The sequence below is a fragment of the Bacteroidia bacterium genome (assembly GCA_026932145.1).
Classification (GTDB): Bacteria; Bacteroidota; Bacteroidia; order J057; family JAIXKT01; genus JAIXKT01.
In genome coordinates, this window is record JAIXKT010000044.1 from 57,672 (window position 1) to 111,769 (window position 54,098).

47 protein-coding genes and 3 tRNA genes (1 of these 50 only partly in view) are annotated in these 54,098 nt (G+C 39.5%); 26 read left to right on the forward strand and 24 right to left on the reverse strand.

The window, feature by feature from the left end; all coding sequences use genetic code 11:
• The 12 genes from LC115_10130 to LC115_10185 form a co-directional block, all read left to right on the forward strand.
• Positions 1–494 carry the end of an ethylbenzene dehydrogenase-related protein gene (locus LC115_10130; protein ID MCZ2357022.1) on the forward strand. Its footprint begins 769 nt before the window's first position, so 494 of the gene's 1,263 nt are visible here — the last part of the coding sequence; its start codon lies beyond the left edge, outside the window; it ends in the stop codon at positions 492–494.
• Positions 495–505: 11 nt separating this feature from the next.
• Positions 506–1,120, forward strand: coding sequence for a molecular chaperone TorD family protein (locus LC115_10135; protein MCZ2357023.1), 615 nt, complete (start codon positions 506–508; stop codon positions 1,118–1,120).
• On the forward strand, positions 1,117–1,308 hold the full coding sequence (locus LC115_10140; protein ID MCZ2357024.1) for a twin-arginine translocase TatA/TatE family subunit: 192 nt from the start codon (positions 1,117–1,119) through the stop codon (positions 1,306–1,308). The genes LC115_10135 and LC115_10140 overlap by 4 nt, the downstream gene beginning before the upstream one ends.
• Positions 1,309–1,311: 3 nt before the next feature.
• Positions 1,312–2,292 carry a GTP 3',8-cyclase MoaA gene (moaA, locus tag LC115_10145; protein MCZ2357025.1) on the forward strand — a complete coding sequence of 327 codons (981 nt, stop codon included), beginning with the start codon at positions 1,312–1,314 and terminating at the stop codon, positions 2,290–2,292.
• 14 nt (positions 2,293–2,306) lie between these two features.
• A complete protein-coding gene (locus tag LC115_10150) occupies positions 2,307–3,482 on the forward strand; it encodes a molybdopterin molybdotransferase MoeA (protein ID MCZ2357026.1) in 1,176 nt (391 codons plus the stop codon).
• Between the two features lies 1 nt (position 3,483).
• Complete coding sequence (locus LC115_10155) at positions 3,484–4,218, forward strand: sulfite exporter TauE/SafE family protein (protein MCZ2357027.1); 735 nt, start codon at positions 3,484–3,486, stop codon at positions 4,216–4,218.
• Positions 4,215–4,802, forward strand: coding sequence for a molybdenum cofactor guanylyltransferase (locus LC115_10160; GenBank protein ID MCZ2357028.1), 588 nt, complete (start codon positions 4,215–4,217; stop codon positions 4,800–4,802). Before LC115_10155 ends, LC115_10160 begins: the two co-directional genes overlap by 4 nt.
• On the forward strand, positions 4,799–5,029 hold the full coding sequence (locus tag LC115_10165; protein ID MCZ2357029.1) for a MoaD/ThiS family protein: 231 nt from the start codon (positions 4,799–4,801) through the stop codon (positions 5,027–5,029). Before LC115_10160 ends, LC115_10165 begins: the two co-directional genes overlap by 4 nt.
• Position 5,030: 1 nt before the next feature.
• Positions 5,031–6,131 (forward strand): HesA/MoeB/ThiF family protein, encoded by a 1,101-nt coding sequence (locus tag LC115_10170; protein MCZ2357030.1) that lies wholly within the window; start codon positions 5,031–5,033, stop codon positions 6,129–6,131.
• A 7-nt stretch (positions 6,132–6,138) separates the two neighbouring features.
• Entirely contained in the window at positions 6,139–6,582 is a 444-nt protein-coding gene (locus tag LC115_10175; GenBank protein ID MCZ2357031.1) for a molybdenum cofactor biosynthesis protein MoaE, read from the forward strand.
• A gap of 112 nt (positions 6,583–6,694) precedes the next feature.
• Entirely contained in the window at positions 6,695–6,880 is a 186-nt protein-coding gene (locus tag LC115_10180) for a bacteriocin (GenBank protein MCZ2357032.1), read from the forward strand.
• Positions 6,881–7,108: 228 nt separating this feature from the next.
• Complete coding sequence (locus tag LC115_10185) at positions 7,109–7,462, forward strand: iron-sulfur cluster assembly accessory protein (protein ID MCZ2357033.1); 354 nt, start codon at positions 7,109–7,111, stop codon at positions 7,460–7,462.
• Between the two features lie 18 nt (positions 7,463–7,480).
• On the opposite strand, the gene LC115_10190 is transcribed toward LC115_10185, so the two are convergent.
• On the reverse strand, positions 7,481–7,807 hold the full coding sequence (locus tag LC115_10190) for a septum formation initiator family protein (protein MCZ2357034.1): 327 nt from the start codon (positions 7,805–7,807) through the stop codon (positions 7,481–7,483).
• Positions 7,808–7,961: 154 nt separating this feature from the next.
• Between LC115_10190 and LC115_10195 the strand changes: the two genes are divergently transcribed.
• The 10 genes from LC115_10195 (at position 7,962) to LC115_10240 (ending at position 22,450) form a co-directional block, all read left to right on the forward strand.
• Positions 7,962–10,736 carry a D-alanine--D-alanine ligase gene (locus tag LC115_10195; protein MCZ2357035.1) on the forward strand — a complete coding sequence of 925 codons (2,775 nt, stop codon included), beginning with the start codon at positions 7,962–7,964 and terminating at the stop codon, positions 10,734–10,736.
• 145 nt (positions 10,737–10,881) lie between these two features.
• A complete protein-coding gene (locus LC115_10200) occupies positions 10,882–15,147 on the forward strand; it encodes a CHAT domain-containing protein (protein ID MCZ2357036.1) in 4,266 nt (1,421 codons plus the stop codon).
• Positions 15,144–16,502, forward strand: a complete 1,359-nt coding sequence (locus LC115_10205; GenBank protein MCZ2357037.1) for a UDP-N-acetylmuramoyl-tripeptide--D-alanyl-D-alanine ligase — start codon at positions 15,144–15,146, stop codon at positions 16,500–16,502. Before LC115_10200 ends, LC115_10205 begins: the two co-directional genes overlap by 4 nt.
• Before the next feature lie 56 nt (positions 16,503–16,558).
• Complete coding sequence (gene rpsF, locus LC115_10210; GenBank protein MCZ2357038.1) at positions 16,559–16,939, forward strand: 30S ribosomal protein S6; 381 nt, start codon at positions 16,559–16,561, stop codon at positions 16,937–16,939.
• A 2-nt stretch (positions 16,940–16,941) separates the two neighbouring features.
• Entirely contained in the window at positions 16,942–17,226 is a 285-nt protein-coding gene (rpsR, locus tag LC115_10215; protein ID MCZ2357039.1) for a 30S ribosomal protein S18, read from the forward strand.
• A 7-nt stretch (positions 17,227–17,233) separates the two neighbouring features.
• On the forward strand, positions 17,234–17,683 hold the full coding sequence (gene rplI / locus LC115_10220; GenBank protein MCZ2357040.1) for a 50S ribosomal protein L9: 450 nt from the start codon (positions 17,234–17,236) through the stop codon (positions 17,681–17,683).
• A 164-nt stretch (positions 17,684–17,847) separates the two neighbouring features.
• A tRNA-Phe gene (locus LC115_10225) sits at positions 17,848–17,920 on the forward strand.
• Positions 17,921–18,009: 89 nt separating this feature from the next.
• Positions 18,010–19,170 carry a 1-deoxy-D-xylulose-5-phosphate reductoisomerase gene (locus LC115_10230; protein MCZ2357041.1) on the forward strand — a complete coding sequence of 387 codons (1,161 nt, stop codon included), beginning with the start codon at positions 18,010–18,012 and terminating at the stop codon, positions 19,168–19,170.
• Complete coding sequence (gene rseP / locus LC115_10235) at positions 19,170–20,513, forward strand: RIP metalloprotease RseP (GenBank protein MCZ2357042.1); 1,344 nt, start codon at positions 19,170–19,172, stop codon at positions 20,511–20,513. The genes LC115_10230 and rseP overlap by 1 nt, the downstream gene beginning before the upstream one ends.
• 44 nt (positions 20,514–20,557) lie before the next feature.
• A complete protein-coding gene (locus LC115_10240) occupies positions 20,558–22,450 on the forward strand; it encodes an amidophosphoribosyltransferase (GenBank protein MCZ2357043.1) in 1,893 nt (630 codons plus the stop codon).
• A gap of 76 nt (positions 22,451–22,526) precedes the next feature.
• Here LC115_10240 and LC115_10245 read toward each other — a convergent pair whose 3' ends face one another.
• A complete protein-coding gene (locus tag LC115_10245; protein ID MCZ2357044.1) occupies positions 22,527–23,381 on the reverse strand; it encodes a DUF3822 family protein in 855 nt (284 codons plus the stop codon).
• Positions 23,382–23,417: 36 nt separating this feature from the next.
• Positions 23,418–24,560, reverse strand: a complete 1,143-nt coding sequence (gene hflX / locus LC115_10250; GenBank protein MCZ2357045.1) for a GTPase HflX — start codon at positions 24,558–24,560, stop codon at positions 23,418–23,420.
• Positions 24,561–24,826: 266 nt separating this feature from the next.
• Between hflX and LC115_10255 the strand changes: the two genes are divergently transcribed.
• A complete protein-coding gene (locus LC115_10255; protein ID MCZ2357046.1) occupies positions 24,827–27,634 on the forward strand; it encodes an NHLP bacteriocin export ABC transporter permease/ATPase subunit in 2,808 nt (935 codons plus the stop codon).
• A gap of 12 nt (positions 27,635–27,646) precedes the next feature.
• Here LC115_10255 and LC115_10260 read toward each other — a convergent pair whose 3' ends face one another.
• The 3 genes from LC115_10260 to LC115_10270 form a co-directional block, all read right to left on the reverse strand.
• Positions 27,647–28,939 carry an insulinase family protein gene (locus LC115_10260; protein MCZ2357047.1) on the reverse strand — a complete coding sequence of 431 codons (1,293 nt, stop codon included), beginning with the start codon at positions 28,937–28,939 and terminating at the stop codon, positions 27,647–27,649.
• A gap of 99 nt (positions 28,940–29,038) precedes the next feature.
• Positions 29,039–29,989, reverse strand: a complete 951-nt coding sequence (locus LC115_10265) for a DUF5777 family beta-barrel protein (protein ID MCZ2357048.1) — start codon at positions 29,987–29,989, stop codon at positions 29,039–29,041.
• A 3-nt stretch (positions 29,990–29,992) separates the two neighbouring features.
• On the reverse strand, positions 29,993–30,520 hold the full coding sequence (locus LC115_10270) for a YceI family protein (GenBank protein ID MCZ2357049.1): 528 nt from the start codon (positions 30,518–30,520) through the stop codon (positions 29,993–29,995).
• 316 nt (positions 30,521–30,836) lie between these two features.
• Here LC115_10270 and LC115_10275 point away from each other — a divergent pair.
• Both LC115_10275 and LC115_10280 read left to right on the forward strand, forming a co-directional pair.
• Positions 30,837–30,910 (forward strand) — tRNA-His (locus tag LC115_10275).
• A gap of 12 nt (positions 30,911–30,922) precedes the next feature.
• On the forward strand, positions 30,923–31,600 hold the full coding sequence (locus LC115_10280) for a ComF family protein (protein ID MCZ2357050.1): 678 nt from the start codon (positions 30,923–30,925) through the stop codon (positions 31,598–31,600).
• 16 nt (positions 31,601–31,616) lie between these two features.
• On the opposite strand, the gene LC115_10285 is transcribed toward LC115_10280, so the two are convergent.
• The 15 genes from LC115_10285 to lat all read right to left on the reverse strand — a co-directional run bounded on the left by LC115_10285 (position 31,617) and on the right by lat (position 50,894).
• Positions 31,617–32,507 (reverse strand): geranylgeranylglycerol-phosphate geranylgeranyltransferase, encoded by an 891-nt coding sequence (locus tag LC115_10285; protein MCZ2357051.1) that lies wholly within the window; start codon positions 32,505–32,507, stop codon positions 31,617–31,619.
• Positions 32,507–33,055 carry a cob(I)yrinic acid a,c-diamide adenosyltransferase gene (locus tag LC115_10290; GenBank protein ID MCZ2357052.1) on the reverse strand — a complete coding sequence of 183 codons (549 nt, stop codon included), beginning with the start codon at positions 33,053–33,055 and terminating at the stop codon, positions 32,507–32,509. The genes LC115_10285 and LC115_10290 overlap by 1 nt, the downstream gene beginning before the upstream one ends.
• A gap of 147 nt (positions 33,056–33,202) precedes the next feature.
• Entirely contained in the window at positions 33,203–33,574 is a 372-nt protein-coding gene (locus LC115_10295; protein ID MCZ2357053.1) for a four helix bundle protein, read from the reverse strand.
• 95 nt (positions 33,575–33,669) lie between these two features.
• Positions 33,670–34,488: an NAD(P)-dependent oxidoreductase gene (locus LC115_10300; GenBank protein MCZ2357054.1), complete on the reverse strand. Its 819-nt coding sequence runs from the start codon at positions 34,486–34,488 to the stop codon at positions 33,670–33,672.
• A 64-nt stretch (positions 34,489–34,552) separates the two neighbouring features.
• The gene (locus LC115_10305; protein MCZ2357055.1) at positions 34,553–34,882 is read right to left on the reverse strand and encodes a DUF4296 domain-containing protein; all 330 of its coding nucleotides are present in this window, start codon (positions 34,880–34,882) and stop codon (positions 34,553–34,555) included.
• Positions 34,883–34,892: 10 nt separating this feature from the next.
• Complete coding sequence (locus LC115_10310) at positions 34,893–35,369, reverse strand: cytidine deaminase (GenBank protein ID MCZ2357056.1); 477 nt, start codon at positions 35,367–35,369, stop codon at positions 34,893–34,895.
• A gap of 2 nt (positions 35,370–35,371) precedes the next feature.
• Positions 35,372–36,304 carry a type IX secretion system membrane protein PorP/SprF gene (locus LC115_10315; protein MCZ2357057.1) on the reverse strand — a complete coding sequence of 311 codons (933 nt, stop codon included), beginning with the start codon at positions 36,302–36,304 and terminating at the stop codon, positions 35,372–35,374.
• Complete coding sequence (locus LC115_10320) at positions 36,301–38,658, reverse strand: gliding motility-associated C-terminal domain-containing protein (protein ID MCZ2357058.1); 2,358 nt, start codon at positions 38,656–38,658, stop codon at positions 36,301–36,303. Before LC115_10320 ends, LC115_10315 begins: the two co-directional genes overlap by 4 nt.
• A 39-nt stretch (positions 38,659–38,697) precedes the next feature.
• Complete coding sequence (locus LC115_10325; GenBank protein MCZ2357059.1) at positions 38,698–41,688, reverse strand: S8 family serine peptidase; 2,991 nt, start codon at positions 41,686–41,688, stop codon at positions 38,698–38,700.
• Between the two features lie 197 nt (positions 41,689–41,885).
• Complete coding sequence (locus tag LC115_10330; GenBank protein ID MCZ2357060.1) at positions 41,886–47,942, reverse strand: gliding motility-associated C-terminal domain-containing protein; 6,057 nt, start codon at positions 47,940–47,942, stop codon at positions 41,886–41,888.
• On the reverse strand, positions 47,917–48,072 hold the full coding sequence (locus LC115_10335; GenBank protein MCZ2357061.1) for a hypothetical protein: 156 nt from the start codon (positions 48,070–48,072) through the stop codon (positions 47,917–47,919). Before LC115_10335 ends, LC115_10330 begins: the two co-directional genes overlap by 26 nt.
• 132 nt (positions 48,073–48,204) lie before the next feature.
• Positions 48,205–48,567, reverse strand: a complete 363-nt coding sequence (locus LC115_10340; GenBank protein MCZ2357062.1) for a DUF488 family protein — start codon at positions 48,565–48,567, stop codon at positions 48,205–48,207.
• A 115-nt stretch (positions 48,568–48,682) separates the two neighbouring features.
• Positions 48,683–49,024, reverse strand: coding sequence for a nucleotidyltransferase domain-containing protein (locus LC115_10345; GenBank protein ID MCZ2357063.1), 342 nt, complete (start codon positions 49,022–49,024; stop codon positions 48,683–48,685).
• Positions 49,008–49,448 carry a nucleotidyltransferase substrate binding protein gene (locus LC115_10350; GenBank protein MCZ2357064.1) on the reverse strand — a complete coding sequence of 147 codons (441 nt, stop codon included), beginning with the start codon at positions 49,446–49,448 and terminating at the stop codon, positions 49,008–49,010. Before LC115_10350 ends, LC115_10345 begins: the two co-directional genes overlap by 17 nt.
• Positions 49,449–49,553: 105 nt before the next feature.
• Complete coding sequence (gene lat / locus LC115_10355; GenBank protein MCZ2357065.1) at positions 49,554–50,894, reverse strand: L-lysine 6-transaminase; 1,341 nt, start codon at positions 50,892–50,894, stop codon at positions 49,554–49,556.
• A gap of 223 nt (positions 50,895–51,117) precedes the next feature.
• On the opposite strand from lat, the gene LC115_10360 reads away from it, so the two are divergent.
• Positions 51,118–52,281 carry a phosphoribosylformylglycinamidine cyclo-ligase gene (locus tag LC115_10360; GenBank protein MCZ2357066.1) on the forward strand — a complete coding sequence of 388 codons (1,164 nt, stop codon included), beginning with the start codon at positions 51,118–51,120 and terminating at the stop codon, positions 52,279–52,281.
• 45 nt (positions 52,282–52,326) lie between these two features.
• Here LC115_10360 and rsgA read toward each other — a convergent pair whose 3' ends face one another.
• From rsgA to LC115_10375, 3 genes are all read right to left on the reverse strand, one after another.
• Positions 52,327–53,253: a ribosome small subunit-dependent GTPase A gene (rsgA, locus tag LC115_10365; GenBank protein MCZ2357067.1), complete on the reverse strand. Its 927-nt coding sequence runs from the start codon at positions 53,251–53,253 to the stop codon at positions 52,327–52,329.
• Between the two features lie 85 nt (positions 53,254–53,338).
• Positions 53,339–53,411: transfer RNA gene (locus LC115_10370), tRNA-Lys, on the reverse strand.
• A gap of 117 nt (positions 53,412–53,528) precedes the next feature.
• Positions 53,529–54,098 (reverse strand): PDZ domain-containing protein (locus tag LC115_10375; GenBank protein ID MCZ2357068.1); only part of this gene is annotated, 570 nt, incomplete at its 5' end.

Consider the following 54,098-nt stretch of genomic DNA (forward strand, 5'->3'; position numbering starts at 1 on the left):
ACATAGTTCATTGGAAATCCGTTTGGCAAAATGACGTAGAAAAAGGTTTTCAAGACGTTACCCAAAAATACCCAAATATGTGGGTTGATGTTTATCCCGGTATGGAATACTATCCTGACAAAAACCAAATGAACTATGCTAAAAATATCACCGCAGAGCAAATGGTTGATGCCGGAAAAACAAACACAATGCCCGGTACATATTCCAAAAACCCAATGTCCCAAATCAAACGGACATCTACCGTAGAAGAAGCATCCGCAGAAGGATTCGGTACAATGGCTACCCAGCAAAACCAGCAAGCAAAAGGCTGGGCAGTTTGGCAAGATGGAAAATGGACAGCCTGCATCGCAGTGCCCGTTAATACAGACGATAAAAACAAAGCCAAAGTAAAAACAAAAACCAAAGTAGCATTCGCTATTTGGGACGGAGGAAACGAAAATATCGGAGGACGCAAGCACTTTATGCCTTGGGTGGACTTAACCTTAGAACCTTAACCTCAATAATAATGAAATCAACCCCAGCCTTGAATATTGATTTGCTGAATGCCGACATATATCGGCTTATCGCAAATTGCTTTGACTTTCCAAATCAAGATAGGTTGTTCGCAATTAAGGAAATGGCCGGAGGACTTTGTAAATCTGGCCATCCTAACCCAGAAATTGCTAATATACTCACTACTTTGTGCCAATCTATTAATGACGAGGAAATCCTGTATGACTATTCCCTAATCTTTATCAAAGGGGGCGTTCCGTTGAGCGAAACCCATACTTTACAAAGATACAACAGCGTAACAGATGTAAATGCGTTTTATTATGCTTTTGGTTTTCAGCCCAAAACCGGCGAGAACCCGGATTCTATCATGTATGAATTGGAGTTCTTGGCAATGCTACTCCTAAAAGCAGTTATTGCACCCAACGAAGAAGCCCAAAACATTACCCAAAAGGCATATCAAGACTTTTTGATTGAGCATACCGCAGAGTTTGCCATATCTTTAGCCCAAAAAATTCGCGAAGGGAACGCAGGTACTTTCTTCTTCACAGTTTCATTCTTATTGGAAACATTTATCCGCTATGAACTTGAACGCAATCATCTAACCATAAATCATTGCGATACCCCATGACATCGTTAATCATATTCTTGTTTGCTACCTTAGGCACGACGGAACTAATCCTAATTGCTTTTGTGTTGTTGATATTTTTCGGCGGAAAAAGAATCCCAGAGCTAATGCGTGGTTTAGGAAAAAGTGCTGCCGAATTCAAAAAAGCTAAGGACAACGTTGAAGACGAAGTCCGCAACCTAAAGGAATAAAAAATGCTGTACGATAATTTCAACAGAATTCATAACTACTTACGTATTTCAATTACAGATAAATGTAATTTTAGATGTAGTTATTGTATGCCGGAGGAGTGTTATACTTTCACCCCGTCCGAAAGACTTATGAATGCTGCTGAAATAGAATCAATTGCCCGTGAGTTCGTTTCATTGGGAATCAATAAATTACGTTTAACAGGCGGTGAACCGCTGCTCCGAAAGGATTTTGCAGACATTCTAACCCGCCTATCAAAACTGAATATTGAACTACTGATAACAACTAACGGGCTGCTTTTAAACCAATACATAGACACAATCAAAGCAGCAAAAGTTTCTACCATTAACGTAAGTTTAGATTCCCTAAATCCGGAAACCTTTTTTCAGATTACCAAAAGAAACGCTTTTAAGCAAGTTTGGGATAATATTATGCTTTTGCTGCAAGAGGGAATCCGAGTAAAAATCAATGTAGTAGCTATCAAAGAGTTCATAACCAAAGAAATCTTTGATTTTCTCGAATTAACAAAAAACTTACCGCTTCATATTCGTTTTATTGAGTTTATGCCTTTTGCCGGAAATAACTGGACAAGTGATGACGTAGTTACTGCCGCTCAACTATTAAAATTGGTTTCAGAAAAGCATAATATCGTTAAACTCATCGATGAACCTCACGCCACTGCCAGAAAATATAAAGTAGTGGGATACGAAGGAACGTTTGCTTTCATCACCACGATGACCAATCAATTTTGTGGAGACTGTAATCGTGTAAGATTAACGGCAGACGGTAAACTCAAAAACTGCTTATTTAGCAGAGAAGAAACTGACCTACTAACTCCATTTAGAAAGAACGAGCCAATTGTTCCACTGATTGTAGAAACAGTAAAACGGAAATATCCCGCTTTGGGCGGGCAATTCCAGCCAGATTACCAAACCATTCAGCCCCAAGTGCTAATCAATAGAAGTATGATTGGCATTGGTGGTTAATTACTTAAAAAATCATGGTTTCCGTTCATGAAGCAAAGCAAATCATTGATACACAAATCATTCTCAAACGAGCGGTTTACGAACTAAGTTCTGATTTAGTTGGAATGGTATTAGCCGGAGATATTACAGCACAATGTAATGTTCCGTCTTTTGATAATTCTGCAATGGACGGATACGCCTTTTGCTTCCAAAAAGACAAAGCAAGTTATCAAATAACGCAAAAAATCAAGGCTGGTGAAGTATCCGAAAATCCTATTGGTTTAGATGAGGCAGCAAGAATCTACACCGGTGCACCAATTCCTATGGGCACAGATACCGTTATTCAGCAGGAAATTGTATCTATTCAGGAAGGCAGAATTTCTTTTGACCCACAACGAATCCGTTATGGTGCAAACGTCCGTTTACAAGGTAGCCAATGCAGACAAGGGGATATTGTGGCCAAAGCCGGAAGTTTGATAACTCCGGGAATGATAGGCTTAATGGCATCCGTTGGAGCAACGCACATTCCGGCATATATCCCGCCCAAAATCAGCATTATCACCACTGGCGATGAATTGATAACCCTAAAAGATCCCTTAACTTACGGAAAAATTTACAATTCTAACAGCGTAGCCCTACAAGCATATTGTAAACAATTAAACATTCAGATACAATCAGTTAGGCACATTCCAGACGACCCTGATATTACGTTGGAACATATAACAGACTGTTTAGCATCCTGTGATATGTTAATTTTAACAGGTGGTATTTCGGTGGGGGATTATGACTATATTCGTTCAAGTTTGAATCTTGCCGGAGTTACCCAGCGATTTTATAAAGTTAAGCAGAAGCCCGGTAAACCGCTATTTTTTGGCCATAAAGATAATACGTTGGTTTTTGCTTTGCCCGGAAACCCGGCTGCGGTATTAGCTTGTTTTAACCAATACATAAAGCCATGTATTCGTAAAATGATGGGTTTTTCGGCTGTTTGGGAGCCAGACGCAGTTCTTCCACTTCAAAATACCTACCAAAAACATACCGGTTTAACCCACTTTGCAAAAGCATATACAAACCAATCTTTGGTTAGAATTTTAAGTGGCCAGCAGTCTTTTGATTTATTACCCTTTAACGAGTCCAATTGTTTCGCAGAAATTCCGGAAGATATTGCTGAGGCCGAGCCAAACTCGTTATTATCTATTTATTACTGGTAAAATGATTGATAATCAAACTCTCTTGATATTATTACTTGCGATTACTGCCTTTTTATATGCTTCGGTTGGGCATGGCGGCGCGAGTACATATATAGCATTATTAACTTTGTTTCATATTTCACCTATAGAAATCCGCCCAACTGCGTTGATTTTAAACATACTCATTTCATTTATATCTTTTTTGATGTATCGAAAGGTTTGTAAATTCCCAACACGGCTATTTTGGATTTTAATAATTGCTTCGGTTCCGGCTTCATTTTTAGGGGGAAAGTTACTGATAGACACATCTTTGTATCGTAAAATATTGGGCATCATTTTACTATTTCCGGTAGCCCGCTTTTTGGGGATAATACCGACATCAGACAAACAAATTATAGAGCCAAAAGTAGGCTTAGTATTGTTGATTGGTTTAGTAATAGGATTTGTTTCCGGATTAATTGGTATTGGCGGCGGAATTTTACTTTCCCCAATTGTGTTGTTATTGGGTTGGGTGAATATGAAAGAAGCTGCTGCATTAAGTGCATTGTTTATTTTTTTTAATTCAATAGCCGGTTTAGCCGGTTCAAGTTTAACATCTTCCATACCAAGTGAATACGTGCTGTGGTACTTACCATTTACATTGGCAGGAGGCTTAGCCGGCGCTTATGTGGGCGCACAACGATATAACCTAAGAACATTAAAATACGTTTTGACCACAGTGCTCCTGATTGCAGCGGTTAAACTGATTGGGATATGAAACAAGACTTCTTAGAAATCGTTATTTTAGCCGGAGGCAAAAGTAGCCGTATGGGGCAAGACAAGGGCTTAATGCTTTTTCATCAAAAACCTATGATAGAATGGATTTTAGAAGCCTCACTGAAAACCAATTACCCTGTCCGAATAATTGCCAATAACCCTGCTTACAGCCAGTTTGGAGTTCCTGTGATTTCGGATATTATTCCAGAAAAAGGCCCAATGGGGGGACTTTTCACGGCACTAACAACCACAAAATCTAAGTATGTTTTTTTACTAAGTTGTGATACACCCTTGATTAAAAACGAGATACTTCAATACATGATTTCTAAACTAACTACCCAAGAAGTATTGGTAGCTTCTTTGCAAGGCAAAATACTGCCATTATTAGCTATATATCATTCTGATTTAAAGAAAGTTGTTTTAGAAAATATTTCTTCAAATAAATTAAAGATGCAAGAGCTCATTAGGTCATTGGTTTATCAAGAGTTAGAAATACCAAACTTTTTGGCACCACAACCGGAGGTATTTGCAAACATCAACACAATAGACGAATTTGCCGAATTACAAAAAGGAGTAGTTTTATGATAAAAGTATTGGCATTTGGGATAGTTGCAGAAAAAATTCAGTCTAATGAGTTTTATTTAGAAAACATTGCTAACACACAGGAACTAAGGTCTGTTTTGTTAGAGAAATTTCCCAAACTGGGGGATATTCGGTTTACATTTTCTATCAATAGAAAGCTGGTGCATGAACTCACTGCAATAGAACCTAATAGCGAAATTGGGCTATTGCCGCCATTTTCAGGAGGCTAATATGAGCAGATTTGAACGCCAAGTTATTTTACCCGGCTTTGGAACAGCAGCACAAAATAGGCTGAAAAAATCAAAGATATTAGTAGTAGGAGCCGGCGGCTTAGGTGCTCCGCTTTTGTTATACTTAGCAGCAGCCGGTATTGGAGAAATAACCATAATAGACGGAGACACGGTTTCAGAATCCAACTTAAACCGCCAAATATTGTATGGATACCCGGAAATAGGAAAATCCAAAGCAACATCTACAGCAGCCTATCTTCAACAAAAATATCCAGACATCGGTATTAAAGCTATAGAAGCATTTATCACAACCCAAAATGCGGTTTCAATCCTCTCTGACCATGATTTGGTCATTGACGGAACAGACAATTTCTCAACACGTTATCTACTAAGCGACGGTTGTTATTTATTGCAGAAGCCGTTAGTTTCAGGTTCGATTTATAAATTTGAGGGACAAGTAATCGTTTTAGATGCTCAAAAATCCCAAACTCGCCCCTTAACATATCGAGATTTGTATCCCCGCCCGCCGGCTCCCGAAGAAGTTCCCAATTGCAGCGAAATAGGTGTCTTGGGAGTATTACCCGGAATTATCGGAACAATAATGGCCTCCGAAGCTATCAAGTTAATATCGAATTATGCTCCGGCAATAGCAAATAAAGTACTGTTTTACAACCTATTACAAAATAGTTTTTACGAAACAAGCATATTAGAGAACCCCGAAGCATTAGCGGATGCACCACAAACAATCAAAGATTTTGAGCAAATGAATTATGCAACCCTTTGCGGGCTATCCCGCACCATTTCTTGGCATGAAGTGCTGCAAACAATCACTCAAAAGACAAAAAATATTTTGATAGTAGATGTTAGAAATTCTGATGAACTCCCTAAACCCCACAAAATCAACTACCTAAATATTCCACTAACGGAATTAGAATGCCGAAAAGAAGAAGTTTCGGCAGCAGAAACGATCTATGTATTTTGTCAGGCCGGAGTTAGAAGCCAAAAAGCGGCTCAATTTCTTGAAAGAACTTATCCTAACAAAAAAGTTTTTTCTATTGAAGGCGGAATCAATCAATTACAATCAACTTTGCACGTTTTTTAATTAATTTATGGAAAAAAAACCTAAGAATATATTTGTTGCAGGGGCAATTTCTTCGGAGAAAATAGCCACCTCAATCCAAAACCATTCAACCAAGCTAAGTATTGGTGGACATAGCATTTTTTTAGGTCAAGTTCGAGCAGATACTATTGATAATCAGGAAGTTCAATCCATTCATTATTCTGCCTATGAGCCAATGGCATTAGAAGTAGCATTTCGTATTCGGGAAGATATTTTTCAGAAATATCCATTGGTTTGTATGCACATTTACCACAGCTTAGGGGAGGTTAAAGCCGGAGAGATTAGTTTATTTGTGTTTACCTCTGCGATACACCGCCAGCCGGCAATCGAAGCCTGCACAGAAGTAGTAGAAAGAATCAAAAAAGAACTTCCCGTTTGGGGAAAAGAAATATTAACGACAGGAAACGTTATTTGGAAAGAAAATAAAATTTAATCTCTTTAATATCAGATAGTTATTAAAAATATAAATAAAAAAGGATTTTTTAGTAGTTTTTTGAAACATCATATCTTAAACTGACGTATAAAACCGTAAATTCATACAGATTATGAAAGAGCAAGAAAAAGAACAGCAAATCGATCAAGAGCAGCAGGAGCTTAACGATCAGGAGTTAGATCAAGTAACTGGTGGAGTTCGTACTGCCGCCGGAAATGTAAATACAACTGGCCATAACGCAGTTGGTAACGCTCAAAAAGGTCTTGAAAAAGACCCACGCACCAAAGGAAACGGCTAAGAAGTCTCTTAGCTCCCCAAAAGCGGTTCTTTATAGAACCGCTTTTGGCTTTATATAGCACATACAATATTTGTATTTTCTACACCAAAATTGCACTTGTTTTTACCCATTTTTATTTAGTTTCAGTTCTGTTCTTAATACAGAACCCAAAAGAAATTCTTGATTTTATGAGACTTAGAATGAAACAATTTAGTGTGTTTTTGGGTTATATTGCTGTAAAATAATATCATGGAAAACAACAATATCTCACTTGAAATTCCCTTTCGTTTAACCGAAGACGCTGTTACAGAGATAAAGCGACTTATTGCGGAACAACAATTGGAGGGCAGCACTGCTTTGCGTGTGGGCGTAAAAGGCGGAGGATGTTCCGGTTTTTCTTACATGATAGATTTTGATACATCGTCAGAAAATGACATCGTATTTGAGCAAGATGGTATCAAATTGTTGTTAGATAAAAGGCACGCTATCTACTTATTAGGTATGGAAGTTCATTTTCAATCTGGGTTAAACGCACGGGGTTTCGTCTTTCAAAATCCAAATGCTAAATCAACTTGTGGTTGCGGAACGTCTTTTTCTGCATAGAACTTCTATTTAAGGAAGTTATTCTCCAGCTATTTCCTTGAAAATATAAATATCTTCATTGGGTCGTTTCATCCAGTAGTTTTCTCGGGCATAACGTTCTATCCGCAAGGGGTCGTTCAGTAAAATATCATATTCTATTTTTACCTTAGAGATTTCCCGCTGGTAAAACTGTTTATCTACCTCTAATTGCTTTATATTACGCTGCATACGATACTGAGAAATCAAGTCATATCTATCCAAAAGAAGCATCCAAGATATTGTTGCTAAGATAGTTATGATGTAAGGATTTAAAGCATATCGGAAATATCGTTTTAAAAATTGAATTAGTGCAAGGGTTTTCTTCACTTTTCAAAGTTACAACGGAGTTATTTTTTTTAGGATTATTTTTTTCCACGAAAAAAATAACTTAGTAAGGTGCTCCATTTTTTTCGTGGAAAACATACTCTGTAGTTATGCTTAAAACGATATTTTTATAGAAACACATTATTTTGATACATTTGTGAACGAATCAATTATGACGCATATCCGTGTTGGGGTTTTCATGGGTGGGAAATCTCGTGAGCGTGAGGTTTCTTTTGCCGGTGGCAGAACTGTTTTTGATAATTTAGATCGTTCTATTTTTGTACCAATACCCATTTTTGTGGACAGCCGCAATAGTTTAATATTGCTGGATTGGCCAAATCTCTACAAAGGTACTATTCGGGATTTTTTCCCGCCTGCTTCTGCTTATAGCCATTTATCGGCTTCTTTTCAATACTATGTAGAGCATCTTGCTACCTTGCAAGGCGAGGAGTATGAGCGTGCGATAACCGAAGTTGGTAGCCGTATATCACTGGAATCATTACCGAATCTTATAGACTGTGCTTTTTTGGCATTGCATGGGCATTTTGGCGAAGACGGAACTATTCAAGGACTTTTAGATTGGTTAAAAATTCCTTATACAGGGTCGGGTATTTTGGGCTGCGCCATAGGAATAGACAAACGCATACAGCCTGTGCTTACCTATTCTCTGCGAATGCCAATAAATGAATCCCTCATCATCACTTGGAAAGAATATTCACAGAATCCGGTTAAGATATTAGAAGACATTAACTTATATGTGAGTTATCCTTGTGTAACCAAGCCTCCGACACAAGGCTCAAGTATTGGTACGCGGGTTGTTCAAAAGCCACTTCAAATAAGAGAAGCTATTTTGGCCTCTTTTTTTAAAGTTGAAGTAGATTTGGTTGTTTGGAATAGCTTAACCAACGAAGAGTGTTATGAACAAATAACCCAATGGGTTGATTTACGTACCGGTTTGGGGCTTCCCCTCAGAGATACTGTTACCCAAACATTGATTTACACTCCCGAAGAACTTTTTTATTATCTACACAGCCAAGCGAAGCAGCGAGAGAGCTTAATATTAGAAGCCTTAGATAGCAGTGATTCTATCATTGTAGAAAAGTTTTTGAATGGAGAGGAGTTTTCAGTTATTGTAATAGCAGGGAGCAATGGAGAACCCATTGCATTGCCACCTACGCAAATAATTAAAAGCGGAACTTTGTTTGATTATAGAGGGAAGTATTTACCGGGTCCAACACGCAAAAAAACGCCGGCTGACTTTCCTGATGAATCTTTATCTGAAATTATGCAAGGAGCAGAACGCCTCATGACGGGAATGAATTTTGACGTTTATGCACGTATAGACGGATTTTTACTGCCGGACGGGCGCATTTTGTTTAATGACCCCAATACTACCTCCGGAATGATGCCCAGTTCTTTTTTCTTTCACCAAGCTGCCGAGATAGGCTTAGACCCCGTTCACTTCTTAACGTTTGTTATTTGGGAATCTATGCGTGCCCGTGTACGTGAAGCCAAAAACTTACTACCGGCCACTACTGTCTTAACAAATCTACAACAAACGTTAAATAAGCAAAAAGAACTTAAAGTGCAACGAGCTACCGTTGGGGTCATTTTGGGGGGATATTCTACCGAAAGACATATTTCCGTAGAAAGCGGTAGAAATATTTATGAAAAGCTAAGCAGCTCAGGGAAATATACACCCGTTCCGGTTTTTTTACTCCATAATAAATATCTCTCTGCCGAGCTCCGTACCCAGTTAAACATTCCAAATGAGCCGGAGTTTTCTCTCTGGAGGATTCCTTTAGCATACTTACTCAAAGATAATGCAGATGATATTCGGGATAAGATTATCCATAGTCTAAAAAATCCCAATGAGAATCCCATAATTAAGCAAGTTCGCCAAAGACTTGCTTCTATTAGAGAAATGCTGAATGGAGAAGAAACCACATTACCGAGCTATATTCCGCTAAACCAGTTAGATAACCATATTTCTTTTGCTTTCATTGCATTACATGGCCGTCCGGGCGAAGATGGAACAGTACAAACTTTTTTAAGTAACCTTGCTATTCCTTACAACGGTAGCTGTGCTGCAACGGCTGCTTTAACCATAAATAAGTTTGAAACCATCGAACTATTGAGCAAAGCCGGCCTCAATAACCAGTTTAAACATACCCTATTTACGCGGTCAGAATGGAAACAAGACCCTGAAAAAGCCTACTTGCGGATAGAAAAGATATTTTCGTATCCCTTTATTGCAAAACCGGTTGATGACGGCTGTAGCAGTGCTGTCAGAAAAATAAATTCTCGAAATGATATAGAAAATTATACCAAAGTAGCTTTTAGAGATACAGAAGAGATTCATCCGGATTTGGCGGCAGCTTTAACCCTAAAACCCAATGAAGAATTTCCGGCCAAAGATACTTTTTTAATAGAAGAATTTATTGGGCGAAATGAACAGCTTAAACACTTTTTGGAAGTAACCGTTGGTTTATTAACCCACTTTGGCAGCAATGGCAAAAGAGTTTATGAAATCTTTGAACCCAGCGAGACTTTAGCAGGCAGTGGAATCCTTTCTTTAGAAGAAAAGTTTTTAGCCGGAGAAGGCCAAAACATAACCCCAGCAAGGTTTTCCCAAGAACCAGAACTGAACCGTAGATTATCCCAAAAGGTTCGAGAAAAAATAGAATATGTCGCTAAACTATTGGACATAGATGGATATGCCCGAATTGATGCCTTTGTGAAGATATATGAAAATAACAAAATAGAAGTCAGCATAATAGAGGTAAACTCCTTACCCGGAATGACTCCTGCAACGTGTATTTTTCATCAAGCTGCCTTAAAAGGATATACTCCTTTTCAGATGATTGACAAAATCATTACCTATGGCTTCAAAATAGCCTCAATAGGAGCAAATAATCAGGCTAAAGTATAACTGAAGTATTTTTTGCGTTCAAGAGCAGCCATTTAAGGCACTAACGCTGCCCATAGATAGATATAGGTAGTTTTTTATGATATAACTCAACCGAGTGATAAAAGATTCGTAAAAAAAGTAGAATTTTGTATCTTATATCAGGGATATGAAACCAATTAAAACTCTACTTATAGGAGTGCCGATTCTGCTGCTTAGTTTTAACTATCATTTAACACAAGCACAATCTACAGAAGGTATTCAAAAGAAAATTATAGAATATCAAATCAAAGACAATGTACGCTCTACCCTAAAAGCTAACCAACAGCTAATGAAGGCTATCAGCACCCAAAATGGAAAACTCGATAAAGACTACTTGTGTGCTGCCTACGACCATATAGAATTTTTGTTAGAAATGGATTCATTAGCGGCAGCTAAAACGTTAATCCAAGAATTAAATGCGACTGTAGCCTCTAAGCCGGATTATCCCCCTATCGTTAAAATTCATCAGCTAATGGCTCAGGCAGAAATCGAATCCTATAACGAACATTATCTTGAAGCCGAAAAATTGTATGAAAGTGCCTTAGAACAAAGCCGTAAGGTATCCGAAGACACATTGTTACTTCGCACCTCAATTAACTTAGAGATAGCAGCACTCAACAACACCATTGGTGATTATCCCCGTGCTCTTCAAGGGTCGTTAGCTGCATTACGGGTACTCTGGCCACAGGTACAAAAAGACAAATCCAACAGTCAAACAAAAGATCCACATTTCAAGATACAGCAATACCAGCATTTATATCTACGTGCAGCCGTTGAATTTGCCAAAGCAAATACTTTCTACGGAAACTATCGAACGGCAGATTCACTATTTACGGCAACGCTAACTACTGTAAATAAATGGGCTACAAAAAAACATCCTGACCACCTTGCGTTTTCCTTAGAATATGGAAAGTTTTTAGCCGAAAAGTTGGATTTTAAAGCAGCCGGCAAAGTCTTAAAATCAGTAGAAAGCGGTATGCAGATTTACTATAAAACAGGTCATTACAACCATATAGATGCCTTAATTGCTGTCGCTAAATTAGACGCAAGGCGCGAACGCAATACCACCGCTGCAAACGAATTTTCAAAAGCTATCTGGATTATGGAAAAAGGCTCATATCCAAAACCCGCATTTCGAATAAAAGCCTATGTGGATAGAGCGAACTTCCTATTAGACAAAATTCGCAACAGAGACATTGACGTAGAAAAAATGTTTACCCAAGCAAATAAAGTGTTAGGAGAAACAACTGTAGATTTACCCATAACACGTATATACCTGCGCAACGCACAAAGTAAATACCAACAAAAAATAGCCTCCGGCAAAACAAAGTTAGTTGATGAATATCTTCAAAGTTTAGCACAAGTCAGGCAAGCTGCTGGCGAAAGAACCGTTTTATATGCAGATTTAGAGGCAGAAATAGCCCGCTTGATGATGCTTGATAGGAGATTCCCTATTTCAGATAGTTTATACCGCCACGCCCTCGCCCAGTATGAAGTCCTGCGCCACCCCAATCAGCCAGATTATATCGAAATGCTCGGAAACTTTGCCCAACTCTTAGTCTTGGAAAGTAAATATGAAGAAGCTGATAAAATATTAGCCCGTGTTTATGCCGAAACTAAAAAATTCTGGGGTGATGAACATATCAACACCATCATGGCTATGGATAAAGCCGGAAAAGCCTACGTAGATATGGGAAAACTATCCAAAGCAGACTCAATGCTCACCAATGCCTTTAAACTCATTCAGCCAAAGATTTACGATTATTCCTTTGAATACAGTTTAGTGCTTGAACACATAGGAGAACTTTACCAAGCACAAGGTAAATACAAAGATGCAGAAGTCAAGTTCTTAGAAGTAGAACGACTTAAAACAAAATATTTTTCCCAAGAACAAGCTGCATACAGTTCCTCCGGCGAAAAACTGGCAGAACTCTATGCACAAATGGGGCAATACGAAAAAGCAATCGAATATTTACTACAAATAATTAAAAATCAGGAAAAATCAGGTATATTTAACGATTCTTATGCCAATGCTCAGTATATTCTTGCACGAATCTATTTAGACATCGGGAAATATAGCCAAGCCGAGCAAGCTATCTTAAAATCCCGAAACCTAAACGCAAAAATCTGGGGAGAAACCCACCTGAAATATGGCGTATCACTACTTACTTTAGCCGAAATAGAAATAGCCTTAGGCCGCTATGAAAATGCCGAAAAAGATTTATTAGCCGCCGTAGCTATCCACAACCAATATTTAGGGGCCAAAAATCTTGCTTCTGCAAACGTACTGGCTACCTTAGCTACCCTTTATCACCTGCAAGGTAAAGCCGAAAAAGCCATCGAAACCATGAATAATGCCGTTAATAATGCAAAAGCTGCCGTTGGCGAAAAACACATCGGCTATGCAAAACTATTAACCCAAATGGCTAACCTATTGATAGCAAATGGAAAACTTACCGAAGCTGCAGCAGCCCTCAATAATTCCCTACAAATTCAAGAAGAAGTAATTGGCGCAAAACATCCAGACTACATCCGAACCGTAGTAACCCTCGCTACCCTCTACAAAGAACAGAAAAACTATAAAGAGGCACAAAAACACTATAACTCAGCAGTTAGAAACTGGGAAAAAATCATGGGAAAATCCCACCCAGATTATCCTTATTTTCTCTTTGAACTCGCCGAACTCTATTGGTTAGAAGACAAAATCAGCGATGCAAAAGATAGCTACCTGCGCTCTATAAACCTGATACTGAAAAATATAGATACCTACTTTCCCGCAATGAGCGAGGAAGAAAAAACAAAATTTTGGAACAAAACCCGCCCAAAACTTGAAATCTTTAACTACTTCGCTGCCAAATATGCCCAGCAAGAACCCGACCTAATATCTTCAATGTATAACTACCAAATAAAAACCAAAGCACTACTCCTAAATACCTCCACAAAAGCCAGAAACAGAATCCTAAACAGCAAAGACGAAGCACTCATAAAACTCTATCAAAAGTGGATAGAAAAACGAGAATACCTTGCCAAACTATATGCAATGCCGACATTTGAGTTAGAAGCATCCGACATAAACCTAACCAAAGAAGAGCAGGAGGTAAACGACTTAGAAAAAGAACTAAGCGCAAAATCAGAGGAGTTCGCATCCAGTAAAGATTCCAAAAACTATACTTGGAAAGATATTCAAGGGCTACTAAAAGAAAAAGAAGCCGTTGTGGAGCTAATCAGAACCCGCGAGTTTAACCGGCAGCTTACAGATTCCGTCTTTTACATCGCATTAATAATTTCACCCACCACAAACCGCCAGCCGGAAATAGTTATTTTACCCAATGGTAAAAACTTAGAAAAACGCTATTTCTTAAACTACACACGCTCACTCTCCAATCGCTTTGAAGATACCTTATCTTATGACCAATATTGGCGGGCTATTGACCAAAAATTGGGAAATGCTACCCGTATTTATGTCTCTAATGACGGCGTTTATAACCAAATAAGTTTAGCCTCATTACGAATATCTCCCAATAACTACTTGATAGACAAACGCGATATATTTTATATCTCTAACTCTAAAGACCTCGTTCAACTCAGAGATAGAAAAACAAAATTTAAACCGGAAAAAACAGCCGTCTTAGCCGGAAACCCAGATTTTGATATGGGATTAACCAACAAACAGTCTTACAGACTTCCTGCCCTACCCGAAACACAAACAGAAATAGAAAATATCGGCACAACACTGAAAAAATACAACATAGAACCAACCCTCTTTGAAAAAGAATCGGTTACAGAAGCTAACATCAAAAACGTTTCCAATACCGGAATTTTACATATTGCTACCCATGGTTTCTTTTATCCGGACGTTTCAGACTACACAGATACACGCTTATTTGGAATTCAAACAGGAAAAGCAGCCCAAAATCCCTTGTTACGTTCTGGTCTCTTTTTAGCAGGTTCCAGCAAAGCCTTCCTTTCTGATCTCGAAAATGCCGATGGAAAACAGGCCGAAACAGACTCCCTCGCAGGAGGAATTCAGGCTTCAAACACCAACAACGGCGTCTTAACGGCCTATGAAATGATGAATATGAGCCTCGATAAAACAGAACTCGTTGTGTTAAGTGCTTGCGAAACAGGTCTTGGAAAAGTTAAAAACGGTGAAGGCGTTTATGGCTTACAACGCGCACTATCAATCGCCGGTGCACATTCCGTGATAATGTCCCTTTGGCACGTTGATGACGCCGCCACACAAGAGCTGATGTCCACATTCTATAACAAATGGTTAGAAAACAAAGCCGCACCAGATGCCAAGTTTAATGCCTTCAAAGCCGCTCAACAACAATTAAAAACCAAATACCAATCTCCGTACTATTGGGGAGCTTTTATCTTGATTGGGCAATGAGTTTAGACCTCTGGGAAAAAAATAACCCCCAATTTCTGGACATTATCCAATGTTGGGAAAAAAGTACCGGCTGCAGCATAGATTCCAGAACGATTCAACCCGGAGAACTTTTTTTTGCGCTTAAAGGCACAAACGTTGATGGCAGTAAATTTGTAGAAAGAGCCTTAGAATCAGGTGCTTCCGGCGCAGTAGTTAGCCAAGATTCACTTTTTGGGAAAAAAAATCCCCGCATTTTCGAGGTAGATGATCCGCTAACAGCACTTCAATGTTTAGCCCGCTGGCATCGGCTAAAATATCCCTGCACTGTTTTAGGGCTTACAGGCTCAAACGGAAAAACTACCACCAAAGAAATTTTATCCAGAATCTTTCCCGATAAAAATACCGTTTGGGCTACCCCCGGAAATTTCAACAATCATATTGGCCTGCCTTTAACTTTACTAAAGCTCCGCCCACAGCACCGAATAGCCATCTTAGAAATGGGAGATAACCACACAGGTGATATAGCACTACTCTGCGAAATTGCACTGCCAGATTACGGACTAATAACAAACATCGGAAAAGACCATATCGGATTCTTAGGAACATTGCAAGCCAATGCCGCCTCAAAAGCAGAACTTATCACCGCCTTAGAACAAAAAAAAACTTTTTTCTTAAACTTAGATGACCCGCTCATAAAACCATTTTGCGATGAAACTCCAGTGATAACATATTCAACAAACCCAAAATTAAAGCCAGAAGCAGATTTTTACGGAAGCCTAACAGCGAATAATCAACTTGGTATTCAAGTAGTTATAGAACATCAGCAAAAGCAATGGAAATTTAACACACATTTACCGGGAGCTTATAATCTCTCAAATATCTTAGCTGCTGTTGCCGTTGGGATTACCTTAGGCACAACCCCAGAATCTATTCAACATGGGTTAAATAACTACATACCCCAAAATAACCGCAGCCAATGGATAACTTTTCAGCAAAAACAGGTCTTATTGGATGCCTACAATGCAAACCCATCATCAATGGAGGTTGCCATCAGCAACTTCTGCTCTTATGCCCAGCCGAATAACCATTCTGAACCAATATTAGCATTTATTTTGGGAGATATGTTAGAGTTAGGAGAATACAGTGTATCTGAGCACCAAGCCCTTGCTGATTTACTGCAAGACGTTCCCAAAAACTCCATAGTCATATTAGTAGGTCAGGAAATTAAAGCAACGTCATCAGCCTTAACAAGGAAACATTATTGGTTTGAGAGCATCAATCAGGCTATTCCAGAAATTCAGGAACGTATAGCTCCTGCTGATTTAGTGTTAGTAAAAGGTTCACGTGGGGTAGGCTTAGAAAAAATATTTTCATAAATATTTGTGTTTTATGAAAAAAGAACTGTACCTTTGCGCTCCAATTTTTGTTCTGTATGGACAATTTAAACTATTACGAAACCACATTTATTGTATCTTCGGAATATTCTCAGGACGATGCAAACATCATCATTGAGAAGTTCAATAAGATTATGCAAGATGGTGGCGCAACAATCACCAATCAAGAGTGCTGGGGTATCCGCAAGTTAGCATACCCTATCCGTAGAAAACACAGTGGCTATTATACGTTCACTGAATTTTGCGCTCCTGGAAGTTTTATTTCCAAATTAGACCAGGAGTATCGCTACGACGAGCGCGTTCTGCGCTTTTTAACGGTAGTCCTAGATAAACATGCGATTGCCTATAACAAAAAGCGTTTAGAGCAGGGCTTCGGTAAAAAGAACCCTATTACTGAAACTATAACCGAATCATTGTAATTATGGCAGACAAACGAAAAGCATTGGGAACTCCTCCGTTAAATCCGGCAGCGAACGGCCCCTACTCGGAATCTCGTAAAAAATATTGCCGCTTTAAAAAAGCAGGTATCAAATATATTGATTACAAAGACCCCGATTTCTTATTGAAGTTTATTAATGAGCAAGGTAAAATATTACCTCGCCGCCTAACCGGCACTTCACTAAAATATCAAAGACGTTTATCTACCGCTATCAAGAGAGCCAGACACTTAGCCTTACTTCCTTTTGTTGCTGACGGACTTAAATAATTAAATCATGGAAATTATTTTAAAACAAGATATAAAAAACTTGGGGGAAAAAGATGATGTTTTAGTTGTCAAAGATGGTTATGCTCGTAATTATTTGATACCCAAAGGATATGCTATGTTGGCTACTCCGGGTGCTAAAAAAATGCTCGCAGAAAATCAACGCCAAGCAGCACACCGCCAAGAGAAAATCAAAAATCAAGCAATTGCTACCGCTGAGTTATTACGCAATATTTCCCTGAAAGTAGAAGCCTTAGCCGGCACCGAAGGTAAAATATTTGGCTCTGTAACAGCACTTCAAATAGCTAATCTCTTAAAAGAGCAAGGATTTGAAATTGACAGAAAACGTATTACCTTCAACGAAGATATTAAGCATATCGGGCAATATATTGCTTACATCAACTTACATAAAGAAGTTAAGGTAGAATTACCCTTTGACGTAACTGCCAAAGCTAAATAACCCAAAAGTAGTAGGCCAAATTCAACCTTTTCAATTTTAGGTTTTATTGGGTTATCTACTATTTTGGCTAAAATCGCACAGATATAAAAAATATTAATTCGGTTTTTTGGGCTATAAAAAGTTTGATTAATAAAATTTTTCCCTATCTTTGCGGTCTCAAAAATGGTGATGTAGCTCAGTTGGTAGAGCAAAGGACTGAAAATCCTTGTGTCGGAGGTTCGATTCCCTCCATCACCACACGAATTATAACTGTTGAGCATTTTAGCTTTAGGCAGGAATCCTGCGTGGGCTTTTGGTAGTTTTTTCAAAGACCAGCCCCTCCAGAGATGAAGAATGTTTCAAAAATTGCCCTTTTAGGTTCTACCGGTTCAATTGGAAGACAATCACTGGAAATTATCCGCTTACATCCGGAACAATTTTCCGTTTCTGTACTTACCGCAAATAGTAATGTAGAGTTACTTATTGAACAGGCCATTGAGTTTAAACCCGAAACGGTTATTATTTCAGAAGCAAAATATTATCCGCACGTAAAAGATAGTTTAGCTAAAACAGGTATTCAGGTTTTAGGCGGCGAAGATGCACTTAACAATATTTCTGAAGTAGCGGATTTTGATACGGCATTGGTAGCTTTGGTGGGTTTTTCCGGCCTCCGACCAACTATAAACGCCCTAAATAACCAAAAGAAAATCGCCTTAGCAAATAAAGAAACATTGGTTGTAGCCGGAAAAATCATCAAAGACTTGGCTAAGAAAAATCAAGTTCCTATTTTACCCATTGATTCTGAACATTCTGCAATATTTCAATGTTTAGTAGGTGAAGATATTGATACCGTAGAAAAGTTGATTTTAACAGCCTCCGGTGGGCCTTTTCGTAATTATTCAGCGGATGAGCTATTGTCAATAACCCCGGAACAGGCTTTAAAGCACCCGAATTGGAGTATGGGGGCTAAAATCACCATAGATTCCGCAACCCTGATGAACAAAGGTCTGGAGGTCATCGAAGCTCATTGGCTTTTCGATATAGATTCTTCTAAGATTGAGGTAATAGTTCATCCGCAGTCTATAATTCATTCGATAGTTCAGTTTATTGACGGGAGCCAAAAAGCCCAATTAGGCTTGCCGGATATGCGTGTGCCAATTCAGTATGCGTTGGCTTACCCTAAAAGAATCCCGAATCAGCTAAACCGCTATAACTATTTAAAACCTGATACATTAACGTTTGAGCTACCGAATAAAAATTTGTTTCCTTGCTTAAATTTAGCGTATGAAGCCTTAGCTATGGGCGGAAATGCCCCTTGTATCCTAAACGCAGCTAACGAAATAGCCGTTTCTCGGTTCCTAAATCATCAGATTTATTTTACACAAATTCCTGATTACATTGAAAAAGCACTCAAAACCATGCCATTTATTTCAGCACCATCCTTAGCGGATTTATTTTACACAGACTTAGAAACAAGACAATTACTAACCTACACAACTGCGTCTTAATGGAAACCATAACTAATTTTTTATATTATGCCGGCTTATTAATTTTGGGTTTAAGCATATTGGTAGTTTGGCACGAGTTAGGCCACTTTTTACCGGCTAAATGGTTTGGAATGCAGGTAGAAAAGTTCTATCTATTTTTTGACTGGCCACGTAAGTTATTTAGTTTCAAGAAAAATAATACAGAATACGGCGTTGGTATGATACCTTTGGGAGGGTATGTAAAAATTTCCGGCATCGTTGATGAGTCTATGGACACAGACTTTGCGGCAACTCCGCCTCAACCTTGGGAATTTCGGGCAAAACCTGTTTGGCAAAGATTTATCGTAATGGCTGGAGGGGTCATTATGAACGTTATTCTGGGCGTTTTTATTTTTTGGATGGTAAAATATGCCGTCGGAGACTACAAAATACCAATTTCCAATTTGAAATATGGCATAGACGTTGCCCCCGGATCTTTTGCAGAAGACCTCGGCTTTAAATCCTATGACCGATTATTAACCTTTAATGGCAAACCCGTTCAATACTTAGATGAAGTGAGTAATCCCAATATTTTATTAGAACAAGATGCTTATTTTGAAGTACTTAGAGATGGTCAGAATGTTCGGATTAATATTCCCAATGATTTTATAGATAAGTTTTCTGATCAAAAAAACAAACAAACTCCATTTTTATTTCTTCCTAACACAGAGCCTATCGTCTTGGTTGTGGAAAAATCTCCTGCATCTAATGCCGGTTTAAAAGACGGAGATAAAATCACCCAAATAGATAGTTTTCCCATAAAAACTTTTACGGATATACGCCAAGCTGTTAATAAACGAGCTAATCAATTAATAGAAGTTAATTTTATTCGTGATAATCAATCGTTTACAGCAAAAGTACAATTAGATAGTACCGCTAAGTTAGGGATAGCCCAAAACGATAGCTCTATATCAGTAGAGACAATACAATATTCTATTTTTGGGGCTTTTGTACCGGGTTTAACAGCCGCATTTTCTACCGTTACGGATAACATCAAGGGTTTACGAAAAATTGCTACCGGAGAAGCAAGTGCCGGTAAAAGTATGGCAGGGCCTGTAAAGATTGCCAAGATGATAGGGAAAAACTTTGAAAAATCAGGCTGGTTAGGCTTTTGGAGCATTACCGGCGCATTGAGTATGGTATTAGCATTTATGAATATTTTGCCTATTCCTGCTCTTGACGGCGGTCATATCGTATTTTTGCTCATTGAAGGCATTACCGGTAAAGAACCTTCTCTCAAAGTGCGTATGATAGCCCAACAGATAGGAATGATAATTCTATTGGCTCTGATGGCCTTTGTGGTCATTAACGACATTATCAATTGAGATGCACTACGAATTTTCTTTTGGGGGTCTGACTTCACCAAGATATGTCTGACTTCATCGGCCACCATTGCGGGTTGGGATTGGTTCGCCTAAAAAAACCCTTAGAATACTATCAAGATAAGTACAACTCACCCCTTTGGGGGCTTGATAAGTTGTATTTGCTGATGCAAAAACAGCATAATCGTGGCCAAGATGGTGCCGGAATTGCTACCGTTCAACTGAACTCACTGATTGGCAGACCCTATTTAGACCGAATGCGCTCAGTAGAGAATAATCCGTGGCAAAGCATTTTCAAAGAAATTCATACACAACTAAGGCTACTTCAGCAAAAGAAGCCGGATATTCTTAACAATATTCCGGAACTGAAAACACATTTTCCGTGGGCTGGTGAAGTTTTATTAGGGCATCTGCGCTATGGAACTTTTGGGGATAATTCGGTAGCAAACTGCCACCCCGTTTTGCGGCAAAATAATTGGCGAAGCCGAACCCTCTTATTAGCCGGAAATTTTAATCTAACGAATGTAGAAGAATTATTCCAAAAACTTATTTTTTTAGGGCAACATCCTCAATACAAGTCTGATACAGAAACAATGCTCGAAAAAGTCGGGCATTTTTTGGATGTTGCTGTAGAAGAGCTTTTTAGAAAGTTTAAACCTAATTATCCCAAAGAGAGGCATCTAATTTCACAGCATATTGAGCAGGAATTAGATATTTTGCCGGTTTTGACCGATGCTGCCAAAACTTGGGACGGGGGTTATGCTTTAGGCGGAATATTGGGGCACGGTGATGCCTTTGCTGCCAGAGACCCTTGGGGAATACGCCCGCTATGCTGGTATGAAGATGAGGAAATTATCGTATTCTCATCCGAAAGAGCTGCTGTTGCCACCGTATTTAACGTTCCTATTGCCGATGTTCAGTCAGTAAAACCCGGTAACTGCATAATAATCAAAGCTAATGGAGAAATACGCCAAAAGCAATTTCTGCAGCCGGCAGACCAAATAACGAGTTGTTCTTTTGAGCGAATTTACTTTTCTCGTGGTAATGACCCCGAAATCTATGCGGAAAGAAAACAACTTGGCCGGTTATTGTTGCCTGATATTTTGAAACAAATCAACTATGACTTAGAGAATACCGTATTCAGCTACATCCCGAATACCGCCAAAGTAGCTTTTTTGGGCTTACAAGATGCACTTGAACGGCATTTAAGCAGTAATTTAATCAATCAGCTTTCTCATCAACCGGCATTAGGTTCTATTCATGCGTTATTAGCTATCCGCCCAAGAATAGAAGAGGTTATCCTCAAAGATGTAAAGTTGCGAACTTTTATCACCGATGATTCTAATCGCGACAATTTGGTTGGCCATGTTTATGATATTAATTACGGTTCGATTCGCCCGAATATTGATAGATTGGTTTGCTTAGATGATTCGATTGTGCGGGGCACAACGTTAAAACGCAGTATTTTGGCTATTTTAAAACGGCTTTCTCCAAAACAGATTTTGATAATTTCTTCAGCTCCCCAAATTCGCTATCCGGATTGTTATGGAATAGATATGGCTCAAATTGAGCAATTTATTGCATTTCAGGCAGCATTAGCATTATTAAAGGAACGTAACTTGTGGGCTATCGTAGAAGAAACATATACACGGATTAAAGAAGCCGAAAAAAAACAGCATTTAGGTCAAAAAAACTATGTAAAAGCAATTTATGAGCCTTTTCAGGAAAGGGAAATCTCGGATAAAATTGCCTTTATGTTAAGCCCTGACGGAGGAGTTTCGATTCTATATCAAACGGTTGAAAACCTGAATAATGCAATACCCAATCACAAGGGAGTTTGGTATTTTACGGGTGATTATCCAACGCCCGGCGGAACTGAGGTCGCAAATCGAGCCTTTATGAACTTTATGGAAGGCAAACATAGACGCGCTTATGATTGATAATCAAAACGTTAATGTTTTGTACAACCTCTTTTACAAAGGGATTTTAGACTTCACAAAGCCTCTTAAAAATTATCTAAAAACCAAATAGATAGGAATATTCATCAAAATAGGGATTCGGTTGCTGGTAAGGCATCAAGGTAGGAATATGTAACCGAGAATTTACCAAACGAACTTTATGCTCTACAAGTAATTCTTCTACCCGCTTGCGATGGCTACCAGATCCTGTTGTATAAGCATAGGTATCAGAGGCTGGCAAATTTAGCTGCATCGTTAAATTCAAAAAATGATACCAAGCATCTTCCGCAGAACCTATCTGAAACTGATTAGCAAAATATACATTCCCGTAACGATACACTAAAATAAGCAGATAATTTTCAAAAACCTCTAAGTTTACCGTTATGGGCACCTGCAATTTTAGGTGCAATCGGTGGTGCAGTATCAGCAATGGAGTAATTAAGTTCTTAAGGGAATATTCTTTAAAATAATATTGGCATTTTTTGATGAGCAGGTGGTCAGTTGCATATACCAAATTGAGAGATAACGTACGGATAAAATCTCTGTAGCAAAAATCCTTTTCTGACTGGATGGGAAATAATGTACCTAAATAGGCTTGTTCAGTTCCATTAACAAAAAAATCATTGGGAACAAGCTGCCAATAATCCGCTAATAATAAAATATCTATTGATGCAAACTTATGCTGAAGAAGTTCTTCCGAAAAACAGATTTTATCAAGATGTTCCTTTAATGGCAAAGATTCTGGGTTTGGGTTGTATTTCAGCAACACAAGCTCATTCATTTGATTTAACAGTGCATAGTGAATCCCTGCATTTGTTAAAGCTAAATGTAACTTATAAACAGACAAATAGTTAGCGTCAAAAGAACGGCTAACATAATTTACCTGCATATTTAAATTCGGTGAGTTCGACATAACCCTATGGGTTAATTTGCAAAAATGGTATTTTTTTTAATGATAATCAATATACGTAGTAGAATTTATTTTACGAATTTCTGCTATAATTGTTTGGTGTAATTCTACTAACTTAGATCTTTGGGTGGCAGATATCAGAATGCAGGGGCTATTTTTTTTTGCAATCCAAGATTGCTCAAACTGAAATACCTCTTCATCCGTAAGTTTATCGGCCTTATTAAACACTAAAATAGTGGGTTTATTAGCAGCATTAAGTTCTACCAATGTTTTTTGTACTACTTCAATATGCTCTAAATAAGCTGGATGCGCTACATCAACTACGTGTAATAGAATATCTGCCTCTCTTACTTCGTCTAAAGTACTTTTGAAGCATTCGATTAGGTTATGTGGGAGTTTTCGGATAAAACCTACGGTGTCTGATAGGGTGTAAGATATGTTATCAAAAAACACTTTACGGGTTGTGGTGTCGAGTGTTGCGAAGAGTTTATCTTCGGCGAAGACATCTGTTTTGCAAAGGGCATTCATGAGGGAAGATTTTCCGGCATTTGTGTATCCCACTAAGGAAACGCGGGTTATGCTGTGCCGGTGCTGCCTTCTGGTTTGATTTTGGCGGTCTATACGGGTCAGGTCTTGTTTTAGTTGCGATATTCTATTGCGGATATGGCGGCGGTCTGTTTCTATTTCTTTTTCACCTGCTCCGCCGCGCATACCCTGCCCGCCCCGCTGACGCTCTAAGTGAGTCCATAATCCGGTTAGGCGAGGTAGCAGGTATTGTAAATGAGCTAATTCTACCTGTGTTTTTGCTTGCGAAGAGCGCGCCCGGTCAGAAAAAATCCGCAAAATCAATCCCGTTCTGTCTAATACAGCACAACCAAACTCTTTTTCAATATTTTTACATTGGGCAGGTGTTAAATCATCATCAAAAACAACGAGTTTTATATCTTCTGCCTTTACCCAAGCAGCTATTTCGGCTATCTTTCCGGAACCAATGTAAGTTCGGGGGTTCGGAAAATCTACTTTCTGTAAAAACTTAGTTTGAACAGTAAAACCCGCTGTATCAGCCAATAATGCTAATTCATCTAAATATTCAATTACTTTTTCCTGCGGCTGTCTATTGTGAAAAACCCCTACCAATGCAGCCAAATAGTTTGGGCTTCTATTTTCTGTGAATGTACTCATTAAAAAAAGTTGTCTCTTTACTTTTCTGGGGATTTCTTTTCCCTACAACTTGATGCAAAGTTATAAAGACAACCTTTAAAAATCCTTAACTTGCCAATAATTTTGGGATAAGTTGTTTGGCTAACCTATCGTATTCAAATAGCTTACTTAGTTAGTAATTGTACAGATCAAAATAAATAGCTATAATTAATTGATAATGAGTTTTTTATGATATTTTAAATTGTATTATTATTGCTACTTTGTAAATCAAAATAGTTTCGTAGTTCATGGCTAAAAGTATATTATTGCTATCTGAACCCTTTTATGAAGACGGTTACATTATCACAAGTGGATATGCGAATTTTTTTGCCCACATTGATTCAGAAAGTAATAGGCGTTTTTATTTATTTACATTGTATGCAGGTGAGTGGTTTCCGGCTGCTTGGGCAGATACCGGAGAACTATCTTTTGAGGTAGTTCCCGGCCTGCAAGCTACCATTACTCCCCAAAAATTATCCGAAAACCCAAAGCCGCAAATAGAAAAATGGCTCTCTATTTTAGATAAAAATGTTATTTCAAAACTTTTAGACAGGCCGTCTCCTCAGCATAATATCTATAACTACGGAAACTACACTTTACAAGGAATCATTTATATTAAATCCGCTATTTCTTGGGTTACAAGTGATTGTCAAGAGGCTTTATTTGGTGGCCTCGAATTAATGCCCTTAGAACAGCCTTTTCCTTTAACGACTCACGCCTTCGTGGAGCTTCCTGAAGAATGTAGCTGCACGTTCAAAGAGGTAACAGATAAAAATGATTTGCTGGCGGGAGTAGCCAATTTGCAGCTATTGCTAACACCACTATTAACGCTGCATATCCAAAAGCTGACAACCATAGAAAGCTACCAAATTACGCAGCAGGCAGAATTTCAGAAAGAAAAAACCCAAATAGCGTTAGCTCAGTTTACCGCTATTTTAAGACCGGAAATAGCTGCCGAAATAGAGCACCTTAAAATAGACCAGACCGATGATTATTTATTTGAAGCCTGTTATTTTGTGGGGAAACAATTGGGCATAAAAGTACGAGACCCTGCAAGTGGTGCTCAGGGAAATATCTTTTCGATAGAGTATTTACAAGAAATAGCTCGTTTTTCGCGGTTTCGGATACGGGAAGTGTATCTAAGACCAAACTGGTGGCGAAATATCTCTGAACCTATTTTAGTATTCCAGACGGCTGATAAACTTCCGGTTGCTATCTTGATAGAACCCAAAGACAAGTTCGTTTATTTCCCAAATACCAATCAAAAAATCCCCTTGACCGAAGAGTTTGTAAAAAAACTCAACTCGTTTGGATACTCATTTTACCGGTCATTTCCTTATAAGAAGTTGGCTGCAAAGGATTTACTATATTTCGGCCTTTTTGGAATTCAGCGAGAATTATATCGAGTATTGGGAGTTTCGGCTATTGCCGGTCTATTAGGTATGGCTGTTCCGATAGCTGTTGGCTTTTTGTATGACTATGCCATACCTCATGCTGATTTTAATGCATTGGTTATTATCAGCACCATGCTTTGTGCAGTCGCTATTTCACAATGGTTGTTGGAACTTACCCGTTCTTTTTCTTTGCAGCGAATAGAAGCCCGAATGGATACCTCGCTGCAAGCGGCTGTTTGGGATAGAGTACTGTCATTGCCCATTACATTTTTCAGGAACTACACCGCAGGCGATTTAGTGGAGCGTTCCTTAGCCATTAGCCACATCCGAAAATTATTATCCGGTTGGGTTGTTACTGGGTTGCTAAACGGAATTTTTTCGGCATTTAATTTTATTTTGCTGTTTGTGTACAATCCTAAGTTTGCCTTAGGCGCGCTGATATTAACTTGCTTAGCAATTGCGGTACTCAGTATTTTGAATTTTTATCAGGTGATGTTGCAGCGTAAGGTAATGGCGATTTCGGGTTACTTAACGGGGGTAGTGTTTCAGTTAATTTCTGGGGTGTCAAAGCTAAAATCTGCCGGAGCAGAGGTACGGGCTTTTGCGCATTGGGCAAGTCAGTATTCTGACCTCAAAAAGCAGATATACAAAACCCGTGCATTGGGAAGATGGCAACATTTAATCCAAGAAGTTGTTCCGTTAATAGGTGTTTTCTTTCTATACTATTTGGTTAGCAGAGAGATAGCCATACCCAAAACAGCACTTAACACGGGTTATTTTTTAGCCTTCTCCGCGGCATTTAGTATTTTTCTATACAGTGCTATTACGTTAAGCCAGTTAGTTTTTCAGGTGTTAGAAATAATTCCCACATTTGAGCGAGCTAAGCCGATTTTAACAACTCTGCCGGAGGTGCTGGCAACTTCGGCAGTTCAAAGTAAACTTTTGGGGCAAATAGATTTAAACCACGTTAGCTTTCGTTATTCTCCTGATAGTCCCTATATTTTACAAGATATTTCTATAAGCATAGCTCGTGGAGAATATGTTGCGGTTGTGGGGCCGTCAGGGTCAGGGAAATCAACATTACTGCGACTTTTATTAGGGTTTGAAAAGCCTGAATCAGGCTCAATATTTTATGACGGGCAAGACCTAAGCACATTAGACCCAAGTTTTATGCGTAAACAAATTGGGGTTGTGCTACAAGACGGAAAGTTATTACCTGACGATATTTACCGAAACATCGTTGGTGCATCCAACATTAGCCGAGATGCAGCTTGGGAAGCCATTCGCTTAGCTGGTATGGAAGACGACGTCAAGCAAATGCCTATGGGGCTTAACACAATTATCAGTGAAGGTGGCGGAACGCTATCCGGCGGGCAACGCCAACGAATTATGATAGCAAGAGCTTTGGTAAGAAAACCCGCTATACTCTTCTTTGATGAAGCCACCAGCGCCTTAGACAACATAAGCCAAAGAACCGTTACCCAAACCTTAGATAACCTGCGAGTAACCCGAATCGTGATTGCACATAGGCTCAGCACAATCACCCAAGTAGATAGAATAATCGTGGTAGATAAAGGTAAAATTGTCCAAAATGGTAGCTATGACGAACTGCTAAATCAACCCGGGCTTTTTCAAGAACTGGCAAAAAGACAAATAACCTAACCCCTAAAAGGATTAATTTTCGCCTGCAATACCGGAAACAACTATTCGCATCTCATTGATATTCAGGTATTTTTGACAAACTCGCTGAATATCTTCCGGTGTTATAGAACGCACAATCTCGTAAGCCTCTTTCCAATCTTCATCGGATAGGCTATTTACCCACTGCGTTAAAAATAGGTCGGAAATTTGAAATGGAGTTTCTTGATTACTTAACATTCTGCCTAAGAGATAGTTTGCTGCGATTTCTAATTCAGCCTTAGGAACTAACTCTTGCTGAAGCCGAACTGTCTCTAACTCGATTTCTGTTAAGGTCTTGCTTACATATTCATGGGCAGTTTCTGTTTGGATAATCCACATACCGTTATATTTATAGCATTGCAAGCTGGATCCTATTCCGTAAGTATATCCTTTTTCTTCACGGATATTTTTCATTAATCTGGAGCCAAAAAAGCCTCCAAACAAGGTATTTGCTAAACGCAGGGTGTGATAATCTGGGTGATTCCGCTTAAATAGCGGAAGAGCTATCCGAATGGTGCTTTGCATAGTATCCGACACAGGGTGGTAAATAACGCCCGGTTTTTCTGCCTCCGGAGGATTTAAGCCAGCAGAAACCGTATTGGTTTCCCAAACAGGAAGCTGGGAAACCATATTATCACATTGCCGAACAAGGGTATCTTCATCAAAATGCCCAACAGCAATTAAGGTTAAATTATTTGTATGAAAAGTTTCTTTGTGATAATCAATTAATTGTGATAATTCTATCGGAGAAAGTTCGGCTTCGCCGATATGCCGACCATACGGGTGGTTTTTGCCCCAAATCAAATGTCCGCTCAATCTACGTGCCCAATAGCTTGATTTTCTTGTATCTACCTGAATCGCTTGTTTTGACCGAGTTATCATCAAGTTAAATTCATCTTCAGGGAAAGTAGGGCACACTAAAATCTCTTGCAAAACTGGCAGTGTCTGCTGAAGCTGTTTTTCTAACGAACTTAAACTAAAACGAATTGTTTCAAAGCCGGTTTCAATTCCAAGTGAAACGCCGTAAAAATCAAATTGTTCCGATAATGCTGCACTGCTGTAAGATTTCGTCCCTTCATTCATCATTTTAGGCGTAAACAAAGAAACACCGGGCAGTTGCTCAAAACAATATCCCCCCTGAAAAACCACCTGCAGCTCAACAATAGGCTGTTTACCATGTTGAATGCAATATAATTTTACACCTTTTGATAAAGTATGACAATTTACTTTTGGGAACGGAATAAATTGTATGGGTTGTATCGGCGGCGGCGCAGTTCTGTCTAACATAGTTTAGAAAGTCGCGAAACTACATATTTTGAAAGGGTAAACAAAGATTTATCTATGATAGGTTGCTAAATACCGAAAAATAGTCCGGCAATATATCTCCTAAAAATGGGAAGACGAACTGGTAGTTTCCGGCGTAGGCTTCTGCTGTTTGATAAGTGAAAACTGCCTTGAAATGTTAAAACCAAATCGAAATTGCCCCCTAAGCCAGTTCGATTGTGTGTATGCTAAATAACTGTTTTCTACGATTGCCGGTGCATTGGTAAAATTTACAGAAAATATGTGGCCACCGGTTTCAAATTCTAACCCTAAACCGAACGGCGGATAATATTGCTTATTACCCAAAGCATCTTTTTTGGAATTTCTGAATGAAGAAAATAAATGATAATAATCTGCTACAACCACAAACCGTTTGGTGATTTTAAAACGAAGTCCTAAACCGATGGAAATCAGGCTTTTGCTGTCTTCTGTGTCATAAATATAATTTCGATACAGCCAAGCAGGAGCTATCTGTACCGAAAGCCTATTGGAAAACTTTCGGGCGATAAGTGTTTCAAAAAAGTAAGAAAACCGATGAATGTATTTTGGAAAATTATGGGGGTCTTTAGGGGTTGTGCTGAATCCGGTATTCGCTAAAACGGTAACGGATACAGGGACTTTATTGTCCATAGTTTGTCTAAAAACTCGGTATTTTAAATATCCGTCTAACAGTTGGTTAAACTTACTGCGCCCGAAGCCGGCACAAAATCTATCTGAGATACCGTATTCCAATGCGATGCGAATATCTGTGGAGTTATCAAAGCCAAAAAAGGTATTAGGGCCTCCATAGCTGCCGGCGGCATCTCCAAAGCGGTGCGTAATACGAAAATCCAACTGACCCCGCCGCACCACCTCTATTGAATGTGCGTTGATTAGCCGAGTAGTCTTAAACGAAGCGATAACCGGTTCACCTTTCGCATAATCACCGTCCGGCAGCATCTTTAACAAGCTATCCTGCGAAAAAACATCCCAATAAAACCAGCAAAAACCAATAAAAAGCACAAAAAAACGCATGATTTACTGCTTCGGTGGTGAATACGGCAGCATCTTAGCCTTCAAAGAAACGTCAATACGCTCAGCAATCTTTTGAAATACAATTTTGGGAATGGTGATGTTGTGGTTTACCAACAACACATCAAATTTTGAATCTAAGGATATTTTATCCGGCTCTACTTTAAGTGTTCCGGATAAAGTTCGGTCTTGGGTTACGCCGTGTATAGTTAGTTTTCCGGTTGCGGTAACTTGATATTTTCCGGATTTACGCCAATCTATGGGATCATTAATTTTTCCGGAAAAAGTTCCATAAGGAAACTTTTCGCTTTCCATATAATTTTCATTAAAATGCTCTTGCATCAGTTCTTTTTGAAATTTAAAGGACTTTATCCCGATTTTAACTGCAATCTCATTGGTTTCAGTGTCTATCAAGATGCCGGCTGTTTGGGAAATAGCTTTGATGTTTTCTAAAGGTGCATCAGAGAAAAAGGAAACTTCTGCGGATTGTGATGACCAATATTTTTGGGCAAAGGATTCAGCCCTCAAACTCAATAGGCAAAGTAATATAAAAAATCTCATTAGTGGCTGGATTTTTGGCTGCTAAAATAAGCCCAAAAGAAGACGTTTTTTTAGCTTATTTGCAAATTTACACAAAATTCACCCAATCATGCTGACTATTGTTATGGTTCGGAAAATATGAAATTATTGTTCATAATGCCAAATGTCAATTAATAAAGAAACCGGAAAATATAACCATAGCATTATTTTAGGCAGATTTTCTTTTGTGTAAGGAGAGTTGGAATCTGTTTATTTTTGGGTTTATGTTTGCGATATTAGATAGTTTTTTTAATTTTGCAGCCCAGAAACGGTAGGTGTAGCTCAGTTGGTTAGAGCATCAGATTGTGGCTCTGAAGGCCGTCGGTTCGATTCCGATCACTTACCCTAAATCATTGTATGTTAGGTTATTTGTTAGACCTAATATATCCTCAAGTATGCGTTATTTGCAGGAATGGGCTGAATAAACAAGAAAAAGAAATTTGTTTATCCTGTTTATTTGGTATAGAGCAAACTCGGTATCATCTTCGGCCTGAAAATAATGAGTTATATATGCGCTTTGCGGGAAAAGTACTAATTCAAAAAGCAGCGTGTTGTTTTTATTTTGACCCTAAAGGTTCTCTTCAGAAAGCTCTACACGCCTTAAAATATGATAATACTCCGGAGGTTGGTGTAACATTTGGCAGGTTTTACGGCTCTATTTTGCAAGATTCTGATTTTCTAAACGGCATAGATACTTTAATACCCATTCCACTGCATCCAACAAAACTTATCAAACGCAGGTACAATCAATCTGAAAAAATTGCATCTGGGATTAGTGAAATAACGAAGATTCCGGTAAATACAGATACGTTAATTCGCCAACAAGCCACGGAAAGCCAAACTAAAAAAACCAGAATTGAGCGCTGGCAAAACACGTCCGATGTCTTTCAAGTTGTTCACAACCTCACTGGCCATATTGCGCTGGTAGATGACGTTGTAACAACCGGTTCAACATTGGTTTCTGCGGCGCAAACTTGCTTAAATGCCGGTGTAAAAGTCTCTATAATCGCACTCGCAACACCCAGACAATTTTAAAAACAATCATTGTCAGTTAGTTAGCGATTAAAAAAAATATATCGTGTACTATAAATGACAGTAATCCTGAAACCATAATCCATTTGAGTAATCTACTCTGAGCACTAAAGTCGGTGTTTTTAACAGATTTTGTAAGTTTTCTAAAAACGAATATTATCGGAATTTGTACAAATATCAAGGATAAAACCAGATATTGCCAGTCGTAATGCGATAAAATAAATGGTAAGTTGCACAAAACCAATAATATAACGTAAGCATATTTTAGCACAGAAACTGTTCCGGCAATACCTAATTGTATTGGCAATGTTTCTAAATTAGCACTTACATCTCCCGGAATATCTTCTACGTCTTTAGTAATCTCCCGAATGAGGGTTGTCCAAAAAGCAAATACGGCCAGCCATATCAGTGTTTTGGTAAAGTGAGCCAGCATTGCGGCGCTAATAACTACTAAGGCTGATAGTAGGCTGATTAACAAATTACCAATAGCATTTTTACGCTTAAATACGTATGCATAAGCATATAAAGCAATCAACGCGAAGCCGTCTAAGACTTGAAATTTCCAAGGAAACTGAAGGCTAATTCCAATGATTAACCCGCACACAAGGTTGTAAAATGTCCAAACTTTTTTGGGGGAAAGATGTACACTAACAATAGTTCGCTTCGGTCTGTTAATTCTATCTATTTTATAATCAAAAATATCGTTTATCCAATAGCCGGAAGCCGTAATCAATATCAACACAACTCCCTGTGCCCAAAAAAGGTATTGTTGGATGAACTGGAAGCTATGATAGCTGGCTATCCAAGCGCAGGTAATATAAATCAGGATGCTGATTAATACATTTACCGGGCGGCTAAGCCAAAAGAGCCAGTATAAATCTTGGAGAGGATTCTGTAACCGGCGTTTCACTACTTATTAGGTTGCCAAAGGATTTCTTGGCCACCGGAGCGGTGATTCAGAATACGAGAATATACAAAAAGCCAGTCTGAGAGCCGGTTTAAGAAGGGCAAAATAATGGGGGAGATTTCGGCTATTTCAGCTAAACTAACACACAATCGTTCCGCCCTACGGCAAACGCACCTCGCTATATGTGCGTAAGATGCGGCCAAGCATCCTCCCGGCAAGATAAAGTTCTTCAATGCCGGCAAACTCTCCTCCCATGTATCTATCGAGTTTTCTAACTCTTCAATCAGAAAACTATCTAAATCCGGTAAGTGCATTTTGTTTTTTTCAGGACCAGCAGCCAAGCAAGAACCAATGTTAAACAATTGATTTTGAATTTTTTGTATCAACTCGCTTTCTTTTAGAATGGTATTTTGATCTCTCAAGACCCCAAACCAAGAATTTAACTCATCAATAGTTCCGTAACATTCTACTCGCAGATGATTTTTAGGTACTCTGGTTCCGCCAATCAATGACGTAGTTCCGGTATCTCCTTTTTTAGTATATATTTTCATTTACAGACAACGAACTCATTCAGAGTTCTTATGTTATCCAACAAAGTGTTCCCAAAAAAAGTTTTTTAGTAAACTATTATCTAATAGGCCTTTTATCTAAATTATTCAAAATAACAATTGTATAATCTGCTAAATTAGTTATTTAGATTAGCAAGCTATTGTGTTATTTTGTGCGATATACAAGGCTTTTGTGTAGCTGTGGGCTAAGCGGGCGACTTCGTCTATCAGTTCAAATAGAGACTCTGTATCAGGAACCCCTAAGTCTTTGGATAAGATTATTAGGTAGCGTAAACAATCTATATGAACAGATGTGTTTTCGAGGGATTTAATTTTTTGTGTTCGTTCTTTTCTCTTATAGCCTTCTATCACTCCGGTGGCTATTAGGAGAGCTGTTTTTTCGATTTCGTCGGCGAATACGGGATTATTTTTCTCTACCCAGCGAATTATTTCTTGGGTTAGCTGGTGTGCACGTTGCCATACGATTAAGTCTTCAAAGGTTTTAGGTGGTTTCCGTTCCATTGCTTATTTTCTAATTAAGTTGTCGTCAGTATTTACTCGCAAATAAAAGCAAAAAAATCATACTCTTATGCGTAATTTGAAAATTTATTTTTTGTTTATACAAAAAAGTCTGGGATTAGCTCCATTCCGGGCTGAACTGCATATTTTTGAAGTTCGGATTCGGTCATTCCTTGATTTTTCAGGATTTCTTCATCAATAAAGAAGTTACCGGTTGTAGCAGTGGGTTGGTTTAAAATCCAGTAGGCTGCGTCAGCCATAATTTCAGGGATTCTGCTTCTTTTTACGATTTCGTCTCCGCCCAGTAGATTTTGGACTGCTGCGGTAGCTATTGCTGTTTTAGGCCAAAGCGCATTGATAGCAACTTTTCCGCGAAATTCTTCTGCCATGCCTAAGACACACATACTCATTCCGTATTTAGCCATTGTGTAGGCTACGTGGTTGGCAAACCACTTAGGGTCCATGTTAAGCGGTGGAGATAAGTTTAAAATATGGGGAGATTCGCTTTTAAGCAGGTGAGGCAGGCAAGTGTAGCTACATAGGTATGTTCCGCGAGCATTGATTTGGTTCATCAGGTCATACTTTTTTAGCGGCGTTTGTAGGGTTGGGGTTAGGCTGATAGCACTCGCGTTGTTGATTAAAATATCTATTTTACCGAATGTTTCAAGTGTTTTTTCTACGGCTGTTTGCACTTGGTCTTCAAAGCGAATATCTACGACAAGTGGTAGTGCTTTTCCGCCGGCTTCTTCTATTTCTTGGGCAGCTGTGTAAATGGTTCCGGGTAGTTTTGGATTAGGGTCTGCTGTTTTCGCAGCAATTACTATGTTAGCGCCATCTAAGGCTGCTTTTTTGGCAATTGCTAAACCTATTCCGCGGGAACCACCGGTTACAAATATCGTTTTTCCTCTTAAACTCATTCTTTTACAAAATTATGTGATTTTTTTATTCAATTTCTCCAAACTTTATCAGAAAAACAAAACTTTATTGCTGGCTCTGTAAGATTTGTAGTTCTTCGGTCATTTTGGTATATATCTGCTCTAACAATTCTGGGTGGGCGTAATAATAAGTTAGTGCAGCTTCAAATTGGTCTTTGGGAATTTGTGCATTTTTCAATATTTGGGTGTATGCTGCGGCTATTTTTTGTTCTTTAACAGTGGCTTCTAAGCCGCTTAGCTCATAACCTTGCTGGGCAATGAGCATTTCTTGCAGAACTATACGGATTTTCTCGGGAGGTATTGGAGGTTGTTTTTCTTGTTTACAAGAGATGAATAATAACGTACTGATAATCAGGGTCAAGAACAGTGTACGCATTTTTGCTGTACTAAAAAGAGAAGCTGAATGGCAATAGGTTTTGGGCTATTCCGGTTGTGCGCAGTATTTTTCCGGTTTCACCTTGCATTAATACGATGATATTTCGTTTTGCTCTTTTTTCGTAGTCTGCCATAACTTGCCGGCACGCGCCACAAGGGGTTATGGGATTATCATACAGTTTTTTTCGATAATGCACTCGAATAGCCATTTTTGCGATAAGTTCTGTTTTTCCCTGTGCGCTTGTTGCGAATAATGCGCTGCGCTCTGCACACATTGTTGAAGGAAATGCTATGTTCTCTTGATTAGAGCCTATTATTATCTCTCCGTTAGTTAGCAGAATTGCGCATCCTACCTGAAATTCTGAATAGGGTGCGTATGCGTAATTAGCTGCATCCCAAGCGGCTATTAAAAGACCTTGTTCATCAAGCGGGAGTTCATCCGAATGCTCAAACTCTTCAAACAGAGCATTTTGCTGTATTAGCTTCATCGTTAAAAATATCTGGGATGTATGGAACCTCCATTAGCTCTGCGGATAGGGGTAGCGTTATTCCGAAATGTGTATGAGAGGAATATTTCGTGAGATGCTCCAAAATTGAATGCTTTGGGGCTATATGACCAATCGTAGGCATAACCGATTCTAAGGGAGGGAAGCGGTTGGACTCCCGCTAAAAATCCTACTGCACTTTGTAGCCGATAGTTAATTCCTGCCCAAAAAACGTTTGCAAACATTGCTGTCAAGGAAGCGTCTAATTGTACGGGGGCTTCGGGGGCGTAACGAAGTTGTGCGCTGGGGGTTAGTGCTACTTGGTCTGAAATATCTATGTCATAACCACCTAAGAGCCATATTTGGGGCACAAGTTTAGCATTATCAGTAAGTTTTACCGGAACAATGTGGGCTGCTGAGATACCTACATAACCTTTTGTTCCATGTAAAAATATACCGGCACCAAAATCCGGTTTCCATGTATTGATGTTGTTAGGGGGTTGCAGGGCAGGGTCGCTTCCTACTCTACTACTGACTTGATCTCTGTCATATAAAAAGTTTAATACAGCACCTTGTATGCCAAAAGAAAGATATAGCGGATTTTGGCCACTACATAACGCAAAACGATAAGCATAATTCAGACCTACGGTAGTTTTGGAAAATGGGCCTATTTTATCTCCGATAGCAAATAGGCCAATACCTCCCCGATAATCTCCTAATGAGGTGTGCCCACTTACGTTGTAAGTACGTGGTGCTCCCTCAAAGCCAACCCACTGTGCCCTATACAAAGCCGTGAGAGACGTGCCACCAGTTACGCCGGTAAAAGCCGGATTCAACACTAACCGGTTAAACATATATTGCGTATAATGACTCTCCTGCTGCCCGTAAGCAGCTATAAAAAAACCCATTAAACAGCATAAAAACAAACTCCTTTTCATCTCAAAATCGTTAGTGAACCTTTAAATATCCGGTTAAGTTGCTTAATATCAATTGTGTAAAAATATACTCCATCAGGTAATCCGCCTCCGTCCCAATTATTGTTGTAGTTATCTGATTTAAAAACAACCGTTCCCCAGCGATTTACTACTGTAACGGAGGTATTTGGAAAACGGGCAGCTTGTTGGGGGGTAAAAACCTCCCAAGTATCATTAATATTGTCTCCATTCGGTGAAAAGCCGCTGGGAATAGCAACATTATCATCGGGAACTACATAAACTACATTGGAAGAAGGCGACAAAGCATCCACTTCGGTAACAAGGCCGTCACAGTTTGTATCTGAAGAACCTTTTGCATAGAAATAATCTCCGGGTTGTAGATTTATGGGAAGTTCAAAAGACCAATCACCCTCAAAGCCGATTATGGCCTCTCCGATGCGTTCATTATTTCTGTAAATAAAAATTTTATGACCGCCGTTTGTCCGTCCATAAATAAACTGCGCAGTATTTGTTACTCTCAATGTAATTGAATCTATACTGGGGGCTTGAGCAGTATCTCGGGGGGTAAAGGTAATCGTTACTGAATCTGTATTGGCATTGCAACCTAAATTACTAACGAGTTGGGCTGAGTAAGTTCCGTTTTGTGTAACTGTAATAGTAGGAGTTGTTTCTCCATTTGACCACAAAACTGCATCAAAATTGTTGTTTGATAGTCTTAAAGTTTTGGTATTTCCTGCGCAAGCAGTTGTTCCTGAGTCTGCTAATACAGAGGCGCTTGGAAGAGGTAACACCCATATTGTTACGATATTTTCGGCTGTACAGTTTTGATTATTGGTATAGCGATATAGCAAGGCGTGGATTCCTACACCGGCGTTAAAGGGGATAAACATACCACCGTTTGTAACTCCGGGTCCGTAATATTTGCCTCCAAGCGGTAAACCGCCTGTAAGTTGGTAGGGTGCGCCTCCAACACAGAAAGTATCTTGATTGATCCGGAAGGTTACAATCGGAGAATTAGCAACCGTTATGGTATTACTTTGTATTGTGCAGTTATTTAACGTTACTCGTAGATGATACACTCCCGGCACAGTAACCTTTAAGGTATCTGCATTACTAATGGGTAATCCATCACGGAACCACTGGTATGTCTGTGCCTGCTGGATAGAGGGCTTTAAAACCGGCTGATCTTCCGAACAAAGTATTCCATTAGTAGAAATTGTTAAGGCAGGGGTTTCTGATATGGTCAGAACTCCCGGCATTTCTAAAGAAACTGTTTGTGGAGTAGTTGCTACAACCCGCAATTTATAGCCAGAACCAGAAGGCTTACTGATTGGTAATTTAGCCAAAATAGTTCCGCAACTCAGTGAATTTAAGACACCTATAGTGTCCGGATGCGAAAAACTTCCATTAATATCCGAGAGTTGAACATAAAAAATATTTCCTGAAGTAAATAAACCTCCACTACAGCGAAATGGTAAGTCTATAGTAGCTCCCTGACAAAATGTCAATGTACTGGGGTTAAGTGTTCTAAATTCAAATCCTTGTAACACAAGGTCATCTGTAATTAGGCCGGGAAAATGTGCCGTTCCATCATTATCATTTATCCACCAAAAAGCTAAGCTAAGATTTTGTGTATGGTCAAAAGAATTTGGGAAAGAATAAGAGATTTTTTTCCAAGTTAAATTTTCAGATAGCTGCCCCGGTTCTATTGAAGATGAATCTGGTGTATGGCCATCCGGTATCATGGTTTTCCAGATTGAATCTGGAGCGGTGGTATCAGCGGAATCCGGCAAAGGAGGGAGGATGTTGGTGGCTAAAGAGTAACGAAACAAGCCATAATCGTGATTAAAATCTCCGGCACATTTATACCAAAAGCTGGCTTTTAGGTGAGTATAGCCTCGCACGTCAATAGCAGGAGAATATAAACCAACTGAAGTTTCTGCATTATTCAGAGAATCACAGCCAAGTAATGAATCACAGCCAGCGTGATAAGCAGCAATACGCTGATTTTCAGCAGTATATCTATTCGTTATAATATGAACTCCTGAAAAACCACGATAATTTGCCGGAGTTACCGGAAGGATTGTATCCACTCCATTGGCAGTTTTAAAAACAGAATCTTGACATTCATTGATGCCGAAAATCCCATTTCTTGCCCACACATTTTGAAAGGCTGAGGTCCGGTTGTTGTATTGCTGAAAGCCCATCAATCCTGTATCTGATAAATAAGATTTCTGGCCATTAACTCTAAGATAACTAAGACCTTCCCAACCTTGGAAAAGCAACGTATCCTGCGCAAAGCCACTGAGCGCGAACACCCATAGCAGGAATATAGTCCAACAATGTTTCCGTTTCATCTTTGCAAATTAAAGCACTTTATTTTCGCGGTGCAAATATTATCTTAGGAACGGAATAAATACCTTTCCAGTTTTGGCTATCAGGTTATTAGGGAAAATGGCTACATAGCCATAAATCCCCGAAGGTAGTTGTATTTGCAACTCATCTTTATCTACATTACCTTGATAAATAATTTTTCCATGTGGGCTTACGATTGTAACGGATGTTCCCTGCGAAAGTCCTTTAAAAACCAAGTTTTCCGGCTTAGTTATCACCTGAATAACTTGATGTTGGGTTACGCTTGTAGCCGTTGTTGGCAAAATTGTAATATGGCGTTCTAATGTATCTTGGCAGTTTCCTGAATTTGCTATTAGGCGCAATAGATAATTACCTGATTGATTGTAAATGTGTTGTGCCTGATTTCCCGAACTTGTTGTGCCATCTCCAAAATCCCACAGAAAAGAAGATGCGTTTGTGTTAGAAACAGCTTTTAAGGTATCTAAAATGTTTATTATAGTATCAGAAAGGGTCCACTCAGCTTTAAAAGAGTAACATTGATACAGATGATGCAGTTTTGTGCAGTTTTGCTGCAATTCTGCAAATGATTTTCCGCTAACGAACCCAAAGGCGATTTTGCGGGTAGCATTTGCCAATAGGCTAAATGGCCCAACAGATAAAAATTGGTAAATATCTGTTCCTGTACCACTTAGACCAACTGAGGTATGATTTAATCCGCTTGAAATTGCGGTATTTTTATCCTGTCGCGAAAAATTAAATGACGATGAGCTTTCCTCAGAATAGCAATTTGCCGGCAATGAGTCATCTAAAGAGACCATTCCCACCCAAAGTGGAAAACGGGTAGTATCGTATGGATAAGCATAGGCAAGCCGGCAAGCTGGGTCATAATTTGCTCGGTTTTGATTGTAAAAATCTCCTACATCCCAATCTGCAAAAAGCCCAACATACTGGCTGTCTAAATTCGTGGTGTTGGCATTCTGAATCCGCATAATTACCAATCCTGTTCCAAATAGAGTGCTATCCGAAAACGCAATCCACTCTTGAGATATCTGAATGTTTGCAGGAATAGGTGCAAATAAATCATCAAAGCCTACTTGTAAAGCAGTATTTCCCAACGTTGGAGCAACAAATTGTGGCTGCTGCGTGTAGTTTAAATCGTTGTCTAACAAATAGAAATCATTCCGAATATTGTTTGCGACATTATTTGGGAATGTTCTAAACAAAGCCCCTCCTTCATAAATCGAGCTGCACAAGTTTCTAAGTTGTAATCCTTTACCTACGGAAAAATCCGGCGGGAAGTCAGGATATCCAAATTTACCCCGTCTATCAATAGAAACATTAAGACCAAGCCCCTGTAGGTCAGCGTAAGAGGTATTTGCCATTATTTCTATGGGAATTTGCTGCGAAAAACTACCTGAAATAATTTTCGCAAAGCAATACAATCGGGCGTTTATCGGGCAACTTGGCAAAACTATAAACTGAAATCCGGAAACTGATACTTGCTGACCGGCAAGCATATTTCCCACAAAAATAGAATCATTTAATGCAGATAAGTAGCCGGAAATTTCCGGCGTTAGTTTTATCGCTACCTGATTTAAAGTTGTAAATAGATTTTTTAGTTGAAAAGAAATTGTAATGGTATCTCCTATCATTGGTTGGCGAGGCGAAAGCATTATTCCTTGTATAGCAGTTCCTATTCCCTGATTTTGAAGGGCTTGTAACGCATTTAGTCGTCCACTGCCTAACTGGTTTAAGAAACCTGCATTTAGGGCATTCGTATTATCGGTAGTGTTGATGATTCTGGCTGTTATTTGTTCGTTAGATTCACTTGGATAGCGGGATCTGAGTAAAGCGGCTACGCCGGAAACTATTGGAGCTGCATAAGACGTTGCACAGCCGTGAAAGCGATAGGTACTTGGATACTGTGTTGTGGCAATATTTCCTGGTGCGGTTAAGTCTATTGTGGGATGATATGCAGAAGAAGCGCAGCGGATGTCAGAGCCGTCCACAGAGGCAACGGATATTACCTCTGGATATGCAGCGGGATAATTCGCTTTTCGGGCGTTGTCATTTCCGGCTGCTGCTACTACAACGCAGCCTTTATTTTGGGTAGCATAGCGCACTGCTATTTTACCAAATTCACTATTGCAAGGCCCTCCCCATGAAGCATTTATAACCGTTGCTCCATGGTCAGCAGCGTAAATTATACCTTCATAGCCAAAGCTAACGGCAGGGCTTTGATCGCTACAAACTTTTATCGGCAAAAGTTTAGCATTCGGTGCTACTCCGGCAATACCAATTCCGTTATTCGTTGTAGCTCCGGCAATACCGGCTACCCACGTTCCGTGATGTATGTTGATATTGCCATTTCCATAGGAAACATCCCCATCGCTATCCCCAAAATCCCAACCTAATACGTTATCAATAAAGCCATCTTGGTCGTTATCCAAACCATCTATCACTTCTAAGGGATTTATGTTGAATTTACCCAATAAATCAGGATGCGTTAATTGAAAACCTAAATCTACCAATGCTATAACTTGGTTAGAATCACCGGTGGTAATATCCCATGCGGCAGGCATCTGAATACGAGCCAAAGCATCCTGAGAAGAAAATAAACTATCATTAGGATTCCAAAAAGAATGATACACATAAGCCGGCTCAACCCATTCAAACAATCTTGATTTCAAACAATGTTGTAATGCCACCGGAATGGGAATAGTGTCTATCAATTGAATTTCAACCAACCGAGTTAGGTTAGCTAAGGATTTATTCTCCGGTATTAAATGGTTAGGATATTTAGAATAGATTTTTGCTCCTTGAAGGTTATTTTGTAGGTTCAGAATTCTATCTTGAAAAATTTCTTGTGTTGTATCTACTTCAGCAGTCCAGTAGGCACGGAGCAATCCCTTACGATACTCGCAGGATAAATCTTGTGCATAGACAAATACTCCTCCCAGATAGCAGAGCAACCAGATAGTCCAAAACTGAATCCCAAAAAGGTTAAACCAAAAGATGAGGTGATTTTTCATGGTGCAGCAAAAACTATCGTTTATTACTAAATATTTACAAAGTTATTTTTAATTCAGATACAGGTATGTCGTAAAGTCTTTCTATTCACATAAAAACAAATTCAATAGTTTAATAGCCGAACGTAGAAATCAGGATACGCTAAAAGGGGCTGTCCAAAAAATTTAGACAGCCCCTTTTGGTTTATAAGTACTTGGTTTTAACGAATCAAAGTAATTGTTCCATAAAAAGTTTCTTCGCCTCCGGAAGTCGTTTTAGCTTTAATGACATAAACATAAACTCCTTCGGGGTTATCTGCTCCGTCCCAGCTATTATTGTTTCGTTCAACAACAAGTTGTCCCCAGCGGTCATATACCTGCATTACATAGCCGGTATAGGTATTTCCGTAGATTGGGGCAAACTGGTCATTGCGTCCGTCTCCATTAGGCGTGAATGTATTGGGAATAAAAAAGTCCGGTTGCTCTGAAAGTACAACAATAGTTTTTACAACAGTATCTGCACAGCCTTGTGCGGTTACATAAATCAATTCTACTTGATACGTTCCTTGAGCATTGTAGCGATGTGTAGGATTGGCTATATTGCTGTAGATTCTATCTCCAAAATGCCAATTAGAGTTACCAGCGGGAGCAGAGGTGTTTGTAAACTGGATTTCAGCATTAGGCATTATCACTGTATCCTTGCTGGCAGTAAAGTTAGCTTGTACTTCAGGAAGTACCGAAATAGTTAAGATTCCGGTAGTATCAGTTGCGCAGCCAGTACGAGTAACCAAAGAACGAATGTAAGTTGTTGTGGTTAAGTTATTAAATGTTAATGTTGAATCGGTTTCACCGGGGATGTCGTTAAATGTAGTTCCATCTGTAGAACTTTGCCATTGGATTGTTCCGCTATACATAGTTAAAGTCCAAGTTCCTCCGGTATTGAAGCAAATAGTACCTTCACCATGAATAAATCCGGCTAAAGGCGGAGGTACCACACCGATACGTACTACATTAGAATAGGCCGGTGTACAAACACCATTGCTTACGCTTACTCGGTAATATACTCGGGAGGTAACAGAACTTACAAATAATGTATCTGTATTAGCTCCTGAAACATCTACAAAATTAACACTATCTACAGAGGTTTGCCACTGTATCGTGCCAATAGCTCCATTCAGGCGTAGTACTACATCTGCTCCAGTGCATATTACTTGCGTTGATGATACTGTGCCGGCTACCGGGCGTGCGAATATCGTAAGGTCTGTTCCATTACCTGTTCCTGTAACGCTTGGAGCTGTTCCAAACACACGAACCCGATAACCGATTCCATACGCACTTGAATTTGGCAACACAACTTGTAATGGAGATGTTTGATTCAAGGGAATTAGCACCGTAGGAGTAGCGAAACTGCCGGTAGAATCCGATAGTTCTACTCTGAATGAATTTCCGGCTTGGAAAGTACCGGTCGTAGTAAACGGAATTAACATCGTGTCTCCGGCACAATAAGCTAATATAACCGGATTATTCGTTGTAATAGTTGGGAAAGAGCAGTCCTGCACTGTTATATCTACCGAGTTTGGTGCAGATGTAAGCATAGGAGATGAACTCAACACCCGCAGACGGTAGCCAGTTCCCGGAAAAACCGTATTAGGCATCGTAACTACAAAAGAATCATTAACTTGTGTGCTGGAAATTGTTGCTAAAACAGTAGCTGAGGCAAAACTGCCCGAAGCATCAGAAATCTCTAAAGTATATTGATTCCCTGCATTAGGTGTAGTCTTTTCAATATGAAACCGAACGACAAACGTACTATCCCAGCAAATTGTTGTGTTAGAAACAGCATCTATGATAAGCGCAGAGCAATCTACCACGTTAATAACGGCTGAATTAGCGCTACTTGAACAGCTATTTTTAGTAGCAGAAACAGAATAAACACCAGCTTGACTTGTATTAGCAGAGGTAATCAGTAGCGAGTCTCCGGATGTCCCGCTGATTGGATTTCCAGAAGGATCTGTCCAAGAATAGCTTACATTTAAGTCATAGTTACTTATCCGAAGCAGCAATGTGTCCCCAACACAAACCTGAGAAGGTGATGTAATAACGGGTACTGAAGGTATTGTATTAACAATTACAGTTGTAGCTGATGAATCACTTGTGCACCCATTAACAATAGCTCGAACAGAATAAACGCCCGAATCTGCAATTGTTACTGTGTTCAAAGTAGGATTTTGTAATGCTGAACTAAACCCATTAGGTCCTCTCCATACATAAGTAGCACCCGTAACTGTAGTTGCGGTTAGCTGAACATTGCTCCCTTCACAAACTGGCCCTGAATTACTTGCTAAGGGAGCTGCTGGTTTAGGATTTACCGCAATGACAACCGATCCTGTTAAACTCGTACAACTTGCTGCAATCACATATAAACTATATGTACCTGAATCCGAGAGTGTTACATTAGCAATAGTCGGGTTATTCGCAGAACTTGTGAACCCGTTAGATCCCGTCCATACATAAGTACCGCTTGGTATGGTAGGCGTTGATAAAAACAATGTATCTCCTTCACAAACAGGACTGTTTGAGTTTATTGTAGGTGATGTTGATGTTGGAACGACCCCTACAGTAGTTGTAGCAACCGAAGACGTACAACCACCGCTAATAGCCACTACGGTATAGTTTCCGTTAGAAGCCGGTAATACATTGGTAAGCGTTGGGTTTTGAAGTGTTGAGTTAAATCCATTAGGCCCCGCCCAGTAGTAAGTAGCTCCTGTAACGGTAGATGCTGTTAGATTTACACTTCCGCCCTCACATACAGGGCTATTATTGCTGGCTACAGGGCTTGCCGGAGAAGGATTTACCGTAATCGTTACAGTAGTTGCTGCTGAGGTACACGCACCGGCAATAGCCACTACACTATATGTTCCACTCATAGCAGTAGTGGAATTTGGAATAAGCGGATTTTGTACAGTTGAATTAAAACCATTAGGCCCCATCCATCTATAAGTAGCTCCGGCAACAGTTGATGCTGTTAAGTGGATGGTATCCCCAGAACAAACAGCAGGATTTCCACCGGCAGCAGGAGCAGCAGGGGTAGTATTAACGGTTATAGTGGTTGTAGCTACGGAACTCGTACAAGTGCCGATAATTGCTACTACTGAATACGTTCCACTCATAGCAGTAGTAACATTATTAAGAGTTGGATTTTGAGACGTAGAAGTAAAACTATTTGGGCCTGTCCAGCTATAAGTAGCTCCAGCCACAGTTGATGCTGTTAAATTGACGGTTTGGCCTACACAGTAAGAGCCGCCGCCACCAGCAGTAGGTGTAGTCGGAGCAGCATTAATCGTTACGGTAACTGTAGCTACGGAACTCGTACAAGTGCCGATAATTGCTACTACTGAATACGTTCCGCTCATGGCGGTAGTAGTGCTGGTAAGTGTCGGATTTTGAGACGTAGAAGTAAAGCTATTTGGGCCTGTCCAACTATAAGTAGCTCCAACCACAGTTGATGCCGTTAAATTAACTGATTGGCCGGCACAATAAGTACCGCCGCCACCGGCGGTAGGAGTAGTCGGAGCAGCATTAATCGTTACGGTAACTGTAGCTACGGAACTCGTACAAGTGCCGATAATTGCTACTACTGAATACGTTCCGCTCATGGCGGTAGTAACGTTGGTAAGAGCTGGATTTTGAGGCGTAGAAGTATAACTATTTGGGCCTGTCCAGCTATAAGTAGCTCCAGCCACAGTTGATGCTGTTAAATTGACGGTTTGGCCTACACAGTAAGAGCCGCCGCCACCGGCGGTAGGTGTAGTTGGTTTTGTATTAACAGTTACCGACATTGATGCGGTTGCACTTGTGCAAGTTCCACTGACAGTAAACAAATTATAGGTTCCGGATGCTGCCGCAGTCGCATTTAGAATGTTTGGATTTTGCAGACCGGAGGTAAAACCATTTGGGCCGCTCCAACTGTACGTAGTAGCTCCGGCGGTAGAACAAGTAAGTTTTAACGTATCTCCGGCACAAATTGGAGAATTACTGCTGATGGGGGGAGTTCCGGAACCTACCGTAACTGTGATAGAAGCAGTAGCAGAAGTACAGCCATTTAAAGTGTAAAAGCAAGTATAAGTACCTGACATCAAGCCGTTTGCATTCAATCTATTTGGATTTTGAGAGGTTGATGTGTAACCACTTGGACCGTTCCAGCGGAATAAAGCTCCCGAAATATTATTAGCTCGTAATTTTAATGAATCTCCTGGGCAAACTGGAGAATTGCTGCTAATGGTGGGAGCCGGTAAACTGCCTATTGAAACAGTAACATTAGCTACTGCCGAAGTACAGGTGCCAACAATTACCACACAGTTATAAACTCCTGAATCAGCAGTTGTTACACCCAGTCTATTGGGATTTTGATTGGTTGAAGTAAAAGCATTTGGCCCCGTCCAATAATATGATGCGCCTACAACTGTATTTGCTGTTAAGTTAAGGTCTTGCCCTGGGCAAAGCGGGCTGTTACTTCCAATAGTAGGAGCAGATTGTCCACTATTAACCACTACTGTTACCGACTTCGTTAAACTGGTACACCCACCCGCAATCGTAACTACATCATAAGTACCTGCGTGAGCGGCTGTTACATTAGAAATTGATGGATTTTGAGTAGTTGAATAATAACCGCCGGGTCCTGTCCATAAATAGGAAGCTCCGGCAACGTTACTGGCATTTAGTTGCAAGGTTGCACCTACGCACACAGGAGAGTTAGAGGACGCTGTTGCCGGCGGGTTGGGAGCCGGATTAATGGTTACAACAGTAGTTGCAACATTACTGGAGCAGCCTCCGGTAATAGCATACGCACTGTAAGTGCCGGCAGCGGCAGTGGTAACTCCGGTAATAGTCGGATTTTGACTCGTTGAAGTAAAACCATTTGGCCCTGACCAATAATAAGAAGTTGCGCCGGCAACGTTTGAAGCAATTAGCTGTAAATCTTCATTAGCACAGATAGGGCTGTTATTGTTGGCAATAGGCGGATTTGGCTTGTTATCAACTGTTACATTAACAGAGCAAACGGCACTGGTACATCCGCTTACGATAGAAACAACTGAATATGTGCCGGACATTGCTGTAGTAACATTTAGGCGGGATGGATTTTGGCTGGTAGAGGTATAGCCACTGGGGCCTGTCCAGTAAAATGCGGCTCCTAAATTGCTGCTGTTTGCCTGTAAATTTAGATTTGCACCTACGCAAAGCGGGCTGTTACTGGCGCAAGAAGGCGTTGCCGGATTAACGATTGTGATAACCGTAACACTTTGATTTCCAGTAACTGAAGGGTTGTTTGAAATAACTCGAATACGATAGTTTGTACCAGAAGTTTGGCCGGAGGGGATTGTTCCACTAATAGTTCCGGAATTTGCAGTGCTGTTCAACGTTCCTAAGATTACCGGAGCGCTGAAACTTCCACTTGCATCAGATAATTGAGCTGTGTAAACATTACCGGCATTAAATGTTCCACTAGATGTAAATGGAATTGAGATAGAGCTACCGGCGCAATAGCTTGATGGATTCAGGATGTCGGTCGTGATGCTGTTAGCAACAACTGGTACGATTACTAAAAATTCATCTATTGCTAATGGCGGGTCGCTACCGTTACTGCCTGCTGTAAACTGAAAACCGAAACGTAAGTTAGATTGGTTGTCAAATATTGCGTTTGTAAAACTTTCGCTTTTCCATGTAGCTTGGTTTCGCATCTGGCCACCGGTACCAACTGAAGTATATTGAGTCCATGAGGTTCCGCCGTCTGTACTATACCAGAATTTGCCATAAGAGGCTGTTCCTCCTTTGCATAGCCAGTAAAACTTTACCGTTACACTTGTTTGGCCGGAGGTGTTGATTACCGGAGAGCGTGTAAAAAAGCTTTGTGTAGCTGAGCAATTTCCACTGCCAGCCGTCTGAAAATTAGCATTCAAGATACCTTGTTGCTGGGCAAAGTCAGAGAGGATGTGCATATAATAGCTTTGCGGGTTACCGGTAATGCCCGCCGGCTGATTCGGGGTATTGGGAATCATCCCAAAAAAGCCGCCTGGATATTCATCGTTTACTGTCCAGAAATTACAATCCCCACCGGCTACACTGCTTTGGTCGCTTGTGTTTAACGTCCAATCCCCCACACCGTTGTTCCACGTTTGTGAATATATCGTGGTTTGAGCCAAAGCCGATTTTATCTGCAAAAAAAGCAGCACACAGATTAAAACATAAATGCTTCTATAAATTCGCATAGATGCCGACATATTTTTTATTTTTAATGTTTTTATAATTATAAGGCAAAAGTAAGAATGTTTTTTGGGTTTGATGATTTTTTCCCATTTGAACAGCAATAAAATCATGTTCAGGCGGCATTAAATCTTTCTTTTGGCTCATAGATTTAACAAAAATAAAATTGAATATTGCTAAAACGGCATAAAGCAGCTTATGGTTTTGCCTGATTTATGGTTGTTGGTTTTCTTACTCTGGGTTAATTTTGCTGTTGTTTTAGCATTCTTTGATAAGTATTTAGGTATTCAATAGATTTTCTAAAAAAGGTTTTAAGACCAGAACGTGATTATGTTCTGTATCTTTGGTTGAATAAATGAGCGTTATTACCTGATATTGTGTCATATTTTTTGCAAAATTCTTCACTACATCAGATTCCTGCAATTCCTGACTATACAAAGATTTGAATTTTTCCCAATTATTAATTTTGTTTTGATGAAACCATTGGCGGAGAGATGTGGAAGGGGCAAGCTGTTTTTCCCAAATATCATATTTCAACTTTTCTTTTTTTATTCCTCGTGGCCAAAGGCCGTCAACTAATATTCTAACTCCGTCTTCTACGCTGTATGGGTCATAAACTCTTTTTGTTTTAACTTGTGTCATGATTATTGGGTGAATTAGATTTTACAATACTTTACTAAAAACGCAAATGAGTGTTTTATTTTCAGCAGAAGAAGTGATTAAAATCCTTAATAAAACCCTGAATATCAGTATGATTTTATTGTATTTCTTTTTCAAGATTATTTGTGGCCATACTTAGGTTGCTGAACAATAACTCGTGGTTATTTTCTATATTTTTGAGGAATCCTTTTGGGAGGTGATTCCAGTCAAATAGTTCTACCAATATAGGGATATTGCTTTGCTGTATTTTGGCTTTTAGGTTTAGAAAAGTTTCGTTGGATAGTTTTTGTAGGTTATGGGTTCGGATTACTAAGTCGAGGTCGCTACCTTCGTGGGCTTCTCCGCTTACGCGGCTGCCGAATGCCCAGATTTCTACCGGTATGTTTAAGGTACTGAAAATAGCTAATAGGCTTTTTTTATCTTTATCTCTCAAAATCATGGTTTTGACGTTTGATGGCTTTAGCTATTTGTTTTGCATCTGCGATAAACTTGGGCAGCAAAACCAACATCCCTTCGGCAAATTTTGCTCCATAATCATGGGTAGTGTTGTTTCTATTTTCGCGATACTCCAAAAACCTTTCAGACAAATCAATAGAGATAATGCTTCTGATAACAGCCTGCCGAAATACATCTTTAAAAAACAACCTATCTACTGCTCTTGATGTATAAAAATATGGTTTTAAGGCTTTTCTGAGGAGTTTACCGCTTTGTTCTAAAATTATTTCAAACTCTTTGATACAAGCTAAGCGATACATATCGTAGTCAATATCTTCTGGGTCTGTTTGAAGCAGTAAATCATACGCTTTTTCTAAGGTTTTGATACAACGTTCATAATAGGTGGTGTCTAAGTTCATCTTATCCATATTCGGGTTTGGTTTTAATGATACAGTCCGAGAATGCTTGCATTCTCGGACTGTATCGGGTTCAACTTCTCTATGCCAAAGTTGTGGCTCTATATTTGAATGTTTTTATGCTTCTATTTCGGACAAGATTTTATCCATAGCTACAATGGCTTTGTCTATATCTTGTTTTTCGGTAATCAGGGCTGGGCGGAATCGGACTGTTTTTTGTGCACAGCCTAAAAACATGATATTTTGCTCTAATCCTTTTTTGATAAATTGGTTTCGTTGTTCTGAGGTAGGTAAATCTATGGCGCACATTAGCCCTCTGCCGCGAACATTAGATACTCCGGGATGAGATGCTGCTACGGTGCTAAGCTGCTCTATCAGATAATTGCCGTTGTGTTCTACTTGATTTACGAGGCCGTCTTCTTCAATAATCTGTAAGACTTTATCAGCGCGCACCATATCGGCTAAGTTTCCACCCCAAGTAGAGTTGATACGGGAAGGTACTTTAAAGCAATTGGTTTCAATCTCGTCTATTCGTTCGCTAACGATGATACCGCAAACCTGCATTTTTTTACCAAAACAGACAATATCCGGTCTGGCTTTTTCGCCGAAGTGCTCATGTGCCCAGAATTTTCCGGTAAGCCCAACGCCGGTTTGGACTTCATCATAAATTAAAATACATTCGTTTTCATCACATAATTGACGTAGTGTTTCAAAAAATTCTCTACGAAAATGGTTATCACCGCCTTCTGCCTGAATAGGTTCAATCACTATGGAGCATATTTCATCTGGATATTGACGGAAAGCCTGCTTGATTTGAGCTATCGAAAGGGCTTCTCTTCTGAGTAAATCTTCATGATTTTCATCCGAAAAAGGAAAAACGATTTTAGGGTTTAGTACTCGTGGCCAGTCAAATTTTTCAAAATAACGTACTTTCGCTGGGTCTGTATTTGTAAGGCTCATCGTGTAGCCGGTGCGGCCATGAAATGCCTCTTCAAAATGAATCACGCGGGTGCCGACCTCTTTACGATAGCCTTTTTGAAAGTTCTTTTGCACTTTCCAATCCATTGCTACTTTTATGGCGTTTTCAACGGCAAGAGCGCCTCCGGAAATAAAAAACGCATATTTCAGATAAGAGGGTACTGCTACACGGGAAAAGGTCTTCACAAAGTTAGCATACTGAGTAGTGTACACATCTGAGTTTGAAGGATTTGAAAGTGCCGCCAATAATAAGTTCTCCTTAAAAATTGCATCTGAAATCATTTTGGGGTGGTTATACCCAATAGGCAGGGAGGCGAAGCAAGTAAAAAAATCTAACAACTCGCGCTCGTACTTGGAATCATACATATAGACTCCATGACTCTTAGCTAAGTCTAACGTTAAGTCGTAGCCGTCTTTCAAAATCAACTTTTTGAGAACGGTATCCACTTCGCGGGGGGTTATCGTAATTTGGTATGACATAATAAAAAAGATTTAAGTAAATCCAATATTTTTTTTGCAAAGTTAGTAATTTTTTTCTAACAAAATCCGCTTAGTCTAAGATTTTTGGTTAGTCAAAAACATTATTCGCTCATAATCAATAAGTTATATGTTTTTAATATTAGGTTTTGTTTTAGAAGCAACTTCGGTTGATTTATACTTTTTGAGGATGTTTTTTATTCCATAAGGTTTTGCAAATTTGCGTATGGATTATTATGCACTTCGGGGAGTATCGTCGGGTAAAGAAGATATTCACAAGGCGATTGCTCATTTAGATAAAGGTTTATTTCCCAATGCTTTTTGCAAAATATTACCGGATTATTTGGGCTCTGATGAAAATTATTGTTCATTGATGCACGCTGATGGTGCCGGCACCAAGAGTTCGTTGGCTTATTTATATTGGCGGGAAACCGGCGACTTATCCGTTTGGCGTGGAATTGCCCAAGATGCTGTGGTTATGAATACAGACGACTTACTCTGCGCCGGTGTTACTCATGAAGGGTTGATATTGTCCAGCACTATCGGGCGGAATCGCCGCTACATCCCCGGAGAGGTTATCGCAGAAATCATCAGTGGATTTGAAGAAATAGGAGACTTCTTTTCCCAATTGGGGATGCCTATTTACAGAGCCGGCGGAGAAACTGCTGATGTAGGCGATCTTGTACGAACTATTATCGTTGATGCAACCGTAACTACCCGGATTTTACGGAAAAACGTTATTTCTAATGCCAAAATCAGCCCTGAATCCGTCATTGTTGGAATCGCCTCTGATGGCCAAGCCTCTTATGAAACCAGCTACAATTCCGGCATCGGGAGCAACGGACTTACCAGCGCCAGACACGACCTGTTTTGCCATGAATATACCACAACCTATCCGGAATCTTTTGATCATCTATTAGACCCAAAGGCTGCTTATGTGGGAAAATATCGCGTAACGGATATTCATCCAGAATTATCTATAACCATTGGAAAGTTAGCCCTTTCTCCTACTCGAACTTATGCACCTTTTTTGTTATTGATAATCAATGAACTAAGGGATAAAATTCACGGACTTATTCATTGCACTGGTGGGGGGCAAACAAAGTGCCTGCATTTTATAGATAAACTGCATATCGTTAAAAACAATCTATTTCCGGTTCCCCCTATATTTCAACTTATTCAGCAAACGATGCCCACACCTTGGTCGGCGATGTATAAAACTTTTAATATGGGGCATCGTCTTGAAATTTATACGGATATTCAAACTGCAAACCAAATCATTCAGGCAGCACATTCTTTCAACCTAAAAGCTCAAGTTATAGGATTTTGTGAGCCTTCAGCCCACAAAAAACTCACCATACAGGTTGGAGATTCCTGCTACGAATATTGATATTCAGGTCGTTTTGTAGGTAATATTTTTGTTTCTAACTGTATTTTAATCATTGTGTTGTAGCATTCCGACATAGGAGTTGTAGCGGGATGTGGCTATTTTTTGATTTTGTACAGCTTCTTTGACTGCGCAAGCCGGCTCATTCAGATGTAGGCAGTTAGAAAATTTACACTGATGCATCCGACTTCTAATTTCAGGAAACCATTGGCCAATCTCGTTTTTTTGGAATCCTGTTAAACTAAATTCACGAACACCTGGCGCGTTAATCACTGCCCCTCCCAGATTTGGTAGCTGGTGCATCTCTGCAAAAGTTGTAATATGTTTTCCTTGATTACTAAAATTTGATAAACTTCCTACCTTTAAATTTAAACTGGGTTCTGCACGATTTATAATGGTAGATTTTCCGCTACCGGAAAGTCCAATCAAAAAACTTATCCGATTAGACAATATACCTCGAATGGTATCTTGAGCATTTGTATCTAAAGCAGACAAAGCATAAACATCGTATCCAATTGATTCATAGATATTTATATATTTTTTTAATTCTTCATGAAATATCTCGGGAATCAAATCTATTTTGTTGATTATCAACCTTGTAGGAATATGATAGGCTTCTGCTGTAACCAAAATGCGGTCTATGAAGCCCAAAGTAGTTGCGGGAGAACTTAGGGTTATTATCAGCAGTAGCTGGTCAATATTAGCACAAAGAATATGTTCTTGTTTAGAGAGGTTCGTTGCTTTACGTAAGATATAGTTCGTTCTGGGCAGTATTTCAGTGATAACGGGTTCTCCGGTAGATTCTCTGGAAATCAGGACTTTATCACCTACTGCGATGGGATTTGTTGTTTTGAGATTTTGTAATCGGATTTTTCCGCGTAACGTACATTCAATGGGTTTATCAGGGGAATGTTTTAACAGTACTCGATAAAATGAGCCTACCGAGCGAACGACTGTTCCTTGCCCTAAAAACATAGTTGTTTTAGAGAAAAATACGGCTGTGTTTTGCTAACCTGCATTGCGGTAAAAACAAAAGACTACTTGCGTAGTCTTTGATGTGTGATTCTGTTGGGATTCGAACCCAAGACCCCTTGATTAAAAGTCAAGTGCTCTACCAGCTGAGCTACAGAATCAACTGAACTCATATTGAAATGATGCCGCAAAGTTAGGAGAAAAAAACTATCCGGCAACAATAAATTATATTTTTTACAAAATGATTTTCATTGATAATCAGATAGTTAAATTTTTGTTTAAATTAACTGTGCTTGTGTTTCGCCATTTTTGATGACTTTTTTGGCAAAATCAGTTTCTTTTTTGAGTGGTATTTTTAGGTTCACAAGGCCGTTTCCGCGTAGCAAACTCAACTCTATTAAGTCACCGTAGGTGTACAATGCCAAGATTCCCTGAATTTCTGCTACTGATGATACCAATTTTCCGCGTACCCCTACGATAATATCTCCCACTTTAATTCCTGCTGTAGATTGCCCTTCTTTTGAGTTTAGGCTTACTACGTATGCACCCTTCACAGAAGGCAGATGTTTTTCTTGGGCGATGTCTTCATCAACATCTTGAACCGAAATCCCAACGAAGCCGCGCTGGGCTAAGCCATATTTTATGATGTCAGTAGTTATTTTCTGAACGATATTGGCAGGTATCGCGAAGCTATATCCAAAGAAATTTCCTGTTTGAGAAGCGATAGCGGTATTGATTCCGATTAGCTGCCCGTCTATATTAACCAATGCACCGCCGGAATTTCCCGGATTCACGGCAGCGTCAGTCTGGATAAATGACTCTGTAGTATATTCTGATGGGTCGCTAAC

Excerpts from the sequence above, each read along its gene's own strand:
- LC115_10135 (MCZ2357023.1), top strand. The coding sequence starts at position 506 with ATGAAATCAACCCCAGCCTTGAATATTGATTTGCTGAATGCCGACATA.
- LC115_10140 (MCZ2357024.1), top strand. The coding sequence starts at position 1,117 with ATGACATCGTTAATCATATTCTTGTTTGCTACCTTAGGCACGACGGAA.
- moaA (MCZ2357025.1), top strand. The coding sequence starts at position 1,312 with ATGCTGTACGATAATTTCAACAGAATTCATAACTACTTACGTATTTCA.
- LC115_10150 (MCZ2357026.1), top strand. The coding sequence starts at position 2,307 with ATGGTTTCCGTTCATGAAGCAAAGCAAATCATTGATACACAAATCATT.
- LC115_10155 (MCZ2357027.1), top strand. The coding sequence starts at position 3,484 with ATGATTGATAATCAAACTCTCTTGATATTATTACTTGCGATTACTGCC.
- LC115_10160 (MCZ2357028.1), top strand. The coding sequence starts at position 4,215 with ATGAAACAAGACTTCTTAGAAATCGTTATTTTAGCCGGAGGCAAAAGT.
- LC115_10165 (MCZ2357029.1), top strand. The coding sequence starts at position 4,799 with ATGATAAAAGTATTGGCATTTGGGATAGTTGCAGAAAAAATTCAGTCT.
- LC115_10170 (MCZ2357030.1), top strand. The coding sequence starts at position 5,031 with ATGAGCAGATTTGAACGCCAAGTTATTTTACCCGGCTTTGGAACAGCA.
- LC115_10175 (MCZ2357031.1), top strand. The coding sequence starts at position 6,139 with ATGGAAAAAAAACCTAAGAATATATTTGTTGCAGGGGCAATTTCTTCG.
- LC115_10180 (MCZ2357032.1), top strand. The coding sequence starts at position 6,695 with ATGAAAGAGCAAGAAAAAGAACAGCAAATCGATCAAGAGCAGCAGGAG.
- LC115_10185 (MCZ2357033.1), top strand. The coding sequence starts at position 7,109 with ATGGAAAACAACAATATCTCACTTGAAATTCCCTTTCGTTTAACCGAA.
- LC115_10200 (MCZ2357036.1), top strand. The coding sequence starts at position 10,882 with ATGAAACCAATTAAAACTCTACTTATAGGAGTGCCGATTCTGCTGCTT.
- LC115_10205 (MCZ2357037.1), top strand. The coding sequence starts at position 15,144 with ATGAGTTTAGACCTCTGGGAAAAAAATAACCCCCAATTTCTGGACATT.
- rpsF (MCZ2357038.1), top strand. The coding sequence starts at position 16,559 with ATGGACAATTTAAACTATTACGAAACCACATTTATTGTATCTTCGGAA.
- rpsR (MCZ2357039.1), top strand. The coding sequence starts at position 16,942 with ATGGCAGACAAACGAAAAGCATTGGGAACTCCTCCGTTAAATCCGGCA.
- rplI (MCZ2357040.1), top strand. The coding sequence starts at position 17,234 with ATGGAAATTATTTTAAAACAAGATATAAAAAACTTGGGGGAAAAAGAT.
- LC115_10230 (MCZ2357041.1), top strand. The coding sequence starts at position 18,010 with ATGAAGAATGTTTCAAAAATTGCCCTTTTAGGTTCTACCGGTTCAATT.
- rseP (MCZ2357042.1), top strand. The coding sequence starts at position 19,170 with ATGGAAACCATAACTAATTTTTTATATTATGCCGGCTTATTAATTTTG.
- LC115_10240 (MCZ2357043.1), top strand. The coding sequence starts at position 20,558 with ATGTCTGACTTCATCGGCCACCATTGCGGGTTGGGATTGGTTCGCCTA.
- LC115_10245 (MCZ2357044.1), bottom strand. The coding sequence starts at position 23,381 with ATGTCGAACTCACCGAATTTAAATATGCAGGTAAATTATGTTAGCCGT.
- hflX (MCZ2357045.1), bottom strand. The coding sequence starts at position 24,560 with ATGAGTACATTCACAGAAAATAGAAGCCCAAACTATTTGGCTGCATTG.
- LC115_10255 (MCZ2357046.1), top strand. The coding sequence starts at position 24,827 with ATGGCTAAAAGTATATTATTGCTATCTGAACCCTTTTATGAAGACGGT.
- LC115_10260 (MCZ2357047.1), bottom strand. The coding sequence starts at position 28,939 with ATGTTAGACAGAACTGCGCCGCCGCCGATACAACCCATACAATTTATT.
- LC115_10265 (MCZ2357048.1), bottom strand. The coding sequence starts at position 29,989 with ATGCGTTTTTTTGTGCTTTTTATTGGTTTTTGCTGGTTTTATTGGGAT.
- LC115_10280 (MCZ2357050.1), top strand. The coding sequence starts at position 30,923 with ATGTTAGGTTATTTGTTAGACCTAATATATCCTCAAGTATGCGTTATT.
- LC115_10290 (MCZ2357052.1), bottom strand. The coding sequence starts at position 33,055 with ATGAAAATATATACTAAAAAAGGAGATACCGGAACTACGTCATTGATT.
- LC115_10295 (MCZ2357053.1), bottom strand. The coding sequence starts at position 33,574 with ATGGAACGGAAACCACCTAAAACCTTTGAAGACTTAATCGTATGGCAA.
- LC115_10300 (MCZ2357054.1), bottom strand. The coding sequence starts at position 34,488 with ATGAGTTTAAGAGGAAAAACGATATTTGTAACCGGTGGTTCCCGCGGA.
- LC115_10305 (MCZ2357055.1), bottom strand. The coding sequence starts at position 34,882 with ATGCGTACACTGTTCTTGACCCTGATTATCAGTACGTTATTATTCATC.
- LC115_10310 (MCZ2357056.1), bottom strand. The coding sequence starts at position 35,369 with ATGAAGCTAATACAGCAAAATGCTCTGTTTGAAGAGTTTGAGCATTCG.
- LC115_10315 (MCZ2357057.1), bottom strand. The coding sequence starts at position 36,304 with ATGAAAAGGAGTTTGTTTTTATGCTGTTTAATGGGTTTTTTTATAGCT.
- LC115_10320 (MCZ2357058.1), bottom strand. The coding sequence starts at position 38,658 with ATGAAACGGAAACATTGTTGGACTATATTCCTGCTATGGGTGTTCGCG.
- LC115_10325 (MCZ2357059.1), bottom strand. The coding sequence starts at position 41,688 with ATGAAAAATCACCTCATCTTTTGGTTTAACCTTTTTGGGATTCAGTTT.
- LC115_10330 (MCZ2357060.1), bottom strand. The coding sequence starts at position 47,942 with ATGTCGGCATCTATGCGAATTTATAGAAGCATTTATGTTTTAATCTGT.
- LC115_10335 (MCZ2357061.1), bottom strand. The coding sequence starts at position 48,072 with ATGAGCCAAAAGAAAGATTTAATGCCGCCTGAACATGATTTTATTGCT.
- LC115_10340 (MCZ2357062.1), bottom strand. The coding sequence starts at position 48,567 with ATGACACAAGTTAAAACAAAAAGAGTTTATGACCCATACAGCGTAGAA.
- LC115_10345 (MCZ2357063.1), bottom strand. The coding sequence starts at position 49,024 with ATGATTTTGAGAGATAAAGATAAAAAAAGCCTATTAGCTATTTTCAGT.
- LC115_10350 (MCZ2357064.1), bottom strand. The coding sequence starts at position 49,448 with ATGGATAAGATGAACTTAGACACCACCTATTATGAACGTTGTATCAAA.
- lat (MCZ2357065.1), bottom strand. The coding sequence starts at position 50,894 with ATGTCATACCAAATTACGATAACCCCCCGCGAAGTGGATACCGTTCTC.
- LC115_10360 (MCZ2357066.1), top strand. The coding sequence starts at position 51,118 with ATGGATTATTATGCACTTCGGGGAGTATCGTCGGGTAAAGAAGATATT.
- rsgA (MCZ2357067.1), bottom strand. The coding sequence starts at position 53,253 with ATGTTTTTAGGGCAAGGAACAGTCGTTCGCTCGGTAGGCTCATTTTAT.